Here is a 57,671-nt window from a genome sequence, read left to right on the forward strand (position 1 = left end):
AGATCCTAGAATCAAGCAACGGAGTAATGAGGGTTTCGGGTTATCCCGAACTCAGGTTAATTACCCACTGGAAGAAAGTTGAAAAGCTTCTGCTTTCTTGCACTAGTACAGTACTGCGGAAATAAACCTAACCTCTCAAAAGCGTAGACATCTATAAAAATAGGTAAGTAATTTGAAATTTAGAATTTTGCGTAGCGGTATTAACTTCTTGCTTCCAAGATAGTGTAATGCACCTAGCCAAACAACAATACAGTTAGACGATGAGAATCGGTTAATAAAATATATAAACATTAATTACAAAGATAATAAACTTCTTTCCTGGATTAAATGCATATAAGTTATTTTTTGTCAAGTTAAGTCTTTCATTTTAAGTGATTAAGCATTGGTGAGTTTGCTAACTTCACCGGATATTTCAGTTAAGTAAAGTCCAAAAACTACACTTGATGAATACCAGTAAATTTTGTTTACGATCTTGAAATGTATTTGTTATCCTTAAATAGCAAAGCTCAATCTCATCTACTAAGTGAGATATGCTAAGTAACTTGAGAATGAATTGTTAAAAATATAGCTAATAAATTTCTACGCTAATGAGTATTAAAATTTACAATTATTTTACTTAAAGCGAATCTTCAAGTAGGTGCCCAACCCACTATTTAAATTTTTTAGCTTGACTAGACAAAATAATTAATCGTCTGTAATGTCAAATCCTTTATGAATTGATTAAAATATCGTTGTATACAATAAGAAAAGTTTGTCAAGTTTCATAGGGCTGAAATCGCAACAGTGCGCTAACGTGTGAATAAGACCAAATTAGTTGCATCTAAATTGATCTGCTATCAGGCTGATTCCAACATTACCTCGACTCCTTAGTTTAGGTAACGAATGCACACAATTGTAGAGCGTCCCAAGACAAACACCATCATATTTGCTGTATCTACCTAGTGAGAACCTTGCTTTAGCTTCACGAACTGAGTACTTTATGAAGGAAATGTAAAAATACGTGCGCTATTGCTTCTCGCTTGAGTTAATATAAAATGCGCTGTTTCTAAGTAATTAATGTTGTGCATTGTACTTAGAATAGTTCATAAAGAGGTGTACTTACCTTTTAATGTAATGACAATGCCACTGCAATTCTAAAAAGTTTCAAACAAGATTTAAGGGCATGGCTACCATTTTGAAGTTCTTTTTGATAATAGTGGCTTTACTTCCCTTAAAGACTACAAGATTAAGACACAAAAAGAGTGCAATTTCTGTGAAACAGGCTACAATCGGAACAGTCTTTACGGAAAAAATCTACCAACAGTTATGTTTATTTGACTGTAGTGGTAAATTTTTTTCTCAAGACATGTCTTTTTTTAGACAAGTCAGTTAAAGGTAGTATGCGAGCACAATACGCATAGCCTTTACTAAGGTGAGTAAGTCAGCTACAACAGCGATTTCCACACTTAGTAATAAACTCCTCCAAAGGAGACGCAAAGTTTCCGAAAATATCTTAGGCAACCCAGCCAAAAAAATATTTTCGGTATCAAACTAGCTCGCTTAAAAAGAGCAGTAAACACATCTTGAGTAATTGATTCTGCAAGGAGCATGAGGAACGCGGCATGAACCAGGCTAACAACGTACTCGAAAGCATATATCAGCCTGACCTAGAAATGATAAATCAGCCTGAGCTCGAGTTAGATCCACTCTTAATCGACGATGAAGTCGATGAGGACTTACTGATCAACGATGAAGGCGAAATTGATGAGTTTTTAGAGCCTCAGTCTGATGAGGACGACGCAAAGTCTGGAAAAGCCGCTAAATCGCGTCGTCGGACACAAAGCAAGAAAAAGCACTATACCGAAGATTCAATTCGCCTTTACTTGCAAGAGATTGGCCGAATTCGTCTGTTGCGGGCAGACGAAGAAATTGAATTAGCGCGAAAAATCGCTGAATTGCTGGAATTAGAGAGGATAAGGGAAAAGCTTTCCGAACAGTTGGAACGCGATCCTAAAGATAGCGAATGGGCAGAAGCTGTGCAATTACCATTGTCAGCGTTTCGCTACAAACTGCATATTGGTCGCAGGGCAAAAGACAAAATGGTGCAATCAAACCTGCGCCTAGTAGTTTCAATTGCCAAAAAATATATGAATCGTGGCTTGTCCTTCCAAGATTTAATTCAAGAAGGTAGTCTTGGCCTGATTCGTGCCGCAGAAAAGTTTGACCATGAAAAAGGTTATAAGTTTTCTACCTACGCTACATGGTGGATTCGTCAAGCAATTACCAGAGCGATCGCAGACCAATCTCGCACTATCCGACTTCCAGTTCACCTATACGAAACCATCTCTCGGATTAAGAAAACCACCAAGCTACTTTCTCAAGAAATGGGTCGTAAACCCACTGAAGAGGAAATTGCTACTCGGATGGAAATGACAATTGAAAAGTTGCGGTTTATTGCTAAATCTGCCCAATTGCCTATTTCCCTAGAAACACCTATTGGAAAAGAAGAAGATTCCCGATTGGGCGATTTTATTGAATCCGATGGTGAGACTCCAGAAGACCAAGTTTCCAAAAATCTGTTGCGCGAAGACTTAGAAAAAGTACTTGACAGTCTCAGCCCCCGCGAAAGAGATGTACTCAGATTGCGCTATGGTTTGGATGATGGTCGCATGAAAACCCTAGAGGAAATTGGCCAGATTTTTAACGTAACTCGTGAACGCATTCGCCAAATTGAGGCAAAAGCACTCCGCAAGTTACGCCACCCAAATCGCAACAGTGTTCTCAAGGAATATATCCGTTAGTAATTAGTCAGTAGTTATTAGTCATTTGTTTGAGACAATTGACTAATAATTAAAAAAAATTATAAAAATAAAGAACCTGGAGATGTTTTCATCTCCAGGTTTTTCATTTGTAGCTAATTTTGTATTTTAATACTTAAAGCAAATACTGGATAGGTAGTATCGTTTGAAATTAGTGAAACAGTCTGATGGTAAAAGCTTTTAATTTAAAATTGCCAAGTACTATAAGCGTTACCGCAGGATAGCTCGACAACCTCAAATTTAAACTTGGTATTAAAGAATGCCCCAAAAATGTAAAAAGCCTTTACCAGAAAACAGTTCAATCAAAGCCGCTGCCAAAAAGCCAATCATTGCTAAGCGACCGTTCCAAATTTCTGCTTGTGGGGTAAAACCCCAGCGCCAAGCGTTACGATCTTCAACTATAGGAGCAGTAACTACTTTTGTTGCATTTGTCATGTTGGCACTCCAAACTGAGTTTACTAAGGGTTATTGCCTTATGTAAACTAATATAACAACTATTATCATAATTGCAACAAATTGTTTGTATTTTTGTTGCCAAAGCTTGACTAAGATAGTAGTAACTGATAATCAAGAAGCCTAAGATATCTATTTTTAACTTTTAAAAATAGATTTAGCTGTGTGAGACGTTGAGCGACAACCTGCAATATTTTATCTCCAATGGTATGGCTTAATGTATCGTTAATGGTTTTGAAACGGTCTAAGTCCAAAAAACATACAGCTGGGAAAGCCGCTCATTGAAGAGTAATCGATTAGGTAGATTGGTTAAAAGGTCGTGTAAGGCTTAATGGCGGATTTTGGCTTCTGCTAACTTGTGGGCAGTAACATCCCGAAAACTCCACACTCTACCAACGATTTTGCCCCCGATACGTTGCGGTTGAGAATAATGCTCGAAAACCCTGCCATCCTTAAATGCGATCGCATCATAAATCTGAATGTCTGGGTTCAAGTGTAATTCTCTAATAGTCTTAACTTAGATTTATAAACATAATATTTTTCTTCTTGCCTTATATATAGCAGTTATTACAAGCCTTTCTCAGTAGACTCATCCTGAATCTCAGACAATAATATTTGTTCTTATTTAATATTAAATTGGGTATGTAAATTCAAATGAGATACAGCAGAATTCAGGAGTTAGAATTCAGAAGTAAAACAGTCTTTATGCTTGGGTTTGGGGCTTAGGATCTGTACTTCACTAACTTGAAATTTGCTGTAAGGTTTCTCTGGCTTAACCTTCAATACTGACAAAGGCTAAATATTTACTGATACTAATTCTCCTGTACTTTCTGATTGCTTATTAGTGACAACTTGAAAGCGAAAAAGTATCAGTATTTACAGCAGAATGACGTAACTTCAGAATTAACAGTATTTCTCATCTATTTAAACCACAATCTTGCCTTCTTCTCTGCGCCTCAAGTATGTTTATGAGAAATAAAACATCTGTTTGATTTCTTTGAAATTAGCTGTAATCGTGGTAAGTATCCCAAAAAATGCAAATATCAAAAATATGCCTACAATTTTTAATTTTGGTAGGTCAATCCTATAAATTCGGACTATTGTGCTAGAGGCTACTTTTGTTGCTCGTTAACGAATGACGTTAAATTAACAACTGTATGTGCGAGCCTTGTTGATTTTTATTGACTTCAATGCGGGCTTGAAATGCTTCTTTGAGGTGGGGCATGTGGGTAACTGTGAGGATGCAAGCAAAATCAGATGCGATCGCATTAATCGCTGCAATCAAGCGATCGCATCCTTCTGCATCTTGAGTACCAAAACCTTCATCGATAATCAATAACTGCAACGCCGCCCCCGCGCGCTGCGCTAATAATTTCGCTAGGGCTAAGCGAATGGCAAAGTTAATTCTAAAAGCTTCCCCACCAGAGTAAGTTTCATAGGCTCTTGTCCCTCTAGCATCGGCAATCAAAATATCTAGAGTATCTATCAGCTTGACATTTTTCTTCGTTGATTTACCATTGCGTCCAGCTTTTTGAGTAATAAATTGTACATGAAGCTGATTAGCGCTGAGTCGTGAAAGAAGTTGATTTGTCTCGGCTTCCAGTTGGGGCAACACATTTTCAATCATCAGCGCTTGGATACCATTTTTACCAAACGCCTGCACTAATTCCTGATAAACGCGGTGTTGTTGCTTGCACGCTTGCAATTGCTGTTGCTGTTGTTCGTATTGAATTTGTAATGCTTCCAGTTGTACCGCTAACTGTTCTAAACGCCCTAACTTGGCTATTTGTTCATCTAGCTGTCGTCTGCGTAGTTGAAGTTGCTGCTCTAAGGCTTGAATTTGAGCAGTTGGGTTAGCAGTTTCTTCTAACTGCTCCTTAATACTTTCCATTTGGCTAGCGAGGGTTTGCCGTTCAGCCAATCTCGCAGTTTTGGCAGCCTCTAACTCTTGCGATCGCGCTTGAAGTTGAGGGTAATGCTGCTGGGCTGACAACATCTGTTGATAGCGCAACTGCCAAGATTGATTTTGCCTCACAGCCATCCGCAACTGATTGTGTTGCTCTGAACTGTAGCCGAGTTCTGTAATGTAGCGATCAAGGGCGGCAATTTGTTGGGCACAGTCAGAGTCTATTTGCTCTTTTTGGATTCTAGTTTGTAGTTGAGCAATAGCGCCTTGTAATTCTGGCTTGCGTGCTGCTAGTTGGGTTTGGCGCTTGATTGCGTCTTTAATCTGCCCTTGTTTAATTTCTGCCCACCGCCAGCGCTCAACTTCGCTCCGCGCTAGGGCGTGATCTTGATCATTGTAATTGAGTTGTTGCAGATATTGGTCTAGTTGCCGTAGTTCGGCTTGCTTGTCGGGAGCGTAATCACCTAATTGTAGCGATCGCTCTAAATGTTGTTTTTCCGCAGCAATTTGTTGTAGCTGTTGTTGAACATCGCTGGTAGCTTCCAACTGGGCGGCTAACTGTCCCCTTTGTTCGCGTAAAGTATCATAAGTTGCTAATTGCTGGGATATATCTCGATATTCCTTCCTAAGTACCTGAATTTCTTTGTCTGAGACAGCCATCTGTTCCCGGACTACCCAAAATTGACCCTGTGTATCTTTTAACTCTTCTTCAGTTTTTTCCACCACTCGATTCCAGTGATGTTCATCAAGGGGACGTTCACATAATGGACAAAGCGCATTCGGATTCTGGAGCATTTGCAGTTTTTGCTCTAGTTCTCCTAAGAGTTTTTCATAATCTCGTTGGTGCGCTTGTAGCCGTTCGATAAAGTGTCGTCTTTCCTGTCCTTTCTCCTGCACTCGTTGCAAATAAACCCGCTTTTTCTCCAATTCTTCAATTTGGATAGCCACATCCATAACTGCTTGTTGCAGTTGCGGTTGGCGATGTTGCTGGCGTTGTAGTTGGTTTTCTGTAGTTTCTAGCTGTTCGATACGCGCTGCCAAACTAGCATGAAACCGATCGAGTTGGCTTTGTAATATTGTCCGTTGTTGCAACAAGGGAGACACTTGCATTTGCAACTGATCCAGATGCGCCACCCGTTGACGCGCTGCGGCTAATTGTGCCAAACCAGCTTCTACTTCCCCAGATTTGGTCAGAGTTTGCTGAATTTCTCGCTCTTGTTGCTGCAATGCTTCTAATTGTGCTTGGGCTTGTTGCAGTTGTCGTTCAATTTCGTGAATTTGTTTGGTAAGCTGCTGTTGCTTTTGTTGACGATTTTGTTGAGCGCGGGTAAATTCTTCAAATTTGGTAGCAAAAGCTTCTTCTTGAGATTGCAGATTTTGATATTGAAGATATCCGGCTTTGATCTGGGCTTCTTGACTTAATATCTTTTCTAATTCTGCAATTTGACTTCTCACTGCTAACTGCTCTTGTTGGAGGCGATCGCAGTCTTGGGTAAGATTTTGGTATTGCTGCCTTACAAAATTCAGTTGTTCTACTTTTGTTTGGCGTTGGTGCTGCACAACTTGCAAACTTTGTAATTGAATCGTCTCAAAAGCTTGCACCTGTTGCAGTTGATTGAGTTCTGCTTCTAACTCTGCTGTTTGCGCCTGAGTAGTCTCACGTTGTTGTAGCTGAATTTTAATCGACTCTAAAGAACGCTCCAATTCCTCTGCCCGTGCTTTAAACTGACGAGACGATTCCTTTGCCCGTTCTTCCAAATCATCGTACTGATTGAGTTTCAATAACTCTGCTAAAATTTCTTTGCGTTCAGTAGGACGCTTGAGCATGAATTCATCTGCACGACCTTGACGCAGGTAGGCAGAGTTAATAAATGTATCGTAATCCAGCTTGATATGTTCTAAAATCAAATCTTGTGTTGCTCTGACACCTTTGCCAGTCAGAGGGCGAAAACCAGAGGGAGTTTCAATTTGAAATTCTAAGACACTAGTTCCACTCCGCACACGAGTGCGAATTACTCGGTATTTTTGCTGGTTACTTTGGAAAGTGAAATCAACCCGAACTTCTTTAGAGCCTGTATGAATTACATCATCTTCAGCAGCGGCACGGCTTTCACCCCAAATTGCCCAAGTGATCGCTTCGAGAAGGGAAGATTTACCCGCACCATTGGAACCACAAATACAAGCTGTATGCAAACCACGAAAATCTAAAGTTGCCTCACGGTAACTGAGGAAATTTTTAAGAATTAGTTGTACTGGGATCATTGAGGCTATTGCGCCACATTAACTTTTAATGATTAACAGTAAGGATGTACTTCTTGTTAGTTTAGCTATCTACATATCAGTATTCTAGTCTTGAAGACTTCAATTTTACAAAATTTAACAATATAATGAGCCGTTTTTTCTTGTTGACTGAAAGATTTTTGTCAAACTCAAAGAAAAATGAAACTTTACCTCGGTTGACTGAGGAGAAGATTGGCTAGTAGGGAAGGAGGAGATTTTTGATTGTTAACTTCTTTATCTGTCAAAGAAGCAGAGGGTAAAGAGGAATTCTTTTCCCCTAAGTCGTCTAGAGATAACTGGCTAAAGCTTTTGTCATTCACCACGAAAAATCAAATAAACCTCTGCTTGAGCCGCATAGACAGGAGTAGGAGAGGAAGCGTAACTGCAAATTCGATTTACCTTGGCTGTCTGCTGAGAGTTGACTAAAGTTTTTTCTCTTTACCACAAAAAAATTAAAATTCCCCAGATTAACCTCCAAAACTTGCCAAGTTGTCAACTGAGTTCATGGGGGATATAGAGGAATTTTCTGTACCAAGCTTTTCTTCCAAGAGTGGGAGCATTCGATTTTGTGATTAATCTTCAAAAATTTCAACCCCCACCAATCACTAAAACAGATGTGGCGCTAATTGCGATCGCTCTCTTTTAACCTAGACCGAGGTATTAACATACCTACGTATGTACCTACCGCAAATTTTGTCAGATCCAGAAATTGAGGACGACTTTTCTCGTCAATAATGGCGAGAGTCAGAGAACCAATCACCATAATTAGAGTTACGACAGCCAGCACTTCATCTCTGGAAGGAAATTTCTTGAACATGATTTACTCCTAAATCAGTTGATTGACTAAATCTAATGTCTCAACTAGTTATGGGAGATTTTGCTCAAACTTGGGCTGACATAGCCTAACATTTCCTTACATACGTATAATCTTTAATCTTTAGTTAGACTGGCTTTTAGAGGATAGTGAGATTAGCCAATGCAAGCATTACCGGGTGACTTTTTGACTCAAATGGCTCGCAAGTATGAGCTTTCGCCAGAGCAAGAGCAAGCTTTTGTTGAACTGTATAGTAGGGAAAATGAAGACGAACTAGAAGTTGCCGAAGCACTTCATATTTCTCCTACTGCCTTCCGTACTCGAATGACTGGGGTTTACAGTAAGTTCAGTATTAGTGGTAAAGGCCCAGGTAAATTTTATAGGCTGCACAATTTCTTGTTCAAGGAGTATCAGAAGTCTAATTCTTCTCAAGTTTCAGATATTCTCAAAAATGACATAGACATAAACGCCGTTGTGCAAGAGGTGCGCGAAAAGTTAAGACCTACTATCCAAGAACGCTGCGGCACAATGCGTGTGCTGGATATGACTCAGCCAATAACGTTAAATGATATCTACACCAGCGTCAATATATTAGAGAAAATCATTGGAAGACTACGGTTAGGAAGTGATGAATTATTGCAAGATTATACAAAAGAGGATTTTGAGCGCTTTGGTCTAAGCAAAATTACTCAAGAACGAGTGCCTGGTCTGAAAGCAGTTAATAAACATTCCAAGCTGATGATTTTGGGAAAACCAGGAGCAGGTAAAACTACATTTTTGAAGTATTTAGCAATTCAGTGTATTGAAGGTGAGTTTCAGGCTGAACGTGTACCAATTTTTGTCACCCTTAAACACTTTGCAGAAGCTGGAAACAAATTGGAATTACTTCAATACATTCATAGAGAAGCGATAAATAATATTTTTATAAGAAACAGCATTTTAGAGGCACAATTTATTTCAGATATTCAAGATGTAATAATTCATGGACAAGCATTATTTTTATTTGATGGATTGGATGAGGTTAGAGAAGAAGATAACAACCGTATCTTAAAGGAAATTCGTGAGTTTTCTGATAGGTTCCAAAATAATCATTTCGTGATGACTTGCCGTATTGCAGCGCGAGAATATACCTTTGAGAAGTTTACAGAAGTAGAAGTTGCAGATTTTGATGATGAACAAATTAATAGTTTTGCAACTAAGTGGTTTCAGAGTAAAGCTGTCAAACCGGAGACTTTTATCAAACTCCTTGATGATAATAACCGCATCAAACAACTAGCCGCAAGTCCTCTGCTGCTAACACTCCTGTGTTTGGCCTTTGAAGAGTCAGGTGATTTTCCTGCAAATCGGTCTGAATTATATAAAGAAGGATTAGATGCTTTATTAAAAAAATGGGATGCCAAGCGAGGAATTCAGCGCGAACAAATTTACAAAAAGTTATCAGTCCAACGCAAAGAAGATTTACTTAGCAAAATTGCCTTAACTACCTTTGACAACGGGGATTATTTCTTCAAACAGAAAATAGCAGAACAATATATTACAGATTATATTCGCAACTTACCAGGTGCTAATACTGATGAGGAAGCATTACAACTTGACAGTGAAGAAGTTTTGCGTTCAATTGAACATCATCATGGGTTAGTAGTTGCAAGAGCAAAAGGAATTTATTCATTTTCACATCTGACATTTCATGAGTATTTTACCGCTAGAGAATTTGTAGTTGTCAGACAGTCATCAGAAGAGGCGTTGCAAACTCTGGTTACCCACATTACCGAAAAACGCTGGCGGGAAGGATTTTTGCTAGCAGTTGGAATGTCACCAAATGCAGACAGGTTATTGCTTTTAATGAAAGAGAAAATTGATGTGCTTGTGGCTAGCGATCAGAGGTTACAACAGTTTCTTATGTGGGTTAAGGAAAAATCTCTTTCCCTTGAGTTTCCTGACAAAATACCAGCAATTAGAGCTTTTTACTTAGTCCTCGACCGCTCCCTAGATCGCTCCCTCGACCTATCTCTCGACCTCGGCCTCTCCCTCTCCCTCGACCGCGATCTCTCCCGCTCCCTCGAACTCGACCGCTCCCTCGATGGCTCCTTCGCAATAGCCTGCGCCCTCTCCCGTTCCCTCGCCCTCTCTCGCTCCCTTGATCTCGACCGCTCTCTTGGCCGCTCCTGCTCCCTCTCTCGCTCCCTCGATCCAGAACTTACGCATTCGCTACAACTACTTAGAGAACAACTTCCAGGCACAAAAGATGAGAAAAAGTATAAGACATGGTGGTCAATTAATGGTCAGAAGTGGAGAGAGCAATTAAAAAAAGTGATGATTAAATATCGCAATATTGGCCATGATTGGCAGTTCACTAATGAGCAAAATGAATTACTTCAGCAGTATCATGATGCCAATAAGTTGCTAGTAGATTGCTTAAATAGTGATTGTTATGTCAGCCGTGAAGTTCGACAGCATATAGAAGCTACCTTACTACTACCCATCGATGATCTTAAGAAGGACCAGCAGCAATAGTGAACGTTGAATTAATAAATATTTAGTGTTTTAGTCCTACAGTTAACTCAAATTTTCTATCTATTACCTATCCATTGCTAACAATTTTAATTTAAGATTATGCTTCCACTTAATCTTTATTTAATGGCTAGTTCTCAGGCACCTTCCAAGAACGCCCTTGACAATAGACATAACCATTTTTAATAGAGATACCAAACATTTGACGCATGATTTTGGCTGCTTCTTTCCTCTCTTCATCTGTCAAGTAATCTTCACCCTTAAAACCTGCGCGATAACGTTGAGGATTACCACCAGCATCCACATAACGCTGTTTACCTACTTCTAAAATTTCTTGGAACCTTGCATACTTTCGTTTTTGTTCTTCAGTCCAGTTCGCCATAATTACCAGTCCCAACTTGTTGGAACAATATCACCATTTTGCAAAATCATAGCAATTGGCAAGACTTGACTGGGAGTATTTATATACCAATTGCCACTCTCTTCATCATAGAAGGTATTCCCGAGTAAATCCAGAGTAGTAAGTGCGTTGACAATCAGGTATTGTGATTCGCTCGGTTCCATCTGTACCTATTCTATAAAATTGATTTGAGTAATTCTAAAGGTAAGAGAAAGCATTTCTTAACTCCTAGCAAATAAACATACAATATAAGTAAGAGTTCGCTACCAGTCTATTCCCTTCTATTTATGCGAACACAAAGTTGAGGAACAATATCGCTAACCTGAGCGTCACAACATATATAAATACTATTTACAAATTTATACCAACAGCATATTACCTGTATAAATCAGTAGCAAAACCTTAAGGAACAATCGTAAATACTCAGCGTCTTAACAGTACTTCACCTTCGGAATATCCCTATAGATAGTTCTAAAAATAGCCAGAAACAATCTCAGTAAATTTGCGTCATTAAATATCTCTCAGACATAAACGGAAACCCTACTATGACACGCCTTTATCGTTGGAAATCTGGAACTGCTGCACTGATGGCAATGGCAATTACCACAGGTGCTATTACCCCTCTATTTACCTCTGCTCCGGCTAGTGCCCAATACAATATTAACCAACCTCGAACAATTACTATTCCGTATAATGTAACGTTGCCTGTTACCTATGAGAAAGAGAAAGTGATTGTGAACCCAGGGGAAACTTACCTCTTACCCTGAAAATAGAAAGCGATATTATCGATAGAAACAGACAGGTATTGATTCCTCGTGGAACTGACGTTGTTGGTAGGCTAGAACCTGTAAACCTAGATGGAAGATATTCTAGCGATAGGAATAATAACAATAATAATAAAGGTGTGCGGTTCGTAGCCCAAGAATTAGTATTTGCCTCTGGTAAGCGTCAGACAATTAATGCAAGTTCTCGAACAGTTACACAAACTGAAAGAATCTCCAAGGGAACTGATACGGGAAGTATATTAACAGATGCAGCTATTGGTGCAGGTGCGGCCTCTGTAATTTCGCTAATTACAGGTAACCGCAAAATTGAAGTTTTAGAACCTATTATTGGTGCGGCGGCTGGTGCTGGAGCAAGTATACTGTTGCGTAAAAAACAAGCTGATGTCTTCGTCTTACGGCCTGAACAGGATTTAGATATTACTTTAAACTCTAGTTTGGTACTATCCCGCTACTAGACTTAACTCAATTTAAGTCGTGACTTTAATCATCCCCAATCTGCGATCGCCACCTTATTATATGTGTGCGATCGCTTAATTTTTGGCACGTTAAACAGTCTTATTCTTCAGCAACTATTTTATTCCTGTCTCGTCTTAATTATTCACTGAACTTTGGGCATACTAATTTAGAAGCAGAGTAGATAATAACTCAGGGGCGAATTACATGATTATCTATTCCCTTTTTTATTTTTATCAATGTTTTTAGTTGAATATATGACTTAAGTAATGGTTTATAAAAACACAGGATAATTGGGAACATCTTACTTGATAAATTGTCTAAGTAATTAACAGTAAAACAAATAATTGTATAGGAATTAAAATTCAATGTTTGCTTTAAATCGTTGGCAATCTGGAACAGCTACACTAATGGCATTGAGCGTCACAGTAGGTACTGTAGCACCCTTCATTACAGCTGCACCTTCTTTTGCTCAAACTACATTTTCTGACGTTTCATCTAATTATTGGGCAGCACAATTTATTCAACAGTTGTCACAGCGTGGTGTAATTGCAGGATTTCCTGATGGTAGTTTCCGCCCTGAAGAAGCGGTGACACGCGCTCAATTTGCCGCTATGGTCAACAAAGCTTTTCAAAAATCACAGCAACGGCAAGCAATCAATTTTACTGATGTACCAAGCAACTATTGGGCATACAATGCCATCCAGCAAGCCTATACCATCGGTTTCTTAGCCGGATACCCTGGTAATCGCTTTGAACCAAATCAAGTGATTCCCCGCCAGCAGGTTTTGGTTTCTCTCGCTAACGGTTTGGAATATAGTCCAAATAGTACTGTCGAAAGCACTCTGCAATATTTCAATGATGCTTCTAATATTGCTGACTATGCCCGTAGCCCTATTGCTGCTGCTACTGAAAAGCAAATTGTGGTCAACTATCCTAATGTGAAGTTTCTCAATCCTACAGCAACCGCTACGCGGGCACAGGTAGCTGCTTTTATCTATCAGGCTTTAGTTAGTTCCAATCAAGCCTCAGCAATTAACTCTCCCTATGTTGTGTCTGTTCAACCTACCACACCCACACCTGTGGCGGTAACAATTCCTCAAGGAACTGCTATCCCTGTGAAGTACGATAAGGCTGAAAAAATTCTTGTCACTAAGGATGAAACAGTGCCTTTGACACTGACAGTATCGCAAAATGTGGTTACGCAAGAAGGATCTGTAGTAATTCCTGCTGGTAGTCAAGTGATTGGTCAACTTAAACCCGCTCAAGGTGGTTCTCAATTTATTGCCCAAAAATTAGTTTTGACCACAGGTCAGGAATATCAAATTAACGCTACTTCTGAAGTTATTACCAAAAAAGAAACCGTTAATAAAGGTACAAGTACTGGTGCCATTATTCAGAATACTGTATTGGGCGCAGGAGCTGCGGCTGCGGTATCTGCGGTTACAGGCGATCGCGCTATTGCAACAGAAGAAGTATTGGGTGGCGCTGGGGTTGGCGCATTGATTGGGTTGTTCTTTGGGAAGAAGAGTGTTGACCTAATTGCAATCGATCCAAACACCGATTTGCAAATGACAATCAATCAAAACTTGTTGGTTTCGCTCAAGTAATCATTAGCCAATGGAGTCTGGACTAATTATTTACTTCTGGCAACCAAATAATAAACGTTGTTCCCGGTGAGTTCGGCGATCCGATTATGGAATTAATTGCAGGGCTAAAAACTTCAATATTGCCCTGCATTTGCTCTATTAACTGTTTGGCGATCGCTAACCCCAAACCTGTGCCAGGAATCTGTGTTTGCGCTTGTACACCCCGATAATGGCGTTCTCCAATATGTTCTAAATCTTCTGGAGGAATCCCGGGGCCTGTGTCACTAATAGCTATTCCCTGTAAATTATCTTTTTCTTGCCCCACCTGAATCAAAATCTTGCCACCAGCAGGAGTATATTTCAAGGCATTATCGATAATATTGCTTAATACCTCCCGTAACGCTTTGACGTTAGCGTGAACCAAGGGAAGGTTTCGAGGAATTTTAGTTATTAGTTGCAGATTGCGTTCTTGGGCAATTGCCTGAGCAGATCCTAATAATGGTGCTAATAAATCTGCTAAAGAACAGTCAGCTGCTTTTTCTCCTGTTCCTGGCAATAAAAGGGCTGGCTTTGGTTCTTTTTGGATAGTTGCTTCTACAACTACTTCGTTTTCTGGAAGTGAAAGAGGTGCTAAATCTGCTTCTGTTAACTCAATTACCTGATCGAACTGTTGCAGTAATTCTTGTAGGCGATCGCTTTCTCGAATTATATTGCCAGCCACATCTCGGTTAGGATCGCCCGAGCGTAATCGTTTGATCAGCAGTTTACCAAAGGTTCTGATTGCCGTTAGCGGGTTGCGAAACTGGTGCAAGAGGTTATCTAGCAAATCACGTTGCTGTTCTTGCAGAATTTGTTGTTGATGCAATTGCTGCTGCAACCAGGCTCGACGCTGATCTAAAATACAGGCGATCGCTAGGGTTTGGGCTATCCTCTGAATCTCGCTTTGTTCCTGTTCATTCCATGCCCGATCTTCCCTACCTGTCACTAGTAACCCCATCATTACACCCTCATGGATTAGGGGTAAAACAATTTGGTTTTCACTGAGTAAGTATTCTTCTGATGTCTCTGGCTCCTGTGATGAATTGGCAGTTTCTGCCCTGGCTGTCAATAATTTTCCTTGATGCTGGGGTAATGCCAAAACATTCCGCACCTTAAGTTGATTAGGTGTTTTTACCTCAGCAGTCCCCTCAAGTTGCCGTAATACTGCCGTCTCTGGATATACCACGACAGGAATCAGTTTTGCCTCCCCTGTTGGAGCCTCTACCAATTCTTGTGTTAAGTAGACAACACTTAACGATGCTCCTAGCCCTTGGGTTAACAGTGCTATTTGCTCTCGGCATAGAGCTACAAAATCAGAGCTGGCAGACATTAACATTTTTCAGATTTTGCTCAAGATATAGAATTTGAGGGTAGATTAAAGAAGAGGCTAATTTTTTCCTCGTTTATTTAATAAAGCTTAACTAAATCTTCTTAGTAATGGTTTGCCCCAGGGAATTATACATTCCCTAATTTTTATTTCTTTACTTTTAAAGATATTATTGGGGTTGTATCAAAAGCTTAAAAACAGTTGATTTTTTGAACTAGAACTTATATAATTACGACGGATTTTGTAGCTATCACTACAATCTATAGCTTGAAAGAGGAGGAAAATAGGTTGGCAAGGAGACGGAAACGGAAAAGTCGTCGTCGCCAAGAAGGGCGTCGAATCCTGGAGCACGTGCCTCAATATAGCATCGAAAGTGGCGAGGAAAAACCTGTTACAGCAGCAAGAAAATTTATTCAAGCTGAAGGAATCGCACCACCTGCATTGCTACTTGTAAAGCGGAACGAACACACCACAGACCGTTATTTCTGGGCAGAAAAGGGACTGTTTGGTGCTCAATACGTAGAAGAGAACCATTTCTTGTTTCCTAGCCTCAGGATCTTAGAAGCTCCTACTGGTCAGGAAACCCTAGCTTTAGCTGCTCGCTGAACTATAAGTGGTTATCTTACGCATTTATGTGGCTTCTGACAATCATTTAACTGGCAAAATTGCGTATCTTATGCGAAATTCCATTTTTTTTAGTTTGTAGCTGATTTGCCAGTAGAGCTAGTCCAGGTAATTGGACAATCAACTTGTTTTAAACCAAGCTTGTTTGCATGGGTTGATTTATAGTCTCATAATGCAGAAGGAAGTCAGCATAAAGCGAACAGTGTCTCAAAGCGGGAGCGACGTTGCACGTTCCTTCGGTAGATTGCTCAAGACGCTCTGTCAACAGCTATAGTTTTTCCCTACGATTTACCTCGTAGGGAAAATCAATATATTCTAGGTTGTATCTTCAGATCCCTAATATCTGTTTCCGGAAAATTTAGACAGAAGTCTGCATCTCATACTCAGGGATGTACAAAAAATTCAAAATTTATGCAATGGGTTTTAACTGTAGTGCCCTCTGCAACTCAATGAGTTCATCTCGATGGGCAATTACAGTAATTTTACTTGAGGAGTGTTGCTGATTCGGGGTTGCCTCCAGTTTGAGCGACACTTTCTCGAGCCTTCCAGCTTTTTTCCAATAAAAAATACCACTCAGGGGGGAGAGCAGTAGTATCCCTAAAAAAAGGTTACTAAGACTCGGAAAAAGCATTGACAAAACCAGTAATAGACAAACCAAACCAGCAAATGCCAGCAGTGTTAAGAACACAGCTAAAAACCAGCTTGGTTTAACAAACCCTTCAAAAGTCACTTGGTTTTGTGCTCGGTCTACCGCTGCCACTCGATAAGACCGGGAGCGAAAATACTCCTGTAGTTGAGGCATCAAAGTGGCTTCGTCTTGCTCAGATATCAGTTGTGCTGTCTGTGTGCGCTCTTTAGTTGAGGCACGAATAAAGAAAAACAGCCCAACCGACAATAACAAGGTTAGTAGCAATGTAGATGGCAGAATAGCAGTATCCATAACTAAAATAGTGACTATTTGATTGGAGGGGACTTATTCATTTCATTATCAATTATTCGTTAATTTGTTCTTTGATTGATGTACTCTAGCCAAAGCTGAGCCAAATCCTGCGATTGAACTTGCCATTCTGGAGAAACTTGGTACATCCGCCTGGGGCGTCCCCGCCCTTCGAGTTTCTTCCAGTACCCATTTATTGCCCTTTGGTCTTCGAGAAATTTGATCGCACTATACAGTACGGTATCCGAAAGCCGATAGGTTGGATATTCCGTCTCCAGTCGCTGGATCAACTCGGTTCCGTAAGATTCACCTTGTAGTAAAACATACAGAATGTAACAAACTGCTAGTTCCTGACAGAGGTAAGTTGGCGGAGGATTCTCAAAGAATTGATATATATCCTCAAGTTTCATGGTTAGTGAATGGCTAAAAAATGCCTTAGGGTGAGATCTACAATGCTTGTAGTCAGTATATAAAGATACTTATACCTAAGTAAGTATATAACGCTACTTAGGCATAATTTACAAAGCGTAGACATCCTAAAGATGTCCCACGCTAGTTGAAGTTGTAGGACGAGTGTGTGAGTTTCAGGGAAACAGAACATGCATCCCTGCCCAAGCTCAAGACGGTGTGGTGAGGAGCGATTTAAGATATTGGCAAAGCCAATGCCTTAGTGTCAAGTGATGCCGAGCTGGTTAGAACTGCTTAAGCATAAGATGCCATCGAAGAAATTTTACAGGTAAAATGCGATTTTGTCTGTAAAAGTTAATAAACACTTTTTTTACAATGATTATCCCAGTGCAAACCGTAGAATATGGGGTGCAGGGGAGATAAGCCAGAGAAGGAGACACTGGGACTGCGGGAAAATAATAAATTACTTATACCAAATTTCCCATGTCCTATGCCCCATACTCTATGCCTAATCTCTTTTGAAGCGCCTAGCATAATTATTGGTGATTTAGTATGTCACAAAACCCCGACATCACATCGTCTTCCTCTACTCTTCGGGCAATTGGCCAGAAGTTTCGCCTTATAGGTTGGATTAGTTTTTGGATTCAATTAGTACTGGGCGTAGTTTCTACTGTGATTCTGTTGTTATTTGCCATCTCCAGCCAAAGACCTGGCAGTGCAGGTAATAATGCGGGAGCAGGATTTGGCATTTTTTTAGCAATTTGTGGACTTGTAGCCTTAGGTGTAGGTATTTATTTGGCTTTCCGTTACACCAGATTAGGCGCTCAACTACTATCTGCTAATCCCAACAACCGACCGCGTAAAAGCGAAACTGTACAAGTATTGCGCTTAGGAGTGATAGTAAATTTGCTAGGAATATTATTGACTCTTTTAGGGGCACAGGCGATCGTTGGGACTCTAGCCGCAAGGGCTATTACCCAAACTCAAATTTTCTTTTCTCCTCAAGGTAACCAACCATTCATTAGTGGCTTAGATATGTTTGTAGTGCAGGCAAATACCAATACTGTAATGGCTCACTTTGGTGGGCTAATTGCCTCTCTTTGGCTCCTTAATCGAATTACTAAACCTTAAAACTTTAACCAAAGAAGATGTGGCAAGTGCCCGCAGGAACGCCAACAGGTTGCAGACAATTTTTTCAGTGTTCTTGTGTGGAATTTTTAGAGCATCATCGGTTTGATAACCTAGAGCATTTGTTAGGGCTGATGCAATATTTCAAAGAATCAGGAACATAAAAAGAAATTTGTTGTATCCTAACATTGGCAAGATTTGCAGAGCGAAATTTTTGTATTGCAATTCCTGTCATGACACGCCAAAATCAGTATATGCTGATGTGTTGGCAGGAAATACTAGGCAAAAGATCAAAGAAAAATCTGTGCTGGATATTAAGCAAATAAGAGAAAATCCCCAATTAGTTCAGGAGCGCTTGAATAGCCGTAGTGGTAAATACGATATTCAACCAATATTAGAGTTAGATCAAAAGCAACGAGAATTGGAGGCTACACGCAATCAACTCCAAGCTCGAAGCAATGAAATTGGTAAAATCGTTGGGCAAAAGATTAAATCTGGAATCAATCCTCAGTCCCCAGAAATTCAGTCGTTGCGAGATGAGGGTAACTCCATCAAAATTCAATTGGGCGAACTGGAACCACAAGAAAAAGCGTTCAAAGCTGAAATTGAACAACTGGTGCTTGCACTCCCCAACTTACCTAGCGACTTTACACCCATTGGCAAAAGTGAAGAAGAGAATGTAGAAGTCCGACGGTGGGGTGATGAATATATTCCTCAGAACCAGAATATTCTCCCCCATTGGGAAATTGGCGAAAAGCTGGGTATTCTGAATGTGGCACGGGCTGTCAAAATTGCTCAAAGTCGCTTTGTGAACCTCATCGGTGCTGGTGCGGCGTTGGAGAGGGCCTTAATTCAATTTATGCTGGCGCGTCAAATTGAAGCTGGTTATTTAGAAGTCAGTCCGCCGATTTTGGTAAATAGCGAATCCTTGACAGCAACCGGTCAATTACCCAAGTTTGCTGAAGACAGCTTTAAATGTGCTGATGATGATTTGTGGTTAATTCCGACAGCAGAAGTTCCGGTTACCAACCTCTACCGGGGAGAGATTCTCACTGCGGAAGATTTACCTATTTACCATTGCGCTTACACTCCCTGTTTTCGCCGCGAAGCTGGTAGTTATGGGCGAGATATGCGGGGATTAATTCGCTTGCATCAATTCAATAAAGTAGAATTGGTGAAATTTGTCCATCCCAGCACTTCTTTTGAAGAACTAGAAAAACTCGTGGGGAATGCAGAAGCTATTTTACAAGCGTTGCAATTACCTTACCGAGTCATCAACTTATGCACTGGGGATTTGGGATTTTCTTCTACCAAAACCTATGATTTAGAGGTTTGGCTACCCTCTTCTGGAAAATATCGGGAGATTTCCAGCTGTTCCAATTTTATAGACTTCCAAGCACGAAGGGCTGACATTCGCTTTAAGGAAGCAGGGAAAAAAGGTACACAGTTTGTGCATACCCTAAATGGTTCAGGCTTGGCTGTGGGACGCACAATGGCGGCAATTCTGGAGAATTATCAACAACCGGATGGAACAGTGCGGATACCAGAAGCACTGCAACCTTATTTAGGGCGTGAAGTATTGTAATCCTTTGAAAAGGGAATAGATAACAGGCGTCAGTCTTTGACTAATGACTTATAACCAATGACTAGTGAATATTTACCTCAAGAGGGAAAATATCCTATTCAGGCAAATCAAGGCCAATGCTAGCCAATGACGCATTTTAGAATAGAGATAGGTATATAGCTTAATATCTTTTTTGATCTATGTCAGTTTTAGCAGCGATCGCAGTCTTGGCTGTTTTGATCTTGGTACACGAACTAGGACATTTCATTGCAGCACGTTCTCAGGGCATTCATGTTAATCGGTTTTCTCTAGGTTTTGGCCCGGTTCTTTGGAAATACCAAGGTCCAGAAACCGAATACGCTATCCGCGCTTTTCCTTTAGGGGGCTTTGTTGGTTTTCCCGATGATGACCCAGATAGCGATATTCCCCCCAATGACCCAAATCTGCTGCGTAACCGTCCCATATTAGACCGGGCGATCGTTATTAGTGCGGGTGTGATTGCAAATTTAATATTTGCTTATTTGTTGCTGGTAGGACAGGTCAGTGTTGTTGGTGTCGGACAAGCCAGCCAACCCGGAGTCTTAATCCAACAGTTAGCACCAGAAGTTAGTTCTGTAGCAGCTAACGCTGGCATTAAGCCAGGAGATGTCATTGTAGGGGCTAATCAAAGAGAATTTGGTACTTCTCTGCAAGAGATAGAGGCTTTTAGAGAGTTAATTAAAACTAGTGCAGGTAAGCCAGTTCAACTGGAAATTGCCCGTGGTGACCAAAAGCTATCTTTAAACGTGGTTCCGGATGCCAAATCCAATGGAGGTACGATTGGGATTGGACTTTCTCCCAACGGCAAAGTTGAGCGTCGTCGCATTGCTAATCCTGTAGAAGCATTGTCAGTTGGTGCTACAGAATTTCAGCGCATTGTACTGATGACATTTAAAGGTTTTGGGCAACTAATTACTAACTTTGGTGAAACCGCTAGCCAAGTAGCTGGCCCAATTAAAATTGTGGAAATTGGTGCTAACATTGCCCAAAATGATACAGGCAGTTTGTTCTTCTTTGCCGCACTAATCAGTATTAACTTGGCCATCATCAACATTTTGCCTCTACCCGCTTTAGATGGAGGACAACTGGCTTTTCTGTTGATTGAAGGTTTACGCGGTAAGCCCTTACCTACCAGAATTCAAGAAAGTGTCATGCAAACTGGTTTGGTGCTACTGTTAGGGCTAGGAATTTTTCTGATTGTTAAAGAAACTACTCAGTTAACAACACAGTTGGAGTGGGTACAAAAATTGTTCCAGTGACCATTACTCGCAAACCGTCATCTAAAAAGCAACGGGCGCTAGAGATTCTTAATCGTTTGAAGCGACTTTATCCAGACGCAACTTGCTCTTTGAACTACTCAACACCCGTGCAGCTTTTGGTGGCAACAATTCTATCAGCACAGTGTACTGATGAACGAGTGAATAAAGTCACGCCAGCTTTATTTACTCGCTTTCCCGATGCCGCGAGTTTGGCAAATGCTGACTTAGCAGAGTTAGAAGAGTTGGTGCGTTCTACAGGGTTTTATCGCAATAAAGCCAAAAATATTCAAGCTGCTTGTCGGATGATTGTCACCGAGTTTGATTCTGTAGTTCCCAAAGAAATGGCCCAACTGTTACGGCTTCCGGGTGTAGCGCGCAAGACAGCTAATGTAGTTTTGGCTCATGCTTATGGGATTAATGCTGGAGTGACAGTTGATACTCATGTAAAACGCCTCAGCAATCACTTAGGTTTAACAAAACATACAGACCCCGTTCAAATTGAGCAAGATTTAATGAAGTTATTGCCACAAGCAGATTGGGAAAATTGGTCAATTCGATTGATTTATCACGGGCGTGCCATCTGTAAAGCCCGTTCTCCCTTATGTGTCGCTTGTGAATTGGCAGATTTGTGCCCAGATGCTAATAAGCCAACGGCGGTAGGCTAAGCTATATTAGCAGCCCTAGAATTGTTAGGAATAAAGGCTAAACACTTGTCCTAACTGTAGAATGGAAAATGCTGTCTTTAAATAAATTAGAGAATGTATGGCCAAAAAGAGCATGATTGAGCGCGAGAAAAAACGCGCCAAAATGGTAGAAAAGTATGCTGAGAAGCGAGAATCGTTGCAGATAGACTTCCAAAACGCCGAATCGCCCCTTGACAAGCTAGAAATTCACCGGAAAATTCAACAACTACCCCGTAACAGCGCACCTAGCCGTCGCCGTAACCGTTGCTGGGTAACCGGTCGTCCTAGAGGTGTTTATCGTGACTTTGGGCTGTCTCGGAACGTTTTGCGGGAATGGGCACACGAAGGACTTTTGCCTGGAGTGGTTAAGTCTAGCTGGTAGTCATTAGTCATTGGTCATTGGTCATTAGTTATTCACTAAGGACAAAGGACAAAGCGCAAAGTCTGAGCGGAGGCGTCCTCCGATCAGAACTTTGTAAGAGAGGACAAATGACAAATATTATTGACCGCAACACCGATCAATTCCCAGACTTTCTAAGAGTAGATCGCTGACAGCGTTAGCGATCGCAAACTCTCCATAAAAGCTTTTGGAAAAATCAAAGGCCTGCATCTCTGTAACAATAGCAATTACCAGAGAGCCGAGGTCGTTTTCTCCTTCCATGCGTTGGCGCATAAAAATCTGGGCGGCGCGTTGGGCAATTTTTTGATTGACTATTTCTGGGAGAAATTCTGCATCCAGCCACCGCAGCAGGCGTTGTTGCAGCCATTCGCCTTCAAGCTGGGGATTTTTAGATGGTGGTAGGGTGATGGGTGGAATTGGTTCTGTCATCTGTTTGATTTGAAACGCTGAGGAACGCAAAGAGAAATCGTGAGGAACGCAGAGGATGACTGTTAACATCGAATTGCGTTTTCAATAAGGCTTTTTTAATTGTGATCTTCACTATGGAATATGATACCGCTGCTATTATTCAGGGTTATGCTCAAGGCTATTTTCTTATGGCTGACGACAGCGAGGGCTTGGGCTGGTATGGTAGTCGCGATCGCACATTAATTCCGTTAGATGAAAGATTTCGCTATCCTAAATCCTTGCGGCGTATCCTGAACCAAGAGCGGTTTACAGTTGCAATTAACCGTGATTTTAAAGCAGTGGTGGCTGGGTGTGCCAACCGTGACACAACTTGGATTTCACCAGAATTACAAAAGATTTATTGGTTACTCTACCAGAGAGGTTATGCTCATAGTTTTGAAACTTGGCAAGGTGACGAACTCGCTGGGGGAATTTTAGGGATTGCGATCGGCGGTGCTTTCATTGGTGAATCAATGTTTTACCGAATCCCCGAAGGCTCCAAAGTAGCAATGGTGAAATTGGTAGAGAGATTGCGACAAAAGCAATTTGTACTGTTTGACGCGCAAATGATGAATCCGCATTTAGAAAGATTTGGTGCTTATCGTGTTAGCGATCAAGAATATCAAGCCCTACTCAATAAAGCATTGCAACGCAACTGTTATTTAGTATAAAAACTAATAACTTCTTTAAAGTACTTTTTCTCTGTTGTGTCAGAATAGTGCTTTAGTTAAATTACTTAGCACACTTAATCTACAAGCTTATTCCAATATTTTTCTATACAAGTATTATTAGAGTCATATGTATATAATCAAATCTGGCATTACTTCTATAGATGCTACCCTTTGAGTTCATCGTGGAAGGTACTCCCCTCTCACACCAGACGCAGAATCGAAACCGCTTACGTGCTTGGCAACAAACAGTACGAGACGCAGCTATTAAATATATTTCTCAAAATGCTCAACCTGTAAAATGTCAGCTTCAAATTACAGTTGTCTATTATCATAACGGCATAACTGTGAGAATGGATAATGACAACATGGTTAAGCCTATTCAGGATGCTTTAATCGGTCTAGTTTACATAGATGATAGACAAATTACAGATACTAGAGTTCGTAAAACAGATCTCAACGGTACTTTCAGGGTGAAGGGTATGTCCTCAGTTCTTGCTGAAGGTTTTTGCAAAGGAACGGAGTTTCTTCATATTAAAATTGTAGAAGCACCCGATCACACGGAGATTTTGCAATGAGTAAGACTGCTGAAGCTCTAGAGGAAAAGCGTCTTCAGAGCATTGCACGAGAATATAAAAAGAAGGGGTATCAAGTTTTACTCCACCCTTCTAGAAGCGAACTACCGGATTTTCTATCAAGCTTCTCACTAGACATGATTGCTATTTGCGATCACGAAAATGTAGTTGTAGAGGTCAAATCTAAGCCCACACTTACTAAATCCAGTTATCTTACAGCTTTGGCTAAAGCGGTAAATAATCAGCCTGGGTGGCGTTTTGAGTTGGTAGTTACAAACCCTGTAAAATCTGCTGTTGTCGAAGGGAATGCCCAGATTTTGCTTATTTCAGAAATTAAGGAACGTATTCGACTAGTTCGTGAACTTTCAGGTAAAGAGCAAGCAGCAGCATTAATTTTAGCTTGGTCAGCAATAGAAGCTGCTTTGCGCTTGGTTGGGCAGGAACAAGGACTTGAGTTAGCCAAGAAACCTTCGCTTTTAATCATCAAGGAACTTTACTCATTAGGTGTGATTAGTCAAGAAGATTATCAGATTCTAGACGAGGGTTTGCAATCTAGAAACTTAATAGTTCATGGCTTTCGAGAAACTAAGCCGACACCAACATTAGTAAATGACTTGATAGGAACAATTGAGAAACTTCTTAACATTAGCAATGCTAATTCACCCGCCTAACACTTTGTCATCTCATCTCACTAAATGCCTGATAAAAATGATTTGTCTCTAATTCTATCCTCCTGCTCCCTCCTTTGCTGCAAAAAGAGTGATGACGTTAAAGTCTCAATATTCTGAGACGAGGCTATCTATGGGGCGGTACTGTGAGATGTCACGAAGCAATGATAGCTCCTAGCCTCTAGTTCCTAGTCCCTCTTCATCCCTTCGCTCCTCCTCTACTAGCCATTGCGGTTTTTGCATAATAAATGGGAGTTCTGCTCCTACAAGACCTCGTTGTATGCGTTCTGAAGTTTCACTAAACACTACAAACAAAGGATACACAGTATTAGCGCCTTCACTTAAAATATGATTGTGGCGGTCAGGCATCAGCCACTCATAATCTTTGTCTAAAAAAAATTGAGTTTGTCGCCAGCGTCTTAACAAATCAGAAAAGTCTTCATGGGGACGATGAATAAAAATTAAAATCTCAGATCCAGTTTTAACTTTCCACTCTGGATCGCACATTAATATTGCTACATCGCAGGGTAGAGAAGTTGTTTGGGGAGCTGTTGTCTCAGTTTGGCGAAGACGTACAATCGGCAAAGGGATGGCGATCACACTTTCATCAGGACGGCGCAGACTGGGAATCATTTCCAAGTAAGGTCGATGCTGTTTTAATAAAGCGATCGCCGCCAGATGATGGCTATACTCAGCTAAACTAGCTTCGTAATCAGATTTTTGCACAGGCATTTTTCTGCAAAGGATGAAGTATAAACTCTGAAATATAAAGTAGAAAATTTTAATTCTAAGGATGAAATACAACTTATTAGATATTTTCATCCTTTATCCTTTAGCCTTTTTTAGCCCAGCTTTTCAAATACTTTAAACATAGGCAGATACATCGCTAACAAAATCGTACCAACCATGCCCCCCAAGACCACTATCATCAGTGGTTCTAAAATACTGGTTAATGCTTTCACTGCCTGCTCAACTTCATCTTCATAAAAATCGGCAACTTTCATTAACATCGCATCTAATTCTCCAGTTTCTTCGCCAATACTCATCATCTGAATTGCCATAGCAGGAAAAACTTCCTCTTTTTGCAAAGCAACACTAATCATACCCCCTTGCTGAATCTCTATACGGGCCGCGTCTATGGCATTAGCAATCACTTGGTTACCTGATGTATCTCGGACAATTTCCAAACAAGTCAGAATGGGCACACCAGAACGAGTTAATGCACCGAAAGTACGGCTAAAGCGGGCAACTGCGGATTTTTGAATCAAGTCACCAAACAAAGGCATTTTCAGGGAAAGGCGATCAATAGTTTCTTTACCAACACGAGTTTTGTAATACTGCTTATAGGCATACATAAATGCCATAATTCCAGCAATAATTACTAAAGACCAGTAACTGCGTAATATTTCACTACAAGTCATCAAGAATTGTGTTAAGGCAGGTAATTCTATTCCTAAATCTTTAAAAATGTTGGCAAAAATGGGGATGAGAAAAACAGTCATACCTACAAAGATCGCGGTTGCTAAAAAACCCACAACCATAGGATAGGACAATGCAGCTTTGATTTGGTTTTGTAAGCGTGCAACATCTTCTAACAACTTAGCTAAGCGATTTAATACTTCGTCGAGAACACCACCAATTTCGCCAGCTTGAACCATACTTACATACAAATTATCAAAGCATTGAGGATGCTTCCGCATTGAATCTGAAAGGTTTGTGCCGGTTTGAACATCATTACCAATATCAATCAGCGCTGCTTTTAATTTAGGATTACTACACTGTTCAGACAGTACTCCCAAACTTCTGACGATGGCTACGCCTGCATTCGTTAATGCGGCAAATTGACGAGAGAAGACAGCTTTATCTTTAACGGAAACCTTGACCATTGATGTCTGGAATTTTTTAAAATCAAAGCTTAGTGCGCCTTGAGATTCCTTCAATTCTTGGACAACAAGACCTTGATCTCTAAGATTTGTACGGGCTTGCGCTAGAGATTCAGCAGCAAATTTTTCTGTTCTGGATCTTCCTTGTGAGTCCCGAACACGGGCAACATAGGTAGGCATAGTTTATAAATTCAAAATTGAAAATTTGACTTGAAAAGTTTGCTACGAAGGGAAAACCTCCTGGCAACTTCTCACAAAATTAAAAATGAGTAAATTAGTAATTTGGTTAATAGTCCATAGCTGATAGCCATTAATCATTGCTATTAACCATTACCAATTCTCTGTAGGGTAAAAGTTTAATGCGTTTTAGCAACACCGTTTGCGCCAGGTTTTGCACCTGCTGTTGGCGGTGCGCCACCGATTAAACGTTGAATTTCATCGGGCTTAGAAGTCTTAGACATAGCCGCTTCAAAGGAGATAGTTCCAGCTTTATATAAATCGGCTAAAACTCTTTCCAAGGTTTGCATACCCAATTTACCGCCAGTCTGAATAGCCGAGTAAATTTGGGATGTTTTACCCTCTCGAATCAAGTTAGAAATAGCAGGAGTGATAACCATGATTTCTTGCGCCATCACCCGACCATATTCACCTGGTTTAGGGTTTTTCTTTGGTACCAAAGTTTGGCTAAACACTGCCACTAGAGAGTTAGATAACTGCACCCGCACCTGGGTTTGTTTTTCATGAGGGAAAACGTCGATGATCCGGTCAACCGTCTGTGCAGCAGAACTAGTGTGCAAAGTACCAAATACCAAATGTCCTGTTTCCGCAGCGGAGATAGCCAAAGAAATCGTTTCCAAATCGCGCATTTCTCCTACCAGAATAATATCTGGGTCTTCCCGTAGAGCAGCTTTCAAAGCATTAGCAAAACTTTTGGTATCTTCACCAAGTTGCCGTTGGTGAACCAAGCTTTTAATTGGTTCATAAACGAATTCTATAGGGTCTTCCACTGTCAAAATATGCTCTGCCCTGGTGCGATTAATTAAGTCAATCATTGCTGCCAGGGTAGTTGTCTTACCAGAACCAGTGGGTCCTGTGACCAAAATTAGCCCTCTGGGCTTTTCTGTCATTTCCCGCACCACATCTGGCAGACCCAATTTGTCAAAGTTGGGAATTTTAGAACTTAAAGCACGCAAGCAAGCAGCATAAGCACCACGATCCTTATAGACATTGACGCGGAAACGAGCTAATCCTTTCACACCATAGGAACAATCAAGCTCCCAGGTCTGCTCTAAAGTTTTACGCTGAGTATTGTTGAGCATACTAAAGATCAGTCTTTGACACTGATCGGCAGTCAATACCTGATCGCCTATAGGGGTAAGTTTGCCACTGATACGGAAATAAGGAGGTAAGCCAGCGGATAAATGTAGATCCGAACCTCCCATTTCAATCAGCTGTTCCATCAAGTCTTCAATCATCATTTCCATAGTTTTGCTTCCCTAGTCATTTGTTATTTGTTTAGTCGTATGTACCCTTGACTGTTGACGCTTGACTAATCAGAAAAGCGCGGTGTCATACAGTAGGGGCAATCTAGCCATTCCGGTTGTAATGTGGCATCACAAGTACGGCAAGTTAGACCACTCTTGCGTTTAGCTTTTAATTCAGCTTCTAAACCGGTATCAGTAAATGTCACCCGTTCTACTTCTTCCAAAGTCGTGGAACCTTGACGTACTAAATCCAAGCTATAAGCCAGCAAGGTTTTCATACCTTCTTCTACCGCTACTTCTTTAATGCGTTCTGTGGGTGCTTCTTCGTTGATTAGGGTTTGCAAGTTCTCGGTAACGCGCATGACCTCGTAAACACCACAACGTCCTTTGTAGCCAACACCATTACACTTTGGACAAACTTGACCTTTGCCTTTAGCGTCTGATTGAGAATCGGCGGGCACGCTGTTAGCTTTGTAGAAAGTTACATTCACTTCTTGTGAAGCCGATAGACCGTAACGGGCAAGTTCTTCAGTTGTGGGAGTATAGGGAATCCTACAATCAGAACAAACACGCCGTACCAAGCGTTGTGCTAAAACGCCAATCAAAGAACTAGAAACCATGAAAGGCTCAATGCCCATTTCTCCCAAACGGGCGATCGCTCCTGGGGCATCATTGGTATGTAAGGTGGTTAATACTAAGTGACCTGTTAAGGCAGCTTCAATCGCAGTTTTGGCGGTTTCCTTATCTCGGGTTTCACCCACCAGTAGCACGTCTGGATCTTGCCGTAGAAAAGCGCGCAACGCTGTAGCAAAATCTAGCCCTTTTTCCCGAATCACCTGTACTTGAGTAATCCCTGGCAAGCTGTATTCAATTGGGTCTTCGACTGTACTAATGTTGATTCCGGGATCGTTCTTTTCTGCTAGTGCGGAATACAGCGAAGTCGTTTTACCAGAACCAGTCGGTCCGGTAACCAAAATCAAACCAAAGGGACGACTGACCATGTCCTTAACAATATCTAAGGTTTCCTGGTCGGTAATCAACTTATTCAATCCGAGTTGGGTGGAGGAGTTATCCAAAATCCGCAGACAAACCTTTTCCCCGTAGCGACTGGGTAAGGTATTCACACGGAAATCCACTTTGCGTCCCTCAAACATTCGCCTGATACGTCCGTCTTGAGGTAAACGCCTCTCAGCAATGTCTAGGCTGGAGATGATTTTAAACCGAGCTGTCACCGCAGGAATGATTTTTTTCGGTAGGGGGTCGAAAGCTTCACGCAAAACCCCATCCTTGCGAAACCGAATGCGGAGATTTTCTTCTTGCGGTTCGATATGAATATCAGAAACACTTTCATGTAAGGCTTTAGCAAGAATTCTATTGACGAGATTGATGACTGGAGCATCTTCTGCACCCTTCATCGCTGCTCCCAAGTCAGCCTCCATATCATCGGGGGCGTCATCTATATCAAGATTGCCAAGATTCTCTAAATCCTGATTGATGTCTGTAAACTTTTCTTGTTCTAGATGTTTTTGCCGAATGGCTAGTTCATCTAGGTATTGATTTATGAGCTGTTGGTAGTCCTCTTGGGTAATTACCATGCGCTGCAAAGCTAATCCTTGGGGGCGTAAGATGCGGTTAAGGTCATCCGAAGCCTCTAGATTATCTGGATCGACCATCGCCACTAAAACGCAGGGTGGGGTTTGGTCTTCATGTTTTGATAGTGGGATCAAACGATGGCGACGACAAATATCTACTGGGATCAGGGTTTCAATCAGCCTCCCCACCATCGTATTGCCAAGCTGGTTGACTTCCGGATCGAGGAATTCAACACCGTATAGTATTTTAAGTTCAAATAACTGCTGTTTCTTGTATTGCCTAAGTAATTCAGGTGATAGTTGTCGCCCGGTGATTGACTCTAGCATCTCTGTTAATGGGATGCCAGACTTGCGGCTTTCAATCAGCGCCTGCCTCATCTGTTCGCTATTAACAAAGCCAGCCTGCACTAGCTTATTGCCAAATGGCGAAAACTCTGTTTTTGTGGTAAGAGCGGTACTGCGCCGTTGCGGTGACGAGTAAGTCATAATTGAGCAATGGGTAGGGAAAACCTCTGAGTAAAGTATTCCCAGGCTGTGGCATAGAATTCTCATTTAAATTGAGTAAATTCCAGCCAAAAATTTTCACTGCTGACGAAAAAATAAAAAACTACAGAGGAACACGAATACTCTGTACTGCATTCGCAAGAGAACCGCTAGTTTTTCCGAAAATGCAATGTTTAAATTTTAAGTAGTATTTAGTAAAAAAAAAGACTTATAACTAATGATTAGGGACAAATCATATTGATTGCCGCTCATCCCTAAGATGTAGTGTTAAAGTCACAATCCCCGTTCGGGTTACCGCCCTAGAAGCGTCTACGCTAACGCTTTCACCATTTGTCACAATAAGAGGGCAGTGACAATCACTTCCAGGAAAATATTGGCAAAAAAACCAACCTCTTTTACCAGCCGTCAAAAGCAACGGTTGCTAGAGGTGGTGAAAAAATGCCGTAAATAGTATCTGGGATGAGTGGACAATGATAGACGAAAATAAACAGGTAAACAATACAAGCCAGCAATTGGGTGAACCAATAGAGGTAAAGCAAGCAATGAAGAGCGACTCCCCAGCCCAAATTAACTCTAACGAATCTGGCAGCGAGGTGACTGAGCCAGTGGCAGCACAAACTAATGTATCTGGAGATACTGCGTTTACACCTGAAAATGGTGTCGTAGCGGCTGAGAGAACTGAAGAAGGAACGACAGCTTTGGCAGATTTGACTCAACAAATCGAGTCCCTCAAAGGGCAACTAGAAGAGCGCAACACTCAATATCTGCGAATTGCGGCAGATTTTGAGAATTACCGCAAACGTAACCAAAAAGAAAAAGAAGATTTAGAAACGCAGGTGAAGCGCAACACGATTACAGAATTGTTGCCAGTAGTCGATAACTTTGAGCGGGCGCGATCGCACCTCAAACCGCAAGGTGACGGTGAAATGACAATTCATAAAAGCTACCAAGGCGTTTACAAACAATTAGTAGATTCGTTGAAACGTTTGGGTGTATCACCAATGCGTCCTGAAGGTCAGGAATTCGATCCCAACCTGCATGAAGCTGTAATGCGGGAACCTACGGATGAACATCCTGAAGGAACAGTGTTAGAAGAGTTAGTACGTGGATATTACTTGGGTGAACGCGTACTGCGCCATGCAATGGTGAAGGTGGCTGCTCCCAAAGAAGATTCACCTGCACAAGATAATCAGTAGAGTCCAGTCAACTATTAAGCTGTAGTTGCTCGCTCCACTGACCAAAAGTGCCTTGGTTTTTGTAAGGGCGAGCATCACAGATCTCAGTTAGGACAGATCTGGTGACGGTTAGTCGAAGTTCAGCAGCGCGTCTTCTGCTGGTAGCTCTCATTTGGGGTGCGACTCTCAAACAAGAAGCCGCCCACTAGTGAAAGCAGCTCCTTTGCCAACCCGATGCTTTAACTTCTTACTTACCCTCAGGAACAGGGTTTCCACAGAACATTTCCGTGAGTATTGGTCTGTAGCAAAAAAATCAAATAAGATAGTCCGCAAAGCCTCACGGCCAAAGAAATCCGTAAAAATACTGAACAGTATGGGAAAAGTTATTGGAATCGACTTAGGCACTACTAACAGTTGCGTCGCAGTTTTAGAAGGCGGTCAACCAGTTGTGATCGCTAATTCTGAGGGTGGACGCACAACTCCTAGTATTGTGGGATTTGGAAAGGGGGGCGATCGCTTGGTTGGTCAGCTGGCTAAGCGACAAGCCGTCACTAATGCTGAAAACACAGTTTTCAGCATCAAAAGATTTATCGGTCGTCGTTGGGAAGAAACAGCAACAGAACGCGATCGCTCACCCTATACCTGTGTCAAAGGTCGAGACGATACTGTTGATGTGCAAATTCGTGGACGTAACTATACACCACAAGAAATATCTTCGATGATCCTGCAAAAGCTCAAACAGGATGCAGAAAATTTCTTGGGTGAAGCTGTTACTCAGGCAGTAATTACCGTACCAGCATATTTCACAGACGCCCAAAGACAAGCTACGAAAGACGCAGGTACAATTGCTGGGCTAGAAGTATTACGGATCATTAATGAACCAACTGCGGCAGCTTTAGCCTTTGGTTTAGATAAGCAAGACCAAGAGCAGCTAATCTTAGTCTTTGACTTGGGAGGCGGCACCTTTGACGTATCCATCCTCCAACTGGGAGATGGAGTGTTTGAAGTCAAGGCAACCAATGGTAATAATCAATTGGGTGGTGACGACTTTGATGATTGTATTTTGCGCTGGATCATTGAGCGCTTCCAACAACAAGAGAATATAGACCTGTCTCAAGATAAGATGGCACTGCAACGCCTGCGGGAAGCAGCAGAAAAGGCAAAAATCGAACTTTCTAGTATGCTCAGTACCTCGATTAACTTGCCTTTTATTACCGCGGATGATACAGGACCGAAGCATCTGGAGCTAGAACTTAGCCGCTCGAAATTTGAAGAACTGACAGGGCATTTAATTGCAGCTACCATTGAACCGATGATCCAAGCGCTCAAAGATGGCGATCGCAAAGCACAAGACATAGATCGGATCATTTTGGTGGGTGGTTCCACTCGCATTCCCGCAGTCCAAAACGCTCTCATCAAGTTTTTCAATGGCAAAACTCCCGATCGCTCTATTAACCCTGATGAAGCAGTTGCACTAGGTGCCGCTATCCAAGCTGGGGTAATGGGTGGAGAAGTCGATAATCTCTTGCTATTGGATGTCATTCCTCTATCTTTGGGAATTGAAACCTTGGGAGAAGTTTTTACCAAAATCATCGAACGTAACACCACAATTCCCACCAGTAGATCGCAAATTTTTTCCACCGCAGTTGATGGACAAACCTCAGTAGAAATTCATGTCCTGCAAGGTGAACGGGCAATGGCACGAGATAACAAAAGTCTCGGCAAGTTTCTGTTGGCAGGAATTCCTCCAGCTCCGCGTGGTGTGCCGCAAATTGAAGTATCTTTTGAAATCGATGTCAATGGTATCCTCAAGGTTGGTGCTCAAGACAAAGGCACGGGTAGAGAGCAGAGTATTCGCATTACCAATACAGGTGGCTTAAGTACTCAAGAAGTAGAAAAGATGCGGCAAGCAGCTGAAGTGTTTGCTGAAGAAGATAAAAGGCGTAAAGAACTGGTTGAACTGAAAAACCAGGCTGAGAATCTATTTTTTAGTTACGAATCGACTCTCAAAGATAACAGCAACTTAATTGGCGAGGACATAAAAGCTTTGGCAAATGAGAAAGGCAAACAACTCCAAGCAGCCATGACTAACTCTCAAATTTCTTTACAAGAATTTCAGCAAAACTTGGACGAGTTTCAAAAAACTCTATTTGCCATCGGTGCTAACGTGTACAACCGAGCTAATGGTCAACCGGATGAAGCGCCTGAAGTCTCGGAGGAGTTGTTTACTTCACAACCAGAGCAACCAGTGGGTGGAACACTGATACCGCAATTTAACTTTGATTTTGATGATGAAGGCACCGCACAGGCTGATTACGAAGCGATAGATTAAGGACTGGGCGTCCCATTGCCTAGTCCCCAGTCTCCAAGTTTGCTAGATTGTAGAAGCGAATTACCGTGGGCTAGACGTATCCCAGCACAGATGCCAAAACGCATTTGGGGGGTTTTCCACACCTAATGGTGCGGCTAGCCCCTCTGGTAGATGGGCAGAGTTTGCCCCGCCTAGGTAGCACAATTGTAAAAGAGACAGCCTCAGACATTGAGAAGTCCGAGCAGAGGTTTGCTTTGCTTGTCATTTCCTGAGCTTTGGTCGTCTCCCACGAGGAAAGCGCCTGTTGCTCGATACTTGCTGGTGATTTTTGTAAAGAGGAAAAGGTAAAATCAATTATTAATAAAAATTAACTTCTACCTTTCACCCTCTCTGTTCTGCCCTGATGGTGACGGTCTCGCTACCACTAGGGCTAATGCCAATCACCTGGGTTGGGAAAACGTCACTTGCGACCCGGCGATTTCTCTAAAAGAGTACAAGCTGGGAAACTCTCAAGACCCTTACGGGTGAAGCTGGGCCCTTGTTAACGCTAGGGCTAATGCTAGCCACCTGGGTCAGGAAAACGCCAATTGCTACTCTACGGTTTCTCGAAGGGGTACAATTCTGGCGAATAAACGTAGTGGCTCCCAAGATCCTTATGGGTACTCTTCTCCTATCGGAGATGCTGCGCGGTAAGCGGAGCTATGCCCGAAGGGCTTTACGAGAACTCCTTTGGGGAGCGGCAGTTGCTTGAAGTCGGAGAAATCGGCGACAGTTGCTACAACGGAGGTTTCCTCCCTTCGGGTTCACCAGTCGCCTGCGCAGGGAAACCCTACCAAGAGCGCTGGATTCACCGCAACGCACTGTCTCTCCAAGGCACTGCTTCACCTCGCTGGCTCACCTTCTGCTTTCTTCCTTCTAACTTTTACCTTTGCTATATGGCCCGCGACTATTATGAAATTCTGGGTGTCTCTCGTGACGCCGACAAAGAAGAAATCAAACAAGCTTACCGCCGCCTAGCCCGGAAGTATCACCCAGACGTGAACAAAGAACCGGGAGCAGAGGAGCGGTTTAAGGAAATTAACCGTGCTTACGAAGTGCTTTCCGAGCCGGAAATCAGAGAGCGTTATAACCGTTTTGGTGAGGCTGGTGTCTCTGGTGCGGCTGCGGCTGGCTTCCAAGATATGAGTGATATGGGCGGCTTTGCCGATATCTTTGAAAGCATTTTCAGTGGTTTTGCTGGTGGAATGGGTGGTCCAACGACGCAAAGAAGGCGCAGTGGGCCTGTACGGGGTGATGACCTGCGATTAGACTTGAAGTTAGATTTTCGGGAAGCGGTATTTGGTGGTGAAAAAGAAATTCGCATTTCTCATTTAGAAACCTGTGATATTTGTAGCGGCTCTGGAGCAAAACCAGGAACTCGCCCTCGGACTTGTTCGACTTGTAGCGGTTCAGGTCAAGTACGCCGTGTCACGAGAACGCCCTTTGGCAGTTTCACCCAAGTTTCAACTTGTCCTACCTGCAATGGTACGGGAACGGTGATTGAAGATAAATGTGATGCTTGCGACGGTAAAGGCACAAATCAAATCACCAAGAAACTCAAAATTACTATTCCTGCTGGTGTGGATAATGGCACGCGCCTGCGAATTTCCCAAGAAGGCGATGCGGGACAAAGAGGTGGCCCTCCGGGAGATTTATACGTTTACTTGTTCGTAAATGAGGACGAGGAATTTCACCGGGATGGCATTAACATTCTCTCAGAAATCAAAATTAGTTACCTGCAAGCAATTTTAGGCTGTCGTTTGGAGGTAGATACGGTTGATGGACCAGTGGAATTAATAATTCCGGCTGGAACCCAACCGAATACCGTGATGAAGCTAGAAAATCGTGGTGTACCACGCTTGGGAAATCCTGTCAGTCGGGGTGACCATATGCTGACGATACTGATTGATATTCCCACCAAGGTAACTCCAGAGGAGAGGGAATTGTTAGAGAAGCTGGCTAAAATTAAGGGAGAGCGCACTGGTAAAGGCGGTCTAGAAGGATTCTTGGGTAATCTGTTTAAGTAATGAGTTTATCTTCTCTATCATCTCCTGATGCTCAACTGGACTTGCGCGGCACTCCTTGCCCGATTAATTTTGTCCGGACAAAACTACTTCTGGAAAAAATGCCCCCAGGGGGTTTACTAGAAGTTTGGCTAGACCCTGGGGAGCCAATTGAGCAGGTTCCTGATAGCTTGGCAATGGCTGGCTATCAGGTAGAACAAATTGCAGATTGCATGGGTTATTTTTCCTTGTTAGTACGCCGTCCTGCGATCGCCCAATGACAGGAGAAGTTGATTTGGCTACTGGACAGTTACTGGGTACAGTGCTAGCTGTACAAGCGAATTTTTACCAGGTCCAGCTAGATGTAGAAAACAAGGAAATAAAGGGACACGGGGATGCGGGGAATTTATCACAAACACTCTCCGCGTCTTCCACTCCCCCAATGCTCCTCTGTACTCGCAGAACACGCTTGAAAAAAATTGGGCAACAGGTGATGGTGGGCGATCGCGTGGTGATCGAAGAACCCGATTGGGCTGGGGGACGAGGCGCGATCTCTGATGTGCTACCCCGTCAAACTCAGTTAGATCGTCCACCAATTGCCAATGTCAACCAGATCATGCTGGTATTTGCTGTGGCAGATCCGCCTCTGGAACCTTACCAGTTAAGTCGCTTTCTGGTGAAGGCTGAATCTACTAGCTTGGATGTGATTTTATGCCTGAATAAAAGTGATTTAGTTTCACCACAGGTACAGCAGCAAATTAGCGATCGCCTTGTTGCTTGGGGTTATCAACCGCTATTCATTAGTATCAAAAATTGTATAAATATTGACCAGTTATCTGGCTATCTCAATCATAAAATTACTGTAATCGCCGGACCTTCTGGTGTTGGCAAATCAAGTTTAATAAATGCACTGGTTCCTAATGTAAATTTGCGCGTCGGTGAAGTCTCTGGCAAATTAGCTCGTGGTCGCCACACTACCCGTCATGTAGAATTATTTGAACTACCTAGCAAAGGTTTACTAGCAGATACTCCCGGCTTTAATCAACCTGACCTCGATTGTACTCCAGACGAATTAGTATATTATTTCCCCGAAGCGAGAGAGCGCTTAGCTGTGGCTAGCTGTCGGTTTAGTGATTGTCTGCATCGAGATGAGCCTGACTGTGCCGTGCGGGGAAATTGGGAACGCTATCCACATTATCTAGAATTTTTAGACGACGCGATCGCCTATCAGACTCAGCGAAACCAGCAAGCAGACCCCGAATCTACTCTGAAGCTAAAAACTAAAGGCAAAGGTCAGAGTCAATACGAACCAAAGTTAGAAAGTAAAAAATATCGTCGTGTTTCTCGCAAGACGCAAATGCAAGCTTTGCAAGATTTATATCAAGATAGTGAGGAATGAGGAAATCTCAAAGCTGGTAACGCTAACATAGATACTAAATAGTTGCAGTCGCAGTAAGTTAACCAACAACTAAAAAAACAACGCCAACGACCTGAAAGATTGGCGTAACCCTTGCAATATACAGGTATTGACCCATAAGCAAGTTCTTTAAAAATTGAACTTTTATATTTATCAGCTCTCATTAAGTGTTGGAAAATATTGCTATGAATCAAACAATCTCTAAACCAGATTTTTAACATAGCGATCGCCTAGGAAATGCAACGGTAAAAAAATTAAATCTAGAGTCTCCGTAAAAAAATCAGCTCGGAATTCCCGCTGAATCAGGAGATAAATAGGAAAAAATTATTAATTAATCTCACGATCCCAATAAAGTCTTAAAATATTGTTAATTTCTGCCAAACCTCTCGACCTTCAACTTACACGTATCACCCCTAAATAACTATGGCTATAGGCTACGTCGCGCTTGTACTCCACGCACATCTGCCCTTCGTTCGTCACCCAGAAAGTGATTATGTGTTGGAGGAAGAATGGCTATATGAAGCCATTACTGAAACTTATATTCCCTTATTGAAAGTATTTGAAGGACTAAAGCGAGACGGCATCGATTTTAAAATTACGATGAGCATGACCCCACCTTTGGTGTCAATGCTCCGCGATCCGCTGTTGCAAGAACGCTATGATGCACACTTAGCCCAACTAGAAGAACTCATAGAACTAGAAGCTGAGCGTAATATCCATAATGGGCATCTTCGCTATTTAGCCGAACATTACGCCACTGAGTTTAACGAAGCGCGTCAGATATGGGAACGCTACAAAGGTGATTTGGTAACAGCTTTTAAGGAGTACCAAGACAGTAACAACCTGGAAATTATTACTTGTGGTGCTACCCACGGCTACCTACCATTGATGAAAATGTATCCGCAAGCTGTGTGGGCACAAATTCAGGTAGCTTGCGAACATTACGAAGAAACCTTTGGGCAAGCACCTAGAGGCATTTGGTTGCCGGAGTGCGCCTACTATGAAGGTGTAGAGCGAATGCTGGCAGATGCAGGGTTGCGCTACTTCCTCACCGACGGACATGGTATTCTTTACGCCCGTCCTCGTCCGCGATTTGGCACCTATGCCCCGATTTATACAGAAACTGGTGTTGCTGTCTTTGGACGAGATCATGAATCTTCTCAACAGGTATGGTCTTCTGAGGTGGGCTATCCTGGAGCAGCAGAATACCGCGAGTTTTATAAAGATTTGGGCTGGGAAGCAGAATATGAGTACATCAAGCCCTACATCATGCCCAATGGTCAGCGTAAAAATACGGGTATTAAATATCATAAAATTACTGGTCGTGGCTTAGGACTTTCAGATAAAGCCCTCTATGATCCCTACTGGGCAAAAGAAAAAGCGGCAGAACATGCTGCTAACTTCATGTATAACCGCGAACGGCAAGCTGAACATCTACATGGGATAATGCAGCGCCCGCCGATTATCGTGTCGCCCTATGATGCAGAGTTATTTGGACATTGGTGGTATGAAGGTCCTTGGTTTATTGATTACCTGTTCCGCAAATCCTGGTATGACCAAAAAACCTATGCCATGACTCACTTAGCAGATTATTTACGGGCAGAACCGACTCAGCAAGTTTGTCGTCCTTCGCAGTCGAGTTGGGGTTTTAAGGGATTCCATGAGTATTGGTTAAACGATACAAATGCCTGGATTTATCCGCATTTGCATAAAGCAGCCGAACGCATGATTGAAATCTCGCATCTAGAACCCGAGGATGAATTGCAATGGAAAGCGTTAAACCAAGCAGCGCGAGAGTTACTATTAGCACAATCTTCCGATTGGGCGTTTATCATGCGGACAGGAACAATGGTACCCTATGCCGTGAGAAGAACGCGATCGCACCTGATGCGATTTAATAAGCTCTACGAAGATGTGAAAATAGGCAAAGTTGATAGCGGTTGGCTGGAGAAAGTCGAGTTGATGGATAATATTTTCCCAAGTATTAACTATCGTGTTTATCGTCCATTGTAAGATTTCGGACACAAACACATAGATCTAAGAACTAGTAGGGTGGGCATTGCCCACCCCGAACGCATATTGAGAATAAATATAATTCTAAAGTTTGTAGTTTAAAACTTTTATTAATCATTGCCAAAATAATTGAGATAATTAATTGCATCTGAGAAAATCTTCAATCCTCTTACCAAAGGTATAGATAGCTGTTAAATAAATTTATTATTCAAAACCTAAGAAATGTTTGATAAATTAAAAAAATATATTAATTAAGTACAATTAAATTTAATCCTCATCTCTTACTTATAGCGATTCCTGCATTGGTGAGGTACAGCAAGAAAGAATTAACTGCCGATACAAGACAATGGATGCAGATAAATTTGTACCTCAACAGGCTAGGAAACGCTATAACTTATAAAACTAATAAAAGAAGTAGGAGAACTTTTATTACTTAACTTGTATTTAAGAGCAAGTTAAACTCTGGCTACAGATATAGACTAAATATAAGCTCTTCAAACCTTTTGGTAGAAGGTGAGACACTGAGTTAGAAATTAATATTGGTTTTAATAGTATGATTTGCAGAAGCTCTAAATAAGGAGACTCATCCGTATGGGCTTTTTATCACTTATTTAACTTGAAACAAGTGTCAGGCATCTAGTTATGGTCTAGATTGATATTGCCAACGTGAGTTAAATGTTTTAAGAAAATTTTCTCTAAACCTCTTTCCGATATAGAGAAAGGTTTAAAAGATTTATTTACCTTTATCCTTAGCTTCAATATGTATAGCGGCTAAGGAATAGATTTCTGTTTTCTACACATATTTTATATCACCAAAGGAGAAAGATATGCCAGAGATCGTTAATACTCAAAATCAACGTGCTGTTGGAGTATTTGTAAGTCGAAAACAAGCTGAGGAAGCACTAAATGAATTAAAAAATTCTGGGTTTTCAATGGATAAAATTTCAATTATTGCTAAGGATGTAGAACAAGGAGAAACTGTCAGCAATGTAGAGATAAACTCACACATCGGTAGCCAAGATGTAAATACAGCAGGAGCGGTGGGAGATGCTATTAGTGCTAGTACATGGGGAAGTTTGTTAGTTGGTTTTGGAAGTCTAGCACTTCCTGGTATTGGAGCTATCATAGCAGCGGGTTCTGTTGGCGTAGCATTAGTTTCTAGCCTAGCGGGTGTTGCTGTGAGTGCTACTGCAAGTAATAACTTAGTGCAAGCACTAGTTAGTTTAGGTATTCCTGAAGAACGCGCTAGATTTTATAGCGATCGCTTGCAAATGGGTCAGTACTTGATATTCTTAGATGGTACTGGAGATGAAATTAACCAGGCGGAATCAATTTTAAAGAAGCGCCAGATTGACTACTGGGGCATTTATAATGCTCCTTCAAATTAAAAAGATAGAGAATAGAACAGAAAAGTTTTTCTCTTCTGTTCTTTCTTTGTATGATTAATTAAATTATGCATTTTACAGCAGATATAGCTGTGGCTGAAAGTATTCCAAAACTATATTAAAATTAATAAAAAATCACTTTGGCTCAATAAGTTGAAAGCTGTGATCGCTCCACTTCACCGTGCAAGCATTAAGGGGTTTAGCTTTATCAGTTCGCAAAATATCATAGGCGAGACTGACCAAGACCGCACAAACTGGTATGCTTCACCATGTCACATAGTTCTTGTAAAAGTTCTAAGTCAGCCATTGAAGCTTTCCCTTCTACCACGCCACTTGCTTCAAGCCGGGAAACCCTTTCGGCAGTTCCTCTTTGGGGAAACCACCAAGACCGGACTGCCTCACCAACGCAGTGGCTCCTCTGCCTTCCTTGGCAAATATATAGAAATGTTGATTAAGATTTATAAAATTAAGATTTCCTCACAAGTTCCTCAAATTGTTTTCTTAACTTAAAACTAAAGCCAATATTGGCTCACCCTCTTACCTACGCTTAAAGCAGAAATTTAACATTAAAAAGGCTAAACACATAAACTTTGAATTAGAGCGTAGCAAGTGGTTTTTATTACCAATTGTTAAATAACAATTTTGATTGATTTAGGAGAAAAATTTATGTCTTTTAAAACCAAAATGAGGCAAACTCTACGGTCAATTTTAGAAGTTTTAGAGCGGGTGATTCACCCTATTTATAGCTCAGCCACGAGAGCTTTTAGCCCCAATGACGATAACTATCCAGAGTCAGGAGTACAACCATACGAAGGCGACCCTCCTGCTAAAAATAGACGTTATTGATTCTTAGTGAGTTGGATTAAAGAAGAATATTATGTCTTTAAAATTTACAGCCAAATATTATCTATTTGTTGCTTAGAAATAATCTCAAGGACATAATATAAATTCTTTAATTCGTTACTCACAATTTGGGAGGAGGGAGGGATGCATACCATCAAGAAAATTAACAATGATTTGTCTATTTGCGGACAAATTGATCCAGAAGAATTAAAACAACTGGCTGATGAGGGATATAAATCTGTACTTAACTTGCGATCGCCTGATGAACAAGGTTTTCAAGACAGCGAGGAGCTTGATATTCAACTGCTTGGATTGCAATATGCTCATCTGCCTACCAAAATTACAGAAATTAATCCTCAAATTGCACTCCAAATCTTTCAAAAAATTACCGAACTTCCCAAACCCACTTTGATCCATTGTGATAGTGCAGTGCGGGCGATCGCAATGGTATTAATGTATATCGCTACCAAACAAGGTATGTGTTTAGAAGAGGCATTTAAGCAAGCGGAAAACTTGGGTTTATTAGAGAATTTTGTAAATGTGAAATCGTGAAGAGGAAAGGTAGGAGGCAGAGGGCAGAAGGTAAGATATATTTTTCATGCATTTTTATCGACTACATTCTTCAATTAAGCGAAAAGCAGTAATAAAGATAACTATTTAAAGACAGATGAAACAGGGTAAAACTACTTTTCCTCCTGGCATCTGCCTTCTCCTAAAAACATTTTCTTGAACCTCTTGCCCCGTCGCCTCCTTGTTCCTCTTACTTCACGCACCTGTTGGTTCTGTATAGCCTTGAAGATTTTCAGGCTCAAACTGGCGCAGCACGCGAGTTGCTTGACGAGTTAATTCTTCCGTACCCTTTACCACAATCAAATATTTCCCAGCATTGAGACGATTGCGATAAGGTAAAGCATCTCCACTGCCTTCAGTTAGACCAACAGCACCACCAACAAAGTAGGCACCTAAAGCACCAGAGATGGCTCCTAAAAGTCCACCAATAATGTGATTACCAAAAGCACCAACTGCCGATAAGATTTCAATCCCGGTTAAAAAGTTGAAAGTATAACCTGCAAGAAATCCTAAAGGTATAAGCCAGTAAATTAGGCGTTTTGCTCCTTTACGAGCTTGTTTATTAGGATCAATTAACCCATACTCATCAGCGCTTTTATAGCCATTGCCTAAAATGTCAATTTGGTTATCTGGTAAGCCTTCTTTTTCTAGAGCAGAGTAAGCTGCTTCGGCTTGCATCCGATCTGGTAAAACTGCAACAACGTAATTCATAAACTGCCTCAACTTATTGATGAATGAAAATCTATTGCGGGTTGGAGGAGTAGCATAAGCAATCCTACAGCTACGAACGATAAGCTAACCCAAAACAAAACTAAATTCGGTCGCATTTTAATTTCCCATTTAACTTAGACTATGGCATAATTGCTGCTTCACAGCTTCCAGCATAAAAACTGTATAGCTGCGATTGAGTAAACTCAAGAACACGGTATTTATTGCAGATTAAACAATGCAATCTATCAAAACCTCTTCCTCAAGGCTCAATACTTATTTCTAGCTGTTCACTTTCGGTAGAAAAGCATCTATAAACCTTATTGTTAAGTACTTTCGTAACCCAGAAATTTAAAAAAAGATATTAATCTATTAAAGAAGTTACTACCAAAGGTAGACTTGTACAATTAATCCCTATATCTGTAGTTTAAGATAGATATATATTTTTCTCGTTTGTCTTCAGTCCAAAGATAATTTATTTATAAAATCAAAGGTAGTGTAGGGTGAATATTACCTGCATCTTCAGTTTATAGTGAGCTACCTTTATTTCAAAATTAAAATATGAATCCTATATTAGGGAATAAAAAGTATGATGGATTGGAGTTAATTAATTTGGAGGTTGATTAACTGTGTGGTTTTGGGAAGAAGACTCAATTGAATCCGAGATATTGAAGAAATACGAACGAGCATTAGTAGCTATTGGTGTAAATTTGTCCCAAGAGGAAGTTCAAAATGCATTGGAAATTTGTACGTCTGGTTTAGAAGATGCATTAAGAAGAACGATTGAGTATGTGCTGTGGCTGCATGAAAATAATAGAGATATTTTTCCTAATGCAATTTTAATTCGAGCTTTGCAAGAGCAATGGCAGCCTGTAGCGTGGCGTGATGAATACCTTGAACTGCCAATGTTGCAATCGCCAGGGCAAAGGTGGTGGAATGCGGCTGCGAAAATGTGGGGAGATGATTTACGTAATCGTCTGGTTGCTGATGTATTTTATGATAACGGTCAAGAATTTATTAAATTCAGCAACGGCAAAGAATTAGTAGTAGAGACTGCATGGCGTTGGGAATGGGAACGAGTACTGAAATATGCAACTATTTAGTAGTTTTTATGCGTAGTAAGCACTAAAGTGCTTAAAAATACAGGGCTAAAGTTCGGGTACATCCACTTTCGACAAATAGCCCCTCAGACTAGAAGTCTTGTCATTAACCACATTTTTTTCTAACTGGCGATCGCCTTAAAATGGGATTTTGTAACCCTGATTCTTGCGTTAACATTCTCAATAAATATTGATAAATGAGAATCAATTTAACCCTTCAAACCCTGACCCAATAAGCCTTTCAGAGATGTGGGTAATGACAAGGACTAGAAGTCCAGACGGCAGTTGCTTAAAGTCGGGAAACCCGCCCAACGCACTGCCTCGGCTAAATAAACATAGACGCGTAGCGGTGAAGCAGCGCGGTCTTGGGGGTTTCCCCCATGAGCGACTGCTGAACCCGGAGGGCTTCCCCTAGGGTAGCCTGCCTCCATAGGCTGAATATAATCCACGCAGGTGGATTTTGTTTTTATAGCCGCGATTTCTAATCGCCTGCTATTTCTTTTAAAAGTGGATGCTCCCTAAAGTTCTGGCTACGAACTTATTCTTTATTGAGGAAAATTAAACCACAGATGCACACCGATAAACACAGATATTTATTGGTGTGCATCAATGTTTATCTGTAGTTTCAAATTATCAACTCAATTGTGCGACAAGTTGATTTTCTAATACCGTGTCATTGGTTAATAAGTCCTCAACTGTGATACGCAAAAAGCGTTGATCGTCAACTTGAAACTGGATTTTGATCCGATCGCTTCCAGGAAATCCTGGTGGTGTGAGTTGGGCAATTGTTCTCGCACCTTCTTTATCGTTGAGGGGTTTGACAGTGGTTGCACCACTATCCAGACGACGGGTAATTAAGCGATCGCCATCAAAGTAAACTTCTGTAGCGCCTGTGTCTGCACCCAATTCTCCCATGATTAACTCAATGCTGGGCTGATTTTCTAAAGATGCGCCCAGAACTAATTCTACTGGTTGAGTCATTGGGTAAGCTTGTCCCTCTCGAATAATTGGATGCCAACTGTGGCGCTGGTTACGCCGATCCCAATAACGGACACCATAACTATGGTAGAGAAAATCTTTGATTTCCACACCTTGAGTTATTTGTAACGCACCTTGAGCGATCGCTTCAAAGGGACGTTCACAACGGATTTTTTCTGGCTCAAAATACTGTTTTACCCATGTCTGCACTGCTGGCAATTGCACTGTACCACCAACTAACAATACTGCACTAATATCTGCAAGTTCTATTCCTTGGCGTCGTGCTTGCTGTAACAGACTTGTCATCGAATCATCAAGGCGCTCAAAAAATGCGTGTTCTTTGAGAATATTCTCTAAAGTGTCGCGGTTGAGTTCGAGTTCGTAACTTTCAAAATTTTCATCATCAAAATAAACTTCGCTGGCTTGGTTCTGAGTTGAGAGTTGAATTTTGACTCGTTCTGCTAGTCGGGTTGTTAAAGGGCTAACGGCCAAATCTTGAGTTTTGGCAAAGTAATCTACTATCCAAGTATCAATATCAGTACCACCCAAATTTTGTCCGGCTTTCGCCAGAACGCGGGCGGTTTTGACTTTTTGCTTGGAGTCTTCCGCTAAGGATTTATTACCCCACTTCAGCAAAAATCCTACAGGCTTGGTGTTTGCTTGCACGCTTCTATCTAAGCGCACGAGAGATAAATCCAAAGTTCCGCCACCAAAGTCAATCACCAAGAGAATTTCTTGATCTGCTAAACCATAGCCCAAAGCTGCGGCTGTAGGTTCATCCAGCATCCGCACTTGTTCGACGGGAAGGGCTTGGCAAACTTGTCCTAACCAGTGACGGTAAGTTTCAAAGCTGTCTACAGGTACGGTTAAAACTAAAGAATCTAACCCGCCTTGTAGGGGTGCTAATTCTTCAATCACCTGAGTGAGGAACCATTTACCTACTTTTTCAAAGGTGACTATTTGCCCATCTATTTCGGGTAAGAAACCTTGAATATCCGCGCCAATACCCCGTTTGAAGCTGCGGAAAAATCGCGCTTCGCCTTTAAGATCGAGGCCGCGATCGCGCACTTGTTGCCCTACTAAAACTTTATCTTGGGTTGCGTCTTCAACATAAACCAAGCTGGGAATTAGTGGCGGATTCAGACTTTGTTGAATTGATAAACCTGGGAGATTAAGGGTTTCTGGCTGCTGGGTGACAGGGTTCCAACGAGCAATGACTGTGTTGCTAGTACCAAAATCGATTGCGATCGCCATATCTTAATTTATTATTTCGCGCCAAGACCAGGACAATTCCTGGCAAAGCTTTCCAACCTTGAGGAAATGTCCATCACAACAAACTACTCATTTGTGATTATTCTCTATTAACCACCAAGAGCGCAAATGCGCGATCGCCTCTTCTTTGCGTTTGGCTTCGACTTCTATCCAGGGTGCTTCATAATAAACACTGGGCATGGCGCTAATTAAATCACTGTGTTTTCTGTCATTGAAAGCAGTTTCACCATTGGAAATATGGACTAATTGCCAATCTGGGTTTTCCCAGGTTTCCCGCGCTGCGTAAAACATCTCAGCTACACTCGGATCGTCGTAACTGTCTAAATTTTCGTGACAAATATGGTGATGGGCATCAAATACCATTGGCACGCCAGCCTGCTGACACACTGCTAAAATTTCACTGGCGCTATAGGCGTATTCGTCGTTCTCAAAGGTTAAACGGCTTTTAATTGCTTCGGGTAGTTGCGAGATTACCTTTACCAGTTGTTCAGGACGTTGGGATTTACCGCCGTGAATATTCATCAATGACCAAGGCGATCGCGGTAAACCCAATAAATCAAATGTCCGGGCTTGTCGTTCTAAAATTTTGATACTTGATTGTAATACTTGAGGCGAATCAGAACTCAGCACCACAAATTGATCGGGATGCAGCACAATTCTGATACCTAAGGCTTGCGATCGCTGTCCGATTTTAGCTAAATCAGCGCTCATTTCTTCTAAAATATTTGCGCCAATCTCGTCTTCCATATCACTCAGAGGAAACAAAGACGAAGGCATCCGATACAGCCGAAGCTTGTTTTCCTGACAAAAAGATAATCCTCCATCCAAGCGCTGCAAGTTACTTTGATAAAGTTCTCTCAGGGCGCTTTGGCGTTGTTCAGGCGTGAGTTGTAAATAGCGCGTGCGCGTCATTGTCCGAAAACGCACTTGTTTGTCAAAGGTAATGCAAACCAGCCCTAACTCTGGTAGAAAACCTTTTAACCGCTGTAGATTAGGTAGATTTTGGAACTGGATTGCAGTCATTAACTAAAATTGCTCAAGTTTTGGCGCTTCTTTGATTTAACTAAGTTCTGTCTTGGGGAGATGAGTATCTAAAGGCAGAACTCTGAAGGTTGAGGGATGGAGACAAGACATACCAGATATCTAGATCCTGATTTTTTCTTCTTTATTAACAATTTTGAGATATACATCTATCTTTTTAGGTATTTTTTAAATTAAAAAATAAATTTTTCTGTAGTTTTTGTATTGATTCTATAAGAAGTTAATACAGATTTTAAGCTGACAAGCTTCCTAACTCAAGCTATTGCCGTTCATCCGAGATAACAGATCCAAAGGAGGAATGTCATAAAACGGAGATGTATCTTTTGACAGTTTAGTCAATAGCCCGAAATATTTATTAATATAGATATATATTCAGCGTTCAGAGTGAAAAAGCTCTGACGGGGATTTTGTATCAATGCAATGAATTACTTCACCCACGGAGTAGAAGATCATGGACGACCAGAAACCATCAGACTCTAAAGATGTTCTGGGCAATCTGAAGAATGGGATTTGGCTATTTGGCCTCTCATCTTGGTTGTTTGGCATTACAGATCGCAGTATTGCCTCTTTTGCAGATGGTTATCTATCTGCTTTGGATTTGACGCAACTATTTACAGCCACTACATTTTTGGTGGCATGGCTATTTTTGAAGCCAGTATCTAGAGCATAATTATCGGATCTACTAGTAAGTTTGTAGTAAGACTTTAACTCTGACTACAAAATCAAACTTATCTTGGTGAATTAGTAGATCAAGTTTCAAGGATTGCAAAAGATTGAGAAGGTGCATTATGTGAGAGAGAACAATTTTTTACGTCATAGGAGTTTAAGTCAAAGATTGCAGATAGTGCAAAAAAGCAGCGGGGAAGAAAGGTTATTTGATCGGAATTTCAACCTTTTTAAACTGGAGCGTAATTTCCGCCAAGCTGCACTAAGTAATTTAGATTTACAACTGTAGGGGTAATTCTGGATTTTTCAGAATTACCCCGATTTTTAATGTTAGTTGTGCTGCTTCCGCAAATAATTTAGTTAATTTCTATAAAGCTACTATATTTGCCAGAAACTTTTGTCACAATACATCGGTCTGGTTGTTCAAAGTATCCAAATACCCATCAATGAATGCTTCTGCTCAAGGTATTCCCGGATTGCCAGATCTGACCCATCCTCATGAGTTAGTGCAATTTGGCACTCAAGTACTTAAAGGTTCACTATTAATTGTATTTTTAGTTATAGCTTTAGGAATAGCGATCGCTTTAGTAAGTTTTTCGCTACGGCGAAATTCGTTAGAACAGTCAGTTTTCTTTGGCGAGTGGGCGATTCATTACTCTCAAATTTTAAAGGGACTACAGCATTTAGCTTTAATATTAGTGCTATTAGTCACAGGTTTTTTTCTATGTTCAACTTTGAGCAATCGCTACCACTACTGGGAACAAGCCAGGGTAGCGCAAGTAGCTGAAACTGTTGCTGGTGATAAGCTAGAACAAACTGCGCCTCAAGTCCGCTACGTAGCTCAAGAACCATACACCTATACAACTAGAGTTAAAGACAAGATAGTTAAAGTTAATGATACGCAACAGGTCAATCGTTTCTTAACGCTAGCTGGTTCGCAAATTCAAGTAAAACTTAAGCAAAGCGTAGATGTTAAAGGTCGCAGTTCTATTTATCTTGTAGATTACGCTGCTGAATACAAAGTTATTAACCAACTCAAAGATATTAATAGTTTTTTCTTTGAAGCACCGCCACCCAACGGTTACTCATTGCTAGCTAGATATAAAGTAGAGCGAGATCGGACTCAGTTACAGCAAACGAATCCAGGTGATTATGGTTTTCCTTTCCGTTTAGAACCAGGCGCAGAAACCACCTTTAGAGTAACTTATGAAGCGCAAGGTGGGCCGCGTTGGGTTTATAACGCAGCCGGACAGTTGCTCTCTAAATTCCGCTTAACTGCAATTGCCAACTTTAGTCCAGTTGATTTTGCTAGCGGCATTGTACCTATTAATATTAAAAATGACAGAGGCAGCACCGAATTTACTTGGATATTTGATGACAATGTTTCTGTAAAAAATCCTTTTGGTGTGTTCACTAACACTGCACCAATTCGGAATACTGGGATTATTCCCCGCTTATTATTGTTAGCACCAGCTATATTTTTGTGGTGGATATTATTACTATATTTATCGCTGCAAATGAATTTAAAAAATATAGCGATCGCAGGCGGCATTTTCTTCGCTTGTCTGTTGACTTTAACCTATTTAGGGAGATTAATCAGCCCTCAATTAGTTTGGACAATGATTTCTCTTGTCTTACTAACCTTAATGTGGGGATTGGGGTCCAATCGTCGTGCTTCCTTAGCTGCGATCGTTTGCACTATTGCCGGTGCAGTACTACCTGTATTTGGATTATTAGTACCATACAGCGGCCTTACCCTCAGCCTAGCGGGTTTACTTTCAGCCGTTTGGCTAGCAGTGCGCCACTGGTATGGCTGGCAAACTTCCCCAGCAGAGTGATAGGGCGATCGCTTAATTTAACAATTTATTCAAAATAAAATGCGATTTTAGAAGTGTATGGTGGGCAATGCCCACCATATCCGGATTTTGGTGGATCTTTCATATATTACACTCAGTGGCAAATCCCTATAATGCCATTTTAAGTAACAAAAAATTAAGCATTTTTATTCCTTATTTTTGATTTTGTCTGTATTCAGCACATTGTCCTTTACAATCAACTCAGATTGAATTTTTATATATTAAAAACACAAGATGCTTGCCAGAATTCGCCGCCTTTGGAATCAATTTTTTAGTAAAACAAGGAAAATCAACAACGAACCACTAAATACAGTGAGTTTGATTGTCATTATTTTGATTGATATTTTTATCTTAATTAATGTTTTTACGGGATTAGATGATATTAGCAGATGGCATCTCAGTCCTGCACAAGCTTATCCATGTTATTCCGAGTGGCAAAATTACCGAACAAAAACAACTAAAGATAAAGATTATGAAATTGTCAGTCTTGCATTGCCATACAACATAAATAATCGACCTAGTTTTCAGGAAACTTATCAACAAGCTCAAACAGGACATCTAGGTAAAGTTGCCCCAACTTGTTTACAGTACGCTGATTCTAAAGATAAAGTTAAAAACTCGGAAAATCAGCAAACGGTAAAAAGTATTGAGCAGAAACAAGCGAAAATCAGCACCCTTGAACAAGCCAATCGCAATATTCGCTCACAATATGATTCAACAATTTTAGAAAAAATTGCCGGACAACCTCGTGAGCAATCAATTAATCAGGTTGCTGCTGAAAAAGCCAAAGAGAATTTAGAAAAAAATAACAGCCAAATTTCTACCCTAAAAAATGAAATTTCCAATCTTAAAAGTGGATTGGTATCAAAACTAGAAAGTGTTAGTTTTCTAACCTTTATTAAAGATGAGAATAAATTCAGCGAAGTTGAAAAAAGCTACAAACAAGCATCATTTTGGTATCCAAGTATCCAACTTGGTTTTCAATCCCTCTTTCTGATGCCGCTAATTCTTATCGCCTTCTCCGTTCACAACTTTGCTCAACGCCGAAGATATGGGCTGATTTCGCTAATTAGCTGGCATTTACTAATCATTTTTTTTATACCGCTAATCTTAAAAATATTTGAATTCCTGCAAATCGGTGTAATATTCCAATTTCTCTTTGATATCATTAGCGCCATTTTTGGCGGGTTGCTATTTCTAATCAGTTATATTTATATCTTGCTAATTCCACTTGTGGGTTTTGGCATTATCAAGTTTTTTCAACAATTTGTTTTTAACGCTAAATTACAAGCAGCTAAGAGAGTTCAAAACTCCTGCTGCGTTAACTGTGCTAAGAGAATTCGGCAACAAGATAACCACTGCCCGCACTGCGGTTATTATCAATATATAGAGTGCCAAAACTGCCATGAGCTTACTTACAAACATTTACCGTATTGTAAACATTGTGGAAATTTTCAAGATGCCAGTAATTTGTAAATAGTCAAAAAAACTTCAGGTTTCTTGTTTTTTTAATAATCTATAGTTCCTATAGCAATCTGATTTGATTCTTGAAAAAATCTAAGTATGTGTAGGGTGTGTTATGGCGTAGCCTAACGCACAAATCAAAGGTTTTGGTGCGTTAGTCTTTGGTTGCGATGTTAATATAAAAAAAGGTGTATGAGTCTCTATATATTGATTTAGAGAGTAAATTAACGCCTATGAATCTACAAATTCAGCCAGAACTAGAAGTAAGAAGGATAAACTTTGAGTTTCCTGAACAGATTGAAAGGTACTGGTTTGGGAAAAGTGCCTTTAAAACTCATTTATTAAATAGTTTGACAATTCTGCTTCCTGATATTGAACAATACCTGATTCATAATATCAAAAACAGAATCAAGCAAATCGGCAATCCCCAACTAAAACAACAAGCTCAAGCATTCATTGGACAGGAAGCACAGCATTCACAGCAGCACAGCAAGTTTTGGGATAATTTACACTTTTTTGGCTATAAATTTGATTCATATCTGCGCTCTCTGCGAGCGATTCTTTTTAAGGCTTTGGAATCTCGACTGAGTATTAGCTTAAATTTATCTATCAGTGCTGGTATTGAACATCTTACAACTTTGATAGCTGAATATGCCTTAGAAAGTGATTTCATGGCAGAAGCAGAACCAAATTTAAAACAGCTTTTTGAGTGGCACGCTGTTGAGGAAATTGAGCATAAAACTGTTGTATATGATGTCTTTCAAAATAGAACTAAGAATTACTTAATTCGCATTCTTGGTTTGTTCATATCCAACATTTTGGTTTTATTTTTCCTAATTTGGGGTTTGGTAATTCTTTTATACCAAGACAAAAAGCTGGTGGATAGAAAAGTTTGGCAAGAAAGTATTGATTTCTTCTTTACCAAAGATAAATTTTTCTACAGAGTCTTATTAAACTCAATAGATTATTTTCGCAAAGGCTTTCATCCATCACAAACAGATAAACTATCTCTCTTTAAAATGCAACAAATGACTAGCCAGTGCGTTGAACGGTTTTCCAAGGCACTTCGTTCGGTCGCCAGACTTGTTCGCTGTACTGCAAAGCAGAACCCGAAGGGTAGAGTCGGGTAGGAAGTGCTGGCTTGTACTCCTGCGGAGAACCCGCAGGGTAGCAACTGGCATTATTTTGTCGCGTAGCGCAACGCACCATCAATGATTTTCGGTGCGTTAGGACTAACGTCCATAACGCACCCTACCAGATTCAAGCTAGTAGTAACGCTAACATTTACATTAAAGCGTCTGGGTCTACACCAAGTTCGCGTAACCTTTGGGCTAGTATTTGTACACGTTCTTCTGGTGTGCGTAAACGCCGTTCTTGTTCGTTATACCAGAACAGCCACTCCCGTGTAATACCTTGGTAAATTCCCTGTTCGCTACCAATTCCTAAACCAACCTCTGGTAACCACACTGGGTTTCCTGAGAGCAACTGATATTCATTATTGACCAATTTATAAACTTCCAGACGTGACTTACGGCGACGCGTCGGATGATAAACCAGGTAGTACAATACTCCCAACTTTGCGTACTCATCTTTCTTAGTTGTATATTCTCCGCGATAAGTCTGAGATACAACTTCTAGAACTAGTATTGGGACTTGTTCTTCTTCCCAAATGGCATAACTGCGGCGGAGGTTTTCATCAAAAAATCGCTCGACTCCTAGACTCAAAAATCCATCTGGTACTATTGCTGGTAAATTTGGGTCATAGTAAACACCCATATCAGCCCCAAAAAACCAGTCCATTCGGTCTGCCCATGCGATCGCTAGAATAGCTTTGAGTAACCCAGGAATTAAATCTTGTAGTTCGTTATCCACAGGAGTATCATCTGAGTCAGGCAGTTCCTCAGAGGAGGGCAAGCAGGCTAATGGATTGTAATCTAACATGATAGGGATGGCAATTTTTTAACAATCCAGTTTTCTTAAATTGTACCTGACTGGCTTTGACTATCTAGCTGCTTTGTATGTGGCACTATTAATTGAATAGAAGCTGAAACAGGTCACATAATGAACTTCAAAGAGTGACTAGAAGCTTAGTAATTTGTTATCGTACATAGGCTGTTACTTTCTGGAGAATTAGCTCTGCTCTAGAGGTTACAAAGTCTTCAAACTTGTCTTCTGTCCAGATGCTTTCATCTGGTGGAATTAAATGCTTTGTTATAAAAGCAGTTTTATCTACAACATATTTATCGTTAGAAATCCACTCTTTAAAGGACTTAGCATTCTTTTCTCCTCTATTTGTTTTAGGGTCTAAAAGTTGATAATTTTTGATGCTGTTTATTTTTTCCCAATCATATTTTTTATGTTGTAAAATTGATTTCGGCATAATATGATCAACGTCTTGAATATTGATAGTTTGTTTTCTGTCATACATCAGATAAAACATAAATGAACTTTCTAATCTATCTATATTTAGAGTGTCAAAAGTTTCTGTAAAATTTACACCATGTTCCTTATAGACATGAAAAAGTTTTGAAATTGGAAATTTGCTGTTTTTATGTAGTTTGATTTCATCCAGAAGTTTACGGATACCTGTTTTATATGGAATCCAACCAGCACCTTTGCTACGAAATACGCCATTAACTAATGAATAATAAATCCATTTTTTTATTGTTGAAAAGTCAGGATTACCTGTGTCATAGTTATCAAAGAATTCTTCAACTTGTTTATCAGTAATATTCTTGTGGAAGATATGGTATGCAATGAAAAATAAGGGAATAAATGAACGATTACTATCTTTATAGTAATTATATAAATGAGAGTGAATCAGAAATTGCCTTATACAAGACAGTGTATTTTTAATACGTTCTTTGTTATCAATTGCAAATTTTGCATCTGATGTTTCAATTTCAGTCATCTCTTTTTTATGGTTGTCTTGCAGCAGAAATATAAGTTTAATCAAATTATCTTGCGTAAGCCCGATTTCATTGTATTGAGAAAGCATTTCGTCTAAAAAGCTTTCCATCTTCCATTCAAAACCTTTAAGAACTGAAGCAACCAAGTCAAAAGCAGATAATTTTGTTCCTCCGTCATTTAATCGTCTGAAAAGTTCAACAATTCTTTGGCGATTAGCATTCTCATTAAAAGTTTTATCAATGATAACTTCAGAAATTCCTAAGCATTCAACTGCAAAAATACTCTGATGAAAAGCTATAATATTTTCTGATATGTGGTCTTTTTCATTATCGTTTGTAATACCGTCTGAAGCAATTATGCTTCTTACCACCGATTTAAACTTACCTGCTAATTTTAATTTTTTAAATAAATCATTTACAGAATACCATTTATAGGCTTTTATTGTTTTATTAGAATCATCTTTTGCTTGTTTAGGTAATTTACTAAACTCGCTTTCAAATTTGAATTCAAACTCTGAATTATAGTTACTAAATAAATCAAAATATAGAATTTTTCCCTTGATAGTTCCTGTTAAGCCTATATAGAATGACTGAAGTCTTTGCTGTCCGTCAATAACAAAACTTTGTGAGTGTGCAATTTTGTCTATCTCTATTGAATTAATGGATTCTCCGTCCTTAGTGAAGGGTCTAAAAGAAAAAAGAGGCTTACTATCTTTATCCTCTTTAATTACCATTATGCCGCCAAAAGAATCTCCTTTGAGTAAAGTATCAAATAAAAGCTCCATTTTATCCTCGTCCCATACCAATCTCCTTTGAATAACTGGAAGAACAAATCTTTTCTCATCTATATCGGTAATGATGTCTGAAATGCGGTAAGCTTCCCAATTAGCCATATTATTTTTTCCTTTAAGACACACCTAACTATTAATTTTCCCACTGTTGATCTATGCAACTTAGTGGTAAGTTGTATCAAGGATAACTTACCTTTTTTAATCTGAGTAGTCTAAAGTCTTAATAATTGGGCATTTCTTTTCAGCGATCATCAGTAGATACCACTGAATACTCACCTATTGACACATAACATTAGGGAAGTGACTATCCGTTGCACACTTAGTATAAATGGGTTTCCTTGGCTTGTTTATAAAAAAATTAGGGTAACCCTGGACTTTCCAGGATTACCCCAAATTTAGATTTTAGATTTCAGTCAAAACTGCTTATGCAAAAGCGGCAGTTTTCACATCATTATTTGCCAGAATTTCTTGCAATTCATCGGCATCTACTGTTTCTTTATCAACCAGCATTTGCGCGATTTGATCGAGGATGTGACGGTTGTTTACTAACACTTCTTTAGCGCGAGTGTAAGCTACTTCTACTAGTTGGTGAACTTCTTCATCAATTGCCGCAGCAGTTTCTTCGGAGAAATCGCGCTCTGACATGATATCCCGACCAAGGAACATATTGCCTTGCTGGCGACCGAGAGCGACAGGGCCGAGTTTGTCGCTCATACCAAAGCGTGTAACCATCTGACGGGCAACACGTGCTACCTGTTGCAGGTCGTTAGAAGCACCAGTGGTAACTTCTTCTTCACCAAAGATTATTTCTTCGGCCAACCGACCGCCTAAAGCTACTGCCATCTGATTTTCCAGATAAGCGCGGCTGTACAAGCCAGTATCCATCCGGTCTTCGCTAGGGGTAAACCAAGTTAAACCACCAGCACGACCGCGAGGAATGATGCTAATCTTTTGAACTGGGTCATAATCGGGCATCAAAGCACCAACTAAAGCGTGACCAGCTTCGTGATAAGCAACCAAGGTTTTGCGCTTTTCGCTCATTACCCGGTCTTTCTTCTCTGGGCCAGCTAATACGCGATCGATCGCGTCGTTGATTTCATCCATCGAAATTTCGGTTAAATTCCGCCGTGCTGCCAAAATTGCGGCTTCATTCAACAGGTTGGATAAATCTGCACCAGTGAAACCAGGTGTACGACGAGCGATTTTATCTAAGTCCACATCTTTCGCCAAGGTCTTACCACGGGCGTGAACTTTGAGAATTTCGCTACGTCCGGCATAGTCGGGACGGTCTACGACAACTTGACGGTCAAAGCGACCGGGACGCAACAAGGCTGCATCTAATACATCAGGACGGTTGGTAGCAGCAATAATGATGATACCAGTATTACCTTCAAAGCCGTCCATTTCAGTGAGCAGCTGATTGAGGGTTTGTTCCCGTTCATCGTTACCACCGCCTAAACCTGCACCCCGTTGACGACCGACAGCGTCAATTTCATCAATGAAGACGATACAAGGAGCATTAGACTTGGCTTGCTCGAACAAGTCACGGACGCGGGAAGCACCCACACCAACGAACATTTCGACAAACTCAGAACCAGAGATGGAGAAGAATGGTACGCCAGCTTCACCAGCCACAGCACGAGCTAGGAGAGTTTTACCTGTACCAGGAGGGCCAACGAGCAATACACCTTTAGGAATTTTTGCGCCAACTGCGGTAAAGCGATCGGCGTTTTTAAGAAAGTCTACAACTTCATTTAGTTCCAGCTTGGCTTGGTCAATACCCGCAACATCACCAAATGTCACCTGGGTTTGTGGTTCCATTTGCACTCTGGCTCTCGATTTACCAAAGTTCATCGCTTGGCTACCTGGGCCACTTTGAGCACGGCGTAGCAAGAAGAATAAGCCAACTAGAAGCAATACAGGGAAAAATAAGCTGCTGAGTGCCTTAAACCAAAAACCTTCGTCGGTTTGAGGCAATACAGAAATATCAACGCCTTTTGCAGTAAGAGTATTAATTAAGTCAGGGTCATTGACTAGTGTCACTACCTTTTTATTACCGTCTCTGGATGTAACCAAAGCTGTAGAACGGTCTGCACTTAAACTGACTTTATCTATTCTGCCTTTTTCAACTTCTTGAATAAACTGGCTGTAACGTAATGGCTCTCTGCTTTGAGGTTGCTTGTCAAAGAATGCTGTTCCTAAGGCAATGACAACTATAAAAAGCAGCGCGTACAGCCCCGCATTTCTCCATCTTTTATTCACTGAGGTGAATCCTCCTAATATTTTTCGTGCGATCGCGTAACTTCTCTGAGAAGAGAGGGCAATTTTAAGAATTATGTTAACTTATCTTAACGTATATCAAAATGGTGACGTTGTCATGCTAAAAAACTCCGGATTATTTTAAAACTAGGATGGTGAGGATTATATTCTAACGAGCCTGCGGGCTGCTTAACGGTATGGATAGGGACGATTTCCACCACACTGTTGCTATAGGCGATCGCTTCAAATCTTTTAACTAAATTCATTGTCCAAGGTTCCTGCTTCACTTGTTGTTGCTGGTATTGCAGCCATTTGACAAGCTGCGATCGCATAATTCCTGGCAAAATCCCCACAGCTAAAGGCGGTGTCCACCAACAGCCATCACACCATCCCCAAAGGTTACCTGTACTGGTTTCTAGCCAATTTCCCGCGCTATCTACTAAAATCGCTTCTTGGGCATTTAATTTTTGGCTAGTAGTCTTGGCTAACCAAGCACTCAGGTAGTTACCTGTTTTATGAGAAGGAAGACTGCGATTGTATTCCGCACTAGTAACAGCGCACACAACACCATTTGCTTGTTTTTCGGTCAAATCCTCTGGTAACAACCTACCCGTTATCCACTCCCGCCCATCGCAAAACAGGGTAATTCTGAG

At 41.0% G+C, this 57,671-nt stretch carries 48 protein-coding genes and 3 pseudogenes (1 of these 51 running past the window's edge); 27 read left to right on the forward strand and 24 right to left on the reverse strand.

The annotated features are described in order from the left end of the window. Positions 1-1,601 precede the first annotated feature (1,601 nt). Complete coding sequence (gene rpoD, locus BV372_RS18050; protein WP_086687876.1) at positions 1,602-2,780, forward strand: RNA polymerase sigma factor RpoD; 1,179 nt, start codon at positions 1,602-1,604, stop codon at positions 2,778-2,780. A 270-nt stretch (positions 2,781-3,050) separates the two neighbouring features. On the opposite strand, the gene BV372_RS18055 is transcribed toward rpoD, so the two are convergent. The 5 genes and pseudogenes from BV372_RS18055 to BV372_RS18070 all read right to left on the reverse strand — a co-directional run bounded on the left by BV372_RS18055 (position 3,051) and on the right by BV372_RS18070 (position 8,254). Then, positions 3,051-3,233: a chlorophyll a/b-binding protein gene (locus BV372_RS18055; protein WP_086687877.1), complete on the reverse strand. Its 183-nt coding sequence runs from the start codon at positions 3,231-3,233 to the stop codon at positions 3,051-3,053. A 185-nt stretch (positions 3,234-3,418) separates the two neighbouring features. Then, positions 3,419-3,579 (reverse strand): annotated as a pseudogene (locus BV372_RS38395) (diguanylate cyclase domain-containing protein); the annotation flags it as partial. Further along, the gene (locus tag BV372_RS38400) at positions 3,580-3,744 is read right to left on the reverse strand and encodes a hypothetical protein (protein WP_179198137.1); all 165 of its coding nucleotides are present in this window, start codon (positions 3,742-3,744) and stop codon (positions 3,580-3,582) included. Positions 3,745-4,392: 648 nt separating this feature from the next. Continuing rightward, complete coding sequence (gene sbcC / locus BV372_RS18065; protein WP_086687878.1) at positions 4,393-7,419, reverse strand: exonuclease subunit SbcC; 3,027 nt, start codon at positions 7,417-7,419, stop codon at positions 4,393-4,395. Positions 7,420-8,059: 640 nt separating this feature from the next. Further along, entirely contained in the window at positions 8,060-8,254 is a 195-nt protein-coding gene (locus BV372_RS18070; protein ID WP_086687879.1) for a hypothetical protein, read from the reverse strand. 159 nt (positions 8,255-8,413) lie between these two features. Here BV372_RS18070 and BV372_RS18075 point away from each other — a divergent pair, with 159 nt between their 5' ends. Next, entirely contained in the window at positions 8,414-10,765 is a 2,352-nt protein-coding gene (locus tag BV372_RS18075; protein WP_086687880.1) for an NACHT domain-containing NTPase, read from the forward strand. 127 nt (positions 10,766-10,892) lie between these two features. Here the strand turns inward: BV372_RS18075 and BV372_RS18080 are convergent, their stop codons facing one another. Together BV372_RS18080 and BV372_RS18085 are read right to left on the reverse strand one after the other, a co-directional pair. Next, positions 10,893-11,144, reverse strand: coding sequence for a hypothetical protein (locus BV372_RS18080; RefSeq protein WP_086687881.1), 252 nt, complete (start codon positions 11,142-11,144; stop codon positions 10,893-10,895). 2 nt (positions 11,145-11,146) lie between these two features. Further along, a complete protein-coding gene (locus BV372_RS18085) occupies positions 11,147-11,326 on the reverse strand; it encodes a hypothetical protein (RefSeq protein WP_086687882.1) in 180 nt (59 codons plus the stop codon). Between the two features lie 381 nt (positions 11,327-11,707). Here BV372_RS18085 and BV372_RS18090 point away from each other — a divergent pair. Continuing rightward, positions 11,708-12,402 (forward strand): annotated as a pseudogene (locus BV372_RS18090) (conjugal transfer protein TrbI). A 366-nt stretch (positions 12,403-12,768) separates the two neighbouring features. Then, entirely contained in the window at positions 12,769-14,010 is a 1,242-nt protein-coding gene (locus BV372_RS18095) for an S-layer homology domain-containing protein (protein WP_086687883.1), read from the forward strand. A 22-nt stretch (positions 14,011-14,032) separates the two neighbouring features. On the opposite strand, the gene BV372_RS18100 is transcribed toward BV372_RS18095, so the two are convergent. Next, positions 14,033-15,364 (reverse strand): GAF domain-containing sensor histidine kinase, encoded by a 1,332-nt coding sequence (locus BV372_RS18100; protein ID WP_086687884.1) that lies wholly within the window; start codon positions 15,362-15,364, stop codon positions 14,033-14,035. 279 nt (positions 15,365-15,643) lie between these two features. Between BV372_RS18100 and BV372_RS18105 the strand changes: the two genes are divergently transcribed. Then, a complete protein-coding gene (locus BV372_RS18105; RefSeq protein ID WP_086687885.1) occupies positions 15,644-15,961 on the forward strand; it encodes a DUF3155 domain-containing protein in 318 nt (105 codons plus the stop codon). A gap of 427 nt (positions 15,962-16,388) precedes the next feature. On the opposite strand, the gene BV372_RS18110 is transcribed toward BV372_RS18105, so the two are convergent. Together BV372_RS18110 and BV372_RS18115 are read right to left on the reverse strand one after the other, a co-directional pair. Beyond that, positions 16,389-16,919 carry a cofactor assembly of complex C subunit B gene (locus BV372_RS18110; RefSeq protein WP_086687886.1) on the reverse strand — a complete coding sequence of 177 codons (531 nt, stop codon included), beginning with the start codon at positions 16,917-16,919 and terminating at the stop codon, positions 16,389-16,391. A gap of 59 nt (positions 16,920-16,978) precedes the next feature. Further along, a complete protein-coding gene (locus BV372_RS18115) occupies positions 16,979-17,326 on the reverse strand; it encodes a PadR family transcriptional regulator (RefSeq protein WP_086687887.1) in 348 nt (115 codons plus the stop codon). A gap of 550 nt (positions 17,327-17,876) precedes the next feature. Between BV372_RS18115 and BV372_RS18120 the strand changes: the two genes are divergently transcribed. The 5 genes from BV372_RS18120 (at position 17,877) to rpsN (ending at position 22,379) form a co-directional block, all read left to right on the forward strand. After that, positions 17,877-18,455, forward strand: coding sequence for a DUF3611 family protein (locus BV372_RS18120; protein ID WP_086687888.1), 579 nt, complete (start codon positions 17,877-17,879; stop codon positions 18,453-18,455). Between the two features lie 301 nt (positions 18,456-18,756). Further along, positions 18,757-20,037 (forward strand): serine--tRNA ligase, encoded by a 1,281-nt coding sequence (gene serS / locus BV372_RS18125; RefSeq protein ID WP_086687931.1) that lies wholly within the window; start codon positions 18,757-18,759, stop codon positions 20,035-20,037. Between the two features lie 179 nt (positions 20,038-20,216). Beyond that, entirely contained in the window at positions 20,217-21,314 is a 1,098-nt protein-coding gene (rseP, locus tag BV372_RS18130; protein ID WP_086687889.1) for an RIP metalloprotease RseP, read from the forward strand. Next, positions 21,290-21,979 (forward strand): endonuclease III, encoded by a 690-nt coding sequence (gene nth / locus BV372_RS18135; RefSeq protein ID WP_086687890.1) that lies wholly within the window; start codon positions 21,290-21,292, stop codon positions 21,977-21,979. Before rseP ends, nth begins: the two co-directional genes overlap by 25 nt. Positions 21,980-22,076: 97 nt before the next feature. Beyond that, the gene (rpsN, locus tag BV372_RS18140; protein WP_086687891.1) at positions 22,077-22,379 is read left to right on the forward strand and encodes a 30S ribosomal protein S14; all 303 of its coding nucleotides are present in this window, start codon (positions 22,077-22,079) and stop codon (positions 22,377-22,379) included. A gap of 117 nt (positions 22,380-22,496) precedes the next feature. On the opposite strand, the gene BV372_RS18145 is transcribed toward rpsN, so the two are convergent. After that, on the reverse strand, positions 22,497-22,826 hold the full coding sequence (locus tag BV372_RS18145) for a hypothetical protein (protein WP_086687932.1): 330 nt from the start codon (positions 22,824-22,826) through the stop codon (positions 22,497-22,499). Between the two features lie 113 nt (positions 22,827-22,939). Here BV372_RS18145 and aat point away from each other — a divergent pair, with 113 nt between their 5' ends. From aat to BV372_RS18160, 3 genes are all read left to right on the forward strand, one after another. Further along, the gene (gene aat, locus BV372_RS18150) at positions 22,940-23,515 is read left to right on the forward strand and encodes a leucyl/phenylalanyl-tRNA--protein transferase (protein WP_086687892.1); all 576 of its coding nucleotides are present in this window, start codon (positions 22,940-22,942) and stop codon (positions 23,513-23,515) included. Between the two features lie 161 nt (positions 23,516-23,676). Further along, positions 23,677-24,090, forward strand: coding sequence for a RusA family crossover junction endodeoxyribonuclease (locus BV372_RS18155; RefSeq protein WP_086687893.1), 414 nt, complete (start codon positions 23,677-23,679; stop codon positions 24,088-24,090). Further along, entirely contained in the window at positions 24,087-24,758 is a 672-nt protein-coding gene (locus BV372_RS18160; protein ID WP_086687894.1) for a hypothetical protein, read from the forward strand. Before BV372_RS18155 ends, BV372_RS18160 begins: the two co-directional genes overlap by 4 nt. 171 nt (positions 24,759-24,929) lie before the next feature. On the opposite strand, the gene BV372_RS18165 is transcribed toward BV372_RS18160, so the two are convergent. The 4 genes from BV372_RS18165 to BV372_RS18180 all read right to left on the reverse strand — a co-directional run bounded on the left by BV372_RS18165 (position 24,930) and on the right by BV372_RS18180 (position 30,200). Beyond that, a complete protein-coding gene (locus BV372_RS18165; protein ID WP_086687895.1) occupies positions 24,930-25,487 on the reverse strand; it encodes a hypothetical protein in 558 nt (185 codons plus the stop codon). 110 nt (positions 25,488-25,597) lie between these two features. Next, positions 25,598-26,818 (reverse strand): type II secretion system F family protein, encoded by a 1,221-nt coding sequence (locus BV372_RS18170; RefSeq protein WP_086687896.1) that lies wholly within the window; start codon positions 26,816-26,818, stop codon positions 25,598-25,600. Between the two features lie 176 nt (positions 26,819-26,994). Beyond that, positions 26,995-28,122: a type IV pilus twitching motility protein PilT gene (locus BV372_RS18175; protein ID WP_086687897.1), complete on the reverse strand. Its 1,128-nt coding sequence runs from the start codon at positions 28,120-28,122 to the stop codon at positions 26,995-26,997. Positions 28,123-28,187: 65 nt separating this feature from the next. Next, positions 28,188-30,200, reverse strand: coding sequence for a GspE/PulE family protein (locus BV372_RS18180; protein WP_086687898.1), 2,013 nt, complete (start codon positions 30,198-30,200; stop codon positions 28,188-28,190). Between the two features lie 488 nt (positions 30,201-30,688). On the opposite strand from BV372_RS18180, the gene grpE reads away from it, so the two are divergent. From grpE to BV372_RS18215, 7 genes are all read left to right on the forward strand, one after another. Beyond that, positions 30,689-31,414, forward strand: coding sequence for a nucleotide exchange factor GrpE (grpE, locus tag BV372_RS18185; RefSeq protein ID WP_086687899.1), 726 nt, complete (start codon positions 30,689-30,691; stop codon positions 31,412-31,414). Between the two features lie 352 nt (positions 31,415-31,766). Continuing rightward, a complete protein-coding gene (gene dnaK, locus BV372_RS18190; protein ID WP_086687900.1) occupies positions 31,767-33,725 on the forward strand; it encodes a molecular chaperone DnaK in 1,959 nt (652 codons plus the stop codon). Positions 33,726-34,639: 914 nt separating this feature from the next. Further along, a complete protein-coding gene (gene dnaJ / locus BV372_RS18195; RefSeq protein ID WP_086687933.1) occupies positions 34,640-35,770 on the forward strand; it encodes a molecular chaperone DnaJ in 1,131 nt (376 codons plus the stop codon). Continuing rightward, positions 35,770-36,027, forward strand: a complete 258-nt coding sequence (locus tag BV372_RS18200) for a sulfurtransferase TusA family protein (RefSeq protein WP_086687901.1) — start codon at positions 35,770-35,772, stop codon at positions 36,025-36,027. The genes dnaJ and BV372_RS18200 overlap by 1 nt, the downstream gene beginning before the upstream one ends. Continuing rightward, the gene (gene rsgA, locus BV372_RS18205; protein ID WP_086687902.1) at positions 36,024-37,145 is read left to right on the forward strand and encodes a small ribosomal subunit biogenesis GTPase RsgA; all 1,122 of its coding nucleotides are present in this window, start codon (positions 36,024-36,026) and stop codon (positions 37,143-37,145) included. Before BV372_RS18200 ends, rsgA begins: the two co-directional genes overlap by 4 nt. Positions 37,146-37,586: 441 nt before the next feature. Further along, positions 37,587-39,176, forward strand: a complete 1,590-nt coding sequence (locus tag BV372_RS18210) for a glycoside hydrolase family 57 protein (protein ID WP_086687903.1) — start codon at positions 37,587-37,589, stop codon at positions 39,174-39,176. An 827-nt stretch (positions 39,177-40,003) separates the two neighbouring features. Then, on the forward strand, positions 40,004-40,564 hold the full coding sequence (locus tag BV372_RS18215) for a general stress protein (RefSeq protein ID WP_373270782.1): 561 nt from the start codon (positions 40,004-40,006) through the stop codon (positions 40,562-40,564). Between the two features lie 220 nt (positions 40,565-40,784). On the opposite strand, the pseudogene BV372_RS38220 reads toward BV372_RS18215, so the two are convergent. After that, positions 40,785-40,883: pseudogene (locus tag BV372_RS38220) on the reverse strand (NADH-ubiquinone oxidoreductase-F iron-sulfur binding region domain-containing protein); the annotation flags it as partial. A 344-nt stretch (positions 40,884-41,227) separates the two neighbouring features. On the opposite strand from BV372_RS38220, the gene BV372_RS18225 reads away from it, so the two are divergent. Both BV372_RS18225 and BV372_RS18230 read left to right on the forward strand, forming a co-directional pair. Next, a complete protein-coding gene (locus BV372_RS18225) occupies positions 41,228-41,407 on the forward strand; it encodes a hypothetical protein (protein ID WP_086687904.1) in 180 nt (59 codons plus the stop codon). A gap of 141 nt (positions 41,408-41,548) precedes the next feature. Beyond that, the gene (locus BV372_RS18230) at positions 41,549-41,956 is read left to right on the forward strand and encodes a beta-lactamase hydrolase domain-containing protein (protein WP_086687905.1); all 408 of its coding nucleotides are present in this window, start codon (positions 41,549-41,551) and stop codon (positions 41,954-41,956) included. 213 nt (positions 41,957-42,169) lie between these two features. Here BV372_RS18230 and BV372_RS18235 read toward each other — a convergent pair whose 3' ends face one another. Further along, complete coding sequence (locus BV372_RS18235) at positions 42,170-42,685, reverse strand: UbiA family prenyltransferase (RefSeq protein WP_086687906.1); 516 nt, start codon at positions 42,683-42,685, stop codon at positions 42,170-42,172. Between the two features lie 626 nt (positions 42,686-43,311). Here BV372_RS18235 and BV372_RS18240 point away from each other — a divergent pair. Beyond that, on the forward strand, positions 43,312-43,785 hold the full coding sequence (locus tag BV372_RS18240) for a hypothetical protein (protein ID WP_086687907.1): 474 nt from the start codon (positions 43,312-43,314) through the stop codon (positions 43,783-43,785). A gap of 263 nt (positions 43,786-44,048) precedes the next feature. Here the strand turns inward: BV372_RS18240 and BV372_RS36435 are convergent, their stop codons facing one another. The 3 genes from BV372_RS36435 to uvsE all read right to left on the reverse strand — a co-directional run bounded on the left by BV372_RS36435 (position 44,049) and on the right by uvsE (position 47,055). Continuing rightward, a complete protein-coding gene (locus BV372_RS36435) occupies positions 44,049-44,213 on the reverse strand; it encodes a hypothetical protein (RefSeq protein ID WP_179198140.1) in 165 nt (54 codons plus the stop codon). A gap of 202 nt (positions 44,214-44,415) precedes the next feature. Then, a complete protein-coding gene (locus BV372_RS18245) occupies positions 44,416-46,014 on the reverse strand; it encodes an Hsp70 family protein (RefSeq protein ID WP_086687908.1) in 1,599 nt (532 codons plus the stop codon). An 87-nt stretch (positions 46,015-46,101) separates the two neighbouring features. Next, entirely contained in the window at positions 46,102-47,055 is a 954-nt protein-coding gene (gene uvsE, locus BV372_RS18250; protein ID WP_086687909.1) for a UV DNA damage repair endonuclease UvsE, read from the reverse strand. Positions 47,056-47,524: 469 nt separating this feature from the next. Between uvsE and BV372_RS18255 the strand changes: the two genes are divergently transcribed. The 4 genes from BV372_RS18255 to BV372_RS18270 all read left to right on the forward strand — a co-directional run bounded on the left by BV372_RS18255 (position 47,525) and on the right by BV372_RS18270 (position 52,189). Beyond that, positions 47,525-47,743, forward strand: coding sequence for a hypothetical protein (locus BV372_RS18255; RefSeq protein ID WP_086687910.1), 219 nt, complete (start codon positions 47,525-47,527; stop codon positions 47,741-47,743). A 442-nt stretch (positions 47,744-48,185) separates the two neighbouring features. Continuing rightward, positions 48,186-49,577 (forward strand): hypothetical protein, encoded by a 1,392-nt coding sequence (locus BV372_RS18260; RefSeq protein WP_086687911.1) that lies wholly within the window; start codon positions 48,186-48,188, stop codon positions 49,575-49,577. A 252-nt stretch (positions 49,578-49,829) separates the two neighbouring features. Further along, positions 49,830-51,071 carry a hypothetical protein gene (locus BV372_RS18265; RefSeq protein WP_086687912.1) on the forward strand — a complete coding sequence of 414 codons (1,242 nt, stop codon included), beginning with the start codon at positions 49,830-49,832 and terminating at the stop codon, positions 51,069-51,071. A 221-nt stretch (positions 51,072-51,292) separates the two neighbouring features. Then, entirely contained in the window at positions 51,293-52,189 is an 897-nt protein-coding gene (locus BV372_RS18270) for a metal-dependent hydrolase (RefSeq protein ID WP_086687913.1), read from the forward strand. A gap of 154 nt (positions 52,190-52,343) precedes the next feature. Here the strand turns inward: BV372_RS18270 and BV372_RS18275 are convergent, their stop codons facing one another. The 4 genes from BV372_RS18275 to BV372_RS18290 form a co-directional block, all read right to left on the reverse strand. Beyond that, positions 52,344-53,000: a Uma2 family endonuclease gene (locus tag BV372_RS18275; RefSeq protein ID WP_086687914.1), complete on the reverse strand. Its 657-nt coding sequence runs from the start codon at positions 52,998-53,000 to the stop codon at positions 52,344-52,346. Between the two features lie 157 nt (positions 53,001-53,157). After that, positions 53,158-54,861 (reverse strand): DUF262 domain-containing protein, encoded by a 1,704-nt coding sequence (locus tag BV372_RS18280; RefSeq protein WP_086687915.1) that lies wholly within the window; start codon positions 54,859-54,861, stop codon positions 53,158-53,160. A 321-nt stretch (positions 54,862-55,182) separates the two neighbouring features. Then, a complete protein-coding gene (gene ftsH3 / locus BV372_RS18285) occupies positions 55,183-57,021 on the reverse strand; it encodes an ATP-dependent zinc metalloprotease FtsH3 (RefSeq protein WP_086687916.1) in 1,839 nt (612 codons plus the stop codon). 113 nt (positions 57,022-57,134) lie between these two features. Further along, on the reverse strand, positions 57,135-57,671 hold the 3' portion of the coding sequence (locus BV372_RS18290; protein WP_086687917.1) for an aminotransferase class IV. 252 nt of this gene lie beyond the right edge of the window; 537 of the gene's 789 nt are visible here — the last part of the coding sequence; the start codon falls outside the window, past its right edge — the gene reads right to left on this strand; it ends in the stop codon at positions 57,135-57,137.

The organism is Nostoc sp. T09 (genome assembly GCF_002154695.1).
Lineage (GTDB): Bacteria > Cyanobacteriota > Cyanobacteriia > Cyanobacteriales > Nostocaceae > Aulosira.

Excerpts from the sequence above, each read along its gene's own strand:
- BV372_RS18080 (WP_086687881.1), bottom strand. The coding sequence starts at position 11,144 with ATGGCGAACTGGACTGAAGAACAAAAACGAAAGTATGCAAGGTTCCAA.
- BV372_RS18095 (WP_086687883.1), top strand. The coding sequence starts at position 12,769 with ATGTTTGCTTTAAATCGTTGGCAATCTGGAACAGCTACACTAATGGCA.
- rpoD (WP_086687876.1), top strand. The coding sequence starts at position 1,602 with ATGAACCAGGCTAACAACGTACTCGAAAGCATATATCAGCCTGACCTA.
- rseP (WP_086687889.1), top strand. The coding sequence starts at position 20,217 with ATGTCAGTTTTAGCAGCGATCGCAGTCTTGGCTGTTTTGATCTTGGTA.
- BV372_RS18255 (WP_086687910.1), top strand. The coding sequence starts at position 47,525 with ATGGACGACCAGAAACCATCAGACTCTAAAGATGTTCTGGGCAATCTG.
- BV372_RS18225 (WP_086687904.1), top strand. The coding sequence starts at position 41,228 with ATGTCTTTTAAAACCAAAATGAGGCAAACTCTACGGTCAATTTTAGAA.
- dnaK (WP_086687900.1), top strand. The coding sequence starts at position 31,767 with ATGGGAAAAGTTATTGGAATCGACTTAGGCACTACTAACAGTTGCGTC.
- BV372_RS18100 (WP_086687884.1), bottom strand. The coding sequence starts at position 15,364 with ATGTTAATGTCTGCCAGCTCTGATTTTGTAGCTCTATGCCGAGAGCAA.
- BV372_RS18165 (WP_086687895.1), bottom strand. The coding sequence starts at position 25,487 with ATGCCTGTGCAAAAATCTGATTACGAAGCTAGTTTAGCTGAGTATAGC.
- BV372_RS18245 (WP_086687908.1), bottom strand. The coding sequence starts at position 46,014 with ATGGCGATCGCAATCGATTTTGGTACTAGCAACACAGTCATTGCTCGT.
- BV372_RS18070 (WP_086687879.1), bottom strand. The coding sequence starts at position 8,254 with ATGTTCAAGAAATTTCCTTCCAGAGATGAAGTGCTGGCTGTCGTAACT.
- BV372_RS18055 (WP_086687877.1), bottom strand. The coding sequence starts at position 3,233 with ATGACAAATGCAACAAAAGTAGTTACTGCTCCTATAGTTGAAGATCGT.
- rpsN (WP_086687891.1), top strand. The coding sequence starts at position 22,077 with ATGGCCAAAAAGAGCATGATTGAGCGCGAGAAAAAACGCGCCAAAATG.
- grpE (WP_086687899.1), top strand. The coding sequence starts at position 30,689 with ATGATAGACGAAAATAAACAGGTAAACAATACAAGCCAGCAATTGGGT.
- BV372_RS36435 (WP_179198140.1), bottom strand. The coding sequence starts at position 44,213 with ATGGAGGCAGGCTACCCTAGGGGAAGCCCTCCGGGTTCAGCAGTCGCT.
- BV372_RS18110 (WP_086687886.1), bottom strand. The coding sequence starts at position 16,919 with ATGGATACTGCTATTCTGCCATCTACATTGCTACTAACCTTGTTATTG.
- aat (WP_086687892.1), top strand. The coding sequence starts at position 22,940 with ATGGAATATGATACCGCTGCTATTATTCAGGGTTATGCTCAAGGCTAT.
- BV372_RS18145 (WP_086687932.1), bottom strand. The coding sequence starts at position 22,826 with ATGACAGAACCAATTCCACCCATCACCCTACCACCATCTAAAAATCCC.
- BV372_RS18215 (WP_373270782.1), top strand. The coding sequence starts at position 40,004 with ATGCCAGAGATCGTTAATACTCAAAATCAACGTGCTGTTGGAGTATTT.
- BV372_RS18175 (WP_086687897.1), bottom strand. The coding sequence starts at position 28,122 with ATGGAAATGATGATTGAAGACTTGATGGAACAGCTGATTGAAATGGGA.
- BV372_RS18270 (WP_086687913.1), top strand. The coding sequence starts at position 51,293 with ATGAATCTACAAATTCAGCCAGAACTAGAAGTAAGAAGGATAAACTTT.
- rsgA (WP_086687902.1), top strand. The coding sequence starts at position 36,024 with ATGACAGGAGAAGTTGATTTGGCTACTGGACAGTTACTGGGTACAGTG.
- sbcC (WP_086687878.1), bottom strand. The coding sequence starts at position 7,419 with ATGATCCCAGTACAACTAATTCTTAAAAATTTCCTCAGTTACCGTGAG.
- BV372_RS18280 (WP_086687915.1), bottom strand. The coding sequence starts at position 54,861 with ATGGCTAATTGGGAAGCTTACCGCATTTCAGACATCATTACCGATATA.
- BV372_RS18265 (WP_086687912.1), top strand. The coding sequence starts at position 49,830 with ATGCTTGCCAGAATTCGCCGCCTTTGGAATCAATTTTTTAGTAAAACA.
- BV372_RS18235 (WP_086687906.1), bottom strand. The coding sequence starts at position 42,685 with ATGAATTACGTTGTTGCAGTTTTACCAGATCGGATGCAAGCCGAAGCA.
- BV372_RS18200 (WP_086687901.1), top strand. The coding sequence starts at position 35,770 with ATGAGTTTATCTTCTCTATCATCTCCTGATGCTCAACTGGACTTGCGC.
- BV372_RS18085 (WP_086687882.1), bottom strand. The coding sequence starts at position 11,326 with ATGGAACCGAGCGAATCACAATACCTGATTGTCAACGCACTTACTACT.
- BV372_RS18230 (WP_086687905.1), top strand. The coding sequence starts at position 41,549 with ATGCATACCATCAAGAAAATTAACAATGATTTGTCTATTTGCGGACAA.
- BV372_RS18180 (WP_086687898.1), bottom strand. The coding sequence starts at position 30,200 with ATGACTTACTCGTCACCGCAACGGCGCAGTACCGCTCTTACCACAAAA.
- BV372_RS18120 (WP_086687888.1), top strand. The coding sequence starts at position 17,877 with ATGTCACAAAACCCCGACATCACATCGTCTTCCTCTACTCTTCGGGCA.
- dnaJ (WP_086687933.1), top strand. The coding sequence starts at position 34,640 with ATGGCCCGCGACTATTATGAAATTCTGGGTGTCTCTCGTGACGCCGAC.
- BV372_RS18160 (WP_086687894.1), top strand. The coding sequence starts at position 24,087 with ATGAGTAAGACTGCTGAAGCTCTAGAGGAAAAGCGTCTTCAGAGCATT.
- uvsE (WP_086687909.1), bottom strand. The coding sequence starts at position 47,055 with ATGACTGCAATCCAGTTCCAAAATCTACCTAATCTACAGCGGTTAAAA.
- BV372_RS18260 (WP_086687911.1), top strand. The coding sequence starts at position 48,186 with ATGAATGCTTCTGCTCAAGGTATTCCCGGATTGCCAGATCTGACCCAT.
- BV372_RS18170 (WP_086687896.1), bottom strand. The coding sequence starts at position 26,818 with ATGCCTACCTATGTTGCCCGTGTTCGGGACTCACAAGGAAGATCCAGA.
- BV372_RS18210 (WP_086687903.1), top strand. The coding sequence starts at position 37,587 with ATGGCTATAGGCTACGTCGCGCTTGTACTCCACGCACATCTGCCCTTC.
- BV372_RS18275 (WP_086687914.1), bottom strand. The coding sequence starts at position 53,000 with ATGTTAGATTACAATCCATTAGCCTGCTTGCCCTCCTCTGAGGAACTG.
- BV372_RS18155 (WP_086687893.1), top strand. The coding sequence starts at position 23,677 with ATGCTACCCTTTGAGTTCATCGTGGAAGGTACTCCCCTCTCACACCAG.
- BV372_RS18115 (WP_086687887.1), bottom strand. The coding sequence starts at position 17,326 with ATGAAACTTGAGGATATATATCAATTCTTTGAGAATCCTCCGCCAACT.
- BV372_RS18075 (WP_086687880.1), top strand. The coding sequence starts at position 8,414 with ATGCAAGCATTACCGGGTGACTTTTTGACTCAAATGGCTCGCAAGTAT.